This window comes from Kosakonia sp. YIM B13588, assembly GCF_042788165.1.
GTDB lineage: Bacteria > Pseudomonadota > Gammaproteobacteria > Enterobacterales > Enterobacteriaceae > Kosakonia > Kosakonia sacchari.
Map to the genome: position 1 here is coordinate 55,651 of NZ_JBHZPO010000001.1, position 57,671 is coordinate 113,321.

Below are 57,671 nucleotides of genomic sequence, written 5' to 3' on the forward strand. Positions count from 1 at the left end.
GCTGGGCGTTAAGCAGGAAGAAGTTACCAACAATGCTTCCTTCGTTGAAGACCTGGGCGCTGATTCTCTTGACACCGTTGAGCTGGTAATGGCTCTGGAAGAAGAGTTTGATACTGAGATTCCGGACGAAGAAGCTGAGAAGATCACCACCGTTCAGGCTGCCATTGATTACATCAACGGCCACCAGGCGTAAGTGAACATCTCCAGGCGGTCACTCGACCGCCTGAGTTTTATCTGTAGTTATCCCACGAATCTCTTTTTTTATCCCTCCCTGGAGGACAAACGTGTCTAAGCGTCGTGTAGTTGTGACCGGACTTGGCATGTTGTCTCCTGTCGGCAATACCGTAGAGTCTACCTGGAAAGCTCTCCTTGCCGGTCAGAGTGGCATCAGCCTGATCGACCATTTCGATACTAGCGCCTATGCAACCAAATTTGCTGGCTTAGTAAAGGATTTTAACTGTGAAGAAATCATCTCGCGCAAAGAACAGCGCAAGATGGATGACTTCATTCAATATGGAATTGTGGCTGGCGTTCAGGCCATGCAGGATTCCGGCCTTGAAGTCACAGAAGAGAACGCATCCCGTATTGGCGCAGCGATTGGTTCTGGTATCGGCGGCCTCGGCCTGATCGAAGAAAACCACAGTTCCCTCGCCAAGGGTGGGCCGCGTAAAATCAGTCCGTTCTTTGTACCATCAACGATTGTTAACATGGTGGCAGGTCATCTGACTATCATGTTCGGTCTGCAAGGTCCGAGTATTTCCATCGCGACTGCGTGTACCTCTGGTGTGCATAACATCGGTCATGCGGCGCGTATCATTGCTTACGGCGATGCTGACGCAATGCTGGCAGGCGGTGCGGAAAAAGCCAGTACGCCGTTAGGCGTCGGTGGCTTTGGCGCAGCGCGCGCGCTGTCTACCCGCAACGATAACCCGCAGGCGGCAAGCCGTCCGTGGGACAAAGAGCGTGACGGTTTTGTTCTCGGCGATGGCGCTGGCATCATCATGCTGGAAGAGTATGAGCATGCGAAAAAGCGCGGCGCGAAAATTTATGCTGAAATCGTCGGCTTTGGTATGAGCAGCGATGCTTACCACATGACGTCTCCGCCAGAAAATGGTGCGGGCGCCGCGAAGGCGATGGTTAATGCACTGCGTGATGCCGGTATTACCCCAGGCCAGATTGGCTATGTTAATGCGCACGGTACGTCTACGCCGGCGGGTGACATGGCAGAAGCGCAGGCCGTGAAATCGGTATTTGGTGATGCGGCTCGCACAGTAATGGTTAGCTCGACCAAATCGATGACCGGCCATCTGTTGGGTGCAGCAGGCGCAGTAGAATCTATCTACTCGATCCTCGCCCTGCGCGATCAGGCTGTTCCGCCGACCATCAACCTGGATAACCCGGATGAAGGTTGCGATCTGGATTTTGTGCCGCATGTTGCACGCCAGGTGAGCGGCATGGAGTATACCCTGTGTAACTCCTTCGGTTTCGGTGGCACCAACGGCTCGTTGATCTTCAAGAAAGTTTGATCATTTAGCCGTGTAATGAAGGCCCGCTTGTCGGGCCTTTTCTATTCGGGTTTATCCCCTTGTCCTGCGCTTTTCATCCTGCCAAACTGTCCGGTCAGACGCATAAGGAGCCCTCTATGTTCTTGATTAATGGTAAAGAGCAGCAATGGCTTGCCGCGAATGATCGGGCGACGCAATTTGGCGATGGTTGTTTTACCACCGCGCGCATCCTTGACGGGCAAATTCAGTTTCCTGACGCGCATCTCCAGCGCCTGCGTCTTGCCTGTAAACGGCTCCAGATCCCTTATCTCGACTGGGACATACTGGCGCAGGAAATGGCACACCTCGCGAAAGAGAAAGAAGAGGGTGTGGTGAAAGTTATTCTCAGCCGTGGCAGTGGCGGACGAGGCTATAGCGCAGCGGGTTGTGAAGCGCCGACGCGGATAGTGTCGGTATCAGCAAGCCCTGCGCATTACGCTCGCTGGCGGCGGGACGGGGTAACACTGGCGCTGAGTGATATTTGCCTCGGGCGTAACCCGATGCTCGCCGGGATCAAACACCTTAACCGCCTGGAGCAGGTATTGATTCGTACCGGGCTTGAGCAGACCTCTGCTGATGAAGCGCTGGTGCTGGATAGCGAAGGCTGGCTGATTGAATGCTGCGCCGCCAATATCTTCTGGCGGCAGGGTAAGAAGGTCTTCACGCCGCGCGTTGATCAGGCTGGTGTTAATGGCATCATGCGTCAATATTGTTTGCGCCAGCTGAAAACTTCCCCTTTTGAGGTTGTCGAAGTCAATGCGCGGCACGATGTGCTGATGCTGGCCGACGAAGTCATTATATGTAACGCGTTGATGCCAGTTGTCCCCGTTCGCCAGTGGGCGGAAAAGCACTGGTCAGCGCGCGATTTGTACCACTTTTTAGCCCCCTTGTGTGAGCGCATAAATCCGTCATGAAGAAAATGTTACGCGTAGTTCTCCTCCTGTTGGCTTTGCTGGTTATCGCGGCGGGAGCAGGCGTCTGGAAGGTTCGCCAGTTAGCGGACAGCCAGATCCTGATTAAAGATGAAACCATTTTCACGCTGCCCGCCGGAACCGGTCGTGTGGCGTTGGGTGAATTGCTGTATCGCGAAAAGGTAATTAATCGCCCGCGCGTGTTTCAGTGGCTGTTGCGGCTGGAACCGGATCTTTCACATTTCAAAGCCGGCACCTACCGTTTTACACCGAAGATGACAGTGCGCGAGATGCTGCAGTTACTGGAGAGCGGTAAAGAAGCACAGTTTCCGCTGCGTCTGGTTGAAGGCATGCGCCTGAGTGATTACCTCAAGCAACTGCGCGACGCACCGTATATTAAGCACACACTGAAAGATGATGATTACGCCACGGTGGCCGATGCGCTGAAACTGGAACACCCGCAATGGGTTGAAGGCTGGTTCTGGCCCGATACCTGGATGTACACCGCTAATACGACCGACATTGCGTTGCTCAAGCGCGCGCATCAGAAAATGTCGCGTGCGGTGGAGCAAGCCTGGGAAGGGCGCATGGAAGGGCTACCGTATAAAGATCAGAATCAGTTGGTCACGATGGCGTCGATTGTCGAAAAAGAGACGGCTGTCGCCAGTGAACGCGATCAGGTGGCATCCGTCTTTATTAACCGCTTGCGCATCGGGATGCGGCTGCAGACCGATCCGACGGTTATCTACGGGATGGGCGCGCGTTATAATGGTAAGCTGTCGCGCGCCGATCTGGAAACGCCGACCGACTATAACACCTATGTGATTAACGGTTTGCCGCCGGGCCCCATTGCCACACCTGGTGAGGCTTCGCTGAAAGCGGCGGCGCATCCGGCGAAGACGCCGTATCTCTATTTTGTCGCGGATGGTAAAGGCGGACATACATTTAATACCAATCTCGCCAGCCATAACCGGGCAGTGCAGGACTACCTGAAAGTACTTAAGGAAAAAAATGGGCAGTAAATACATCGTTATCGAAGGGCTTGAAGGCGCAGGGAAAACCACGGCGCGCGATGTCATCGTTGAGACGCTGAAAGAGCTTGGCGTCGGTGAAATGGTGTTTACGCGTGAACCGGGCGGTACGCTGCTGGCAGAAAAATTGCGTAGCCTGGTGCTGGATATCCGTTCCGTTGGTGATGAAGTCATTACCGATAAAGCCGAAGTTCTGATGTTTTACGCCGCCCGGGTTCAACTGGTAGAAACCGTCATTAAACCTGCACTGGCGCGTGGTTGCTGGGTGATCGGCGATCGCCATGATCTCTCAACGCAGGCGTACCAGGGCGGCGGACGAGGCATTGATCAGACCATGCTGGCCACGCTGCGCGATGCCGTACTGGGAGATTTTCGCCCGGATTTGACGCTCTATCTGGATGTCACGCCGGAAGTCGGCCTGAAACGTGCGCGTGCGCGTGGCGAGTTGGATCGCATTGAACAAGAATCGCTGGATTTCTTTAATCGTACCCGCGCGCGCTACCTTGAACTGGCTGCGCAAGATGAGCGCATTCGCACCGTTGATGCTACTCAACCGCTGGATAAAGTGATTGCCGATATCCGCCAGACGGTAACAGCCTGGGTGCAGGAGCAGGGCGCATGAAATGGTATCCGTGGCTGCGTCCCGATTTTGAGCAACTGGTTGCCAGTTATCAGAGCGGTCGTGGGCACCACGCGTTGCTGATCCACGCCCTGCCGGGGATGGGCGAAGATGCGTTGATTTACGCCATCAGCCGTTTCCTGTTATGCCAGACACCTGAAGGCCATAAAAGCTGCGGTCACTGCCGCGGCTGTCAGCTTATGCAGGCTGGAACGCACCCTGATTACTATGCACTGGCACCGGAAAAAGGAAAATCCGCGCTGGGCATTGATGCGGTGCGTGAAGTGAGTGAAAAGCTTTACGAACATGCGCGGCTGGGCGGCGCGAAAGTGGTGTGGATCCAGGATGCCGCGTTATTGACCGACGCTGCCGCCAACGCCTTGCTGAAGACTCTGGAAGAGCCGCCTGCGCGCACCTGGTTCTTCCTCGGCTGCCGCGAACCGGCGAGATTATTAGCGACCTTGCGCAGCCGCTGCCGCTTGCACCACCTTGCGCCTCCCGCAGAAAACTACGCCTGCAACTGGCTTGCACGGGAAGTTACCGCCTCGCAAGAGACAATTCTGACCGCATTACGTTTGTGCGCCGGTTCGCCTGGTGCGGCAGAAGCGCTGCTTCAGGACGATGTTTGGGCGCAACGGCAGACGCTTTGCCAGGCGGCAAAGGCAGCGCTGAATAACGGTGACTGGCTGGCGATGCTCCCGACACTGAACCACGATAAAGTGGCTGAGCGTTTACAGTGGCTCTCTGCGTTGCTGCTTGATGCATTAAAAATGCAGCAAGGCGCGACGTTACTCAGCAATGTTGATGCCTTAGCGCTGGTAGAGAAGCTGGCGCGCCAGGTGCAAGCGCCAACGCTGCACGCGCTACTGCATGCTATTTTTACCTGTCGTGAACAGTTGCTTAGTGTGGTTGGGGTTAACCGCGAGTTGCTGCTGACCGATCTATTGTTAACTCTGGAACGTTACCAGCAAACAGGTGTAACGCTTCCTGTCTCCCATCTGTAAGAGAAGATTATGTTTTTAGTTGATTCGCACTGCCACCTCGATGGCCTGGATTACCACTCTTTGCACAAAGACGTTGATGACGTACTGGCGAAAGCCGCCGCGCGCGATGTGAAGTTTTGTCTGGCGGTTGCCACGACATTACCGGGTTACCGCGCAATGCGTGAGCTGGTGGGTGAGCGCCCGAACGTGGTCTTTTCCTGCGGTGTGCATCCGCTGAATCAGGATGAAGAGTACGACGTTGAAACGCTGCGCCAACTGGCGGCGGAAGAGGGCGTCGTGGCGATGGGTGAAACCGGACTGGACTATTTTTATACGCCGGAAACGAAGCCGCGCCAGCAGGAATCCTTCCGTAACCATATCCGTATTGGTCGCGAACTGAACAAGCCGGTGATCGTCCATACGCGCGATGCGCGAGAAGATACGCTTGCGATTTTGCAGGAAGAGCGCGTGACGGATTGTGGCGGCGTGTTGCACTGTTTTACCGAAGATCGCGAAACGGCGGGTAAGCTGCTCGATATGGGCTTTTATATCTCGTTTTCGGGTATCGTCACCTTCCGCAACGCAGAGCAGTTGCGTGATGCGGCACGTTACATTCCGCTCGATCGCTTACTGGTCGAAACCGATTCACCTTATCTCGCCCCGGTGCCGCATCGCGGTAAAGAGAATCAGCCAGCGATGACGCGCGATGTGGCGGAATATATGGCGGTGCTGAAAGGCGTTTCTGTCGAAGAACTTGCGCAACAAACGACACAGAACTTTGCCCGTTTGTTCCATGTTGACCTCTCCCGCCTGCAATCTGCCTGATCTGTCAGCTTATTTTAGTACTCGTAATTAATAAACGATCGGAGTAAAGTTCACCGCCATAAAAAAGGCGGTGGCGGTCGTTTTTCATACGGAAGCTGGCACCTTTTGTAAATCAATGTGAGTTTCGCGACGGGCGCTAGCTGAAACGTGATAGCCGTCAAACAAACTTTTACTGATTTATTTTACTCTGTGTAATAAATAAAGGGCGCTTAGATGCCCTTCCCACGGCGCGGTTCTCCCCCCTCGCCAATGCGTGAAAGCGTAGAAAAAAGCACTAATACTCAGGAGCACTCTCAATTATGTTTAAGAATGCATTTGCTAACCTGCAGAAGGTCGGTAAATCGCTGATGCTGCCAGTATCCGTACTGCCTATCGCAGGTATCCTGCTGGGCGTCGGTTCTGCAAACTTCAGCTGGCTGCCAGAAGTGGTTTCCCACGTTATGGCCGAAGCGGGCGGTTCCGTTTTTGCTAACATGCCGTTGATCTTCGCTATCGGTGTTGCGCTTGGCTTCACCAATAACGATGGCGTTTCGGCGCTGGCCTCCGTTGTTGCCTACGGCATCATGGTGAAAACCATGGCAGTGGTTGCGCCGCTGGTTCTGCATTTACCTGCTGAAGAAATTGCCGCAAAACACCTGGCTGATACCGGTGTGCTCGGCGGTATTATCTCCGGCGCGATTGCTGCGTATATGTTTAACCGCTTCTATCGCATCAAGCTGCCTGAGTATCTGGGCTTCTTCGCTGGTAAACGTTTCGTGCCGATCATCTCCGGTCTGGCCGCGATTTTCACCGGCGTGATCCTCTCCTTCATTTGGCCGCCGATCGGTACTGCGATCCAGACCTTCTCCCAGTGGGCCGCTTACCAGAACCCGGTTGTGGCGTTCGGTATCTACGGTTTCATTGAACGTTGCCTGGTGCCGTTTGGTCTGCACCATATCTGGAACGTACCTTTCCAGATGCAGATTGGTGAATTCACCAACGCGGCAGGTCAGGTGTTCCACGGCGATATCCCGCGTTATATGGCGGGTGACCCGACTGCGGGCAAACTGTCTGGCGGCTTCCTGTTCAAAATGTACGGTCTGCCAGCTGCTGCTATCGCTATCTGGCACTCTGCAAAACCGGAAAACCGCGCGAAAGTGGGCGGTATCATGATCTCCGCAGCGCTGACCTCGTTCCTGACCGGTATCACCGAGCCGATCGAGTTCTCCTTCATGTTCGTTGCGCCGATCCTGTACGTTATCCACGCGATTCTGGCTGGTCTGGCATTCCCGATCTGTATCCTGCTGGGTATGCGTGACGGTACCTCGTTCTCTCACGGTCTGATTGACTTCATCGTGCTGAGCGGTAACAGCAGCAAACTGTGGCTGTTCCCGGTTATCGGTGCGTGCTACGCGGTGGTTTACTACACCATCTTCCGCGTGCTGATCAAAGCGCTGGATCTGAAAACCCCGGGTCGTGAAGACACCACTGAAGAGAGCAAAGCTGGTGTTACCAGCGAAATGGCTCCGGCTCTGGTTACGGCGTTCGGCGGTAAAGAGAACATCACCAACCTGGATGCGTGCATCACGCGTCTGCGTGTCAGCGTGGCTGACGTAGCGAAAGTGGATCAGGCTGGCCTGAAGAAACTGGGTGCTGCGGGTGTGGTTGTTGCTGGTTCCGGTGTGCAGGCAATTTTCGGTACTAAATCCGATAACCTGAAAACCGAAATGGATGAGTACATCCGTAACAACTAAGCCATAGTCTGGGGAGACTGAGGGAGCCTGATGGCTCCCTTTTTTATTGCCCACTGAAAACCACATTCATGGATGTTGTCAGTAGCAGTTTTTGGTTGCGGATTTACATGTCACGGAGCAGACAGCGGTTTCCTTTTCAGTCCGCCGGTATGCCTTTCCTGGCGCAATCAATGTGTTTTTTATAACGGCAAATTTTCACGGTTCTGAAAAAGCAGAGGGAAAAGTCAGTCGCCGTCAACAGGCCGTGTGCTGTTAATCGCCTCCGTGCCGACACACTCGCTGTCATTGCCACCGAATATGACTCACAAACGCGCCCACAAACTCACTTCAGGTTTAGCGATAAACGTACGGCGGTAAAAGGTCTGCCATAAACGGCCCGTTGATGCTGGCAGGGGGGAAGCAGGGCCGTTACCGGTGATGGCGGTTTTGGCGGGAGCCACGCGGTTTTTGGAAAACACAATCTGTAGAGCATAAAAAAAGCCCGCGTGTCGTACGGCGGGCTTAGCGAGTGCACTACTGTGATTATCAGAAGCTGTAGCTGGCGCTTACGGAGAAGTTACGCGGCGCACCGTACACACCGTAAGTGCCCAGATAGTCGTAATACTCTTTATCGAACACATTATTTAGATTGGCTTGAACCGCAAAGTTTTTGGTTGCCTGATAGCGGGTGAAGAGATCCACCACCGTATAACCGCTCTGGGTGATGCGCATGTCGCCGCTCGGGCCTTTGATATCCTGCCAGGTTTTATTCTGCCAGCGCGCGCCGCCGCCAACGGAAAGCTCTGGCAGCATCGGCAACTGGTAACGCGTGAATAATTTCATGGTAGTGCGCGCCTGTTCCGGGTTAACGGCTACACCGTCACCATCTTCAGCCATAAAACGGCTGGCACCAAAGGTGAGCTGTAAGTTGTCGGTGAGAGCACCATTGAGCTCAAATTCGACGCCTTTGCTTACCGTGCCGTTGACGGATTTATACGCTGTCTGGCCGCCGGAGTTCGGAATGTACTCGCCTGTCGATACGGCAACGTGATCCTGCTCGGTACGGAATACCGCCAGGGTCGCCGTCAAACGTGTGTTATACCAGTCACCCTTGATCCCGGCTTCATAGCTTTTACCGGTTGTAGGTTCCAGGAACTCGCTGTTGATATCGCGCTGGCTGGACGGTTCGAAAATAGAGGTGTAGCTACCGTAAACAGACCAGGTGTCATCAATGTCATAAATCAGACCAGCGTAGGGCGTGACGTCATCTGATTTGCTGTTACGGATCTCATCCGGCTTGCGTTCCAGATTATATTTTGCGCTCCATTCGGTATAACGCGCGCCGAGGATCAAGTGCAGCGGATCGGCTAAAGAGATACGTGTTGCCGCATACAGTGATTTCTGGCGGATCACATCGCGCTGGTAGAGCGCCCAGTCAGACCAACTCGGGTCGGCCAGCGTGTTACCGTTATATTTATGAATGTTGCCGACATCCATCAGGCCGGAATTGTCATTAACCGGGTATGAGTTGTCATAATTATTGCGCTGGCGGCTGTAGCTACCGCCGAACATCACTTCGTGCTGGCGACCAAACAAATCGTACCCACCGCGCACAAACGCATCGATGGAGTCTTGTTTGCGCTCGCCACGGTTCCAGCCGCCCCATGCGCCTTGCCACTGCGAGGCATCATACAGACCGGTGGTTTTATCCGGGTAACCGTCGATATACATCAACTTGCTGTCGAAATTTGTTTCTGCATGCATGGCGTTAACTTTCGCTTCCCAGCCGTTGTCAAAACGCTGGGTCAGGTTGGCGAAAATTTTTGAAGAGTCGACATTGGAGTAAGCCCAGTCTGCCGCCGTATTGAAACCACGGCGGAAATGCGTGCGGCTGCCGTCGCTATACAGTGACGGGAAACCGCCCCAGGTCGGGCTGTCTTCTTCACTTTCCTGATAGTCATAGCCAAGAGAAAGGGTGGTGGAGTCGGTGATATCCGCATCCACTACACCGGTGACGAATTTTTTGCGATAGTGGTTACGTTCAACCCACGAATCTTTATCCTGGTAACCGGTGATAACCCGGCCGCGCACGTTGCCGGATTCGGTCAGCGGCGCTTGCAGATCCAGCACATAGCGCTGATCGTCCCAGCTACCGTAAGTCGCGGTTGCGGTTCCTTTAAATTCTTTGCTGTCAGCATGTTTACGCACCATGTTGACATAAGCAGAGGGATTACCTGTTCCACTCATCAGACCGGCCGCGCCGCGCACCACTTCAATCTTGTCATAAATTGCCGTGTCGCCTGCGGTATCACCAAAATTCCAGCGGTTATCAAGAAATGTCGGCATATCTTCATAAGCAAAGTTACTGACGAAAAAGCCGCGCGCGAAGAAGTTCGTGCGGTGGGTATCAATGCGCGATGCGCTGACGCCAATCGTATTATCCAGCACTTGTTCGATGGTATTTAACTGCTGATCCTGCATACGCTGCTGGCTGACCACACTCACTGATTGCGGGATGTCGCGTGGAACCAGTAACAGCTTGGTGCCTGTGGTGGTGGTTTTCACGCTGTAGTCTTGTGCCTGGCTGTCAGCGGTGCTTAACGCTGCGCCATCAACCACAACCGTATCTTCAGATGCTGCAGCGGTATCTGCCGCAAACGCAGCAGAGGGGACTAAAGCCATTGCAATGCAGGCGGCAAGCAGAGACGGTGTAGCGGCTAATGAACGCGCTTCGTTCCTGGCGTGATGAGTGAAAGACATGAATAAACCCTTAATGGTGCGTTAGAGGGAAAGCCTTGCCGCGATACGTTGTCGCGTCAGGCGGGTTTTGTAATTCGTCTGGTAATAATTGCGCATGAAAATGCAAATGCGAAATATACGCATTCACTTAATGAATGTAAACAGATGTAATATTCACTACTGAAATGCCATTTCACCGTAACGCCGCTTAAATACAGGCGATTTGCACGCCAGCAAAGCGGGAAAGGTGAAAGAAAAACAGCGTTTTGGTTGAAACAACAAGAGAATCTCGATCATACTCTAGGGCACGTAATTGACGACGGCTGCGGGCTGGCTCCGCGTACATAAAAGGAAAACGTCATGGCCGAAGAAACCATTTTCAGTAAAATCATTCGCCGCGAAATTCCCTCGGATATTGTTTACCAGGACGAACTGGTTACCGCTTTTCGCGATATCTCTCCGCAGGCTCCAACCCATGTCCTGATTGTGCCAAACATCCTGATCCCAACCGTGAACGACGTGACCGAAGCGCACGAGCAGGCGCTGGGGCGCATGGTAACGGTTGCGGCGAAAATCGCCCGCGATGAGGGAATTGCAGAAGACGGTTACCGTTTGATCATGAACTGTAATCGTCATGGCGGGCAGGAGGTTTACCATATTCATATGCACCTGCTCGGCGGGCGCGCATTAGGGCCGATGCTGGCTCATAAAGGTCTTTGATATGACGAACGGGCGTGTCGCGTTATGGCTGGCAGCGCTGGCTCTGGTGGGGTGCAGCTCACGTCCAACGATCCCGGTCGCCGACGACCAGACGTTAGTGATGGAATCGAGCATTCTGGCCTCAGGGATTATTGCGCAGCCGCCGACGTTAAGTACGCAGGAACTCCAGCCTTCCGCGTCTTCACGGTTATTTAATGAACGACAGCAGCCCGTTACCGTGCATTATCGTTTTTTCTGGTATGACGCCAGAGGTCTGGAAATGCACCCGCTGGAAGCGCCGCGAACCGTCACGATCCCGGGAAATTCGGGCGTGACGCTCTATGGCAGCGCCAACTATTTGGGTGCGCACAGCGTCAGACTTTATCTTTACCTGTAAGGGGTGACTCTTGATTAAAACTATTGGACGCTACGCGCTTTTGACAACCCTGGCCGTGTTGCTTGCGGGCTGTATTAGCGATCAGCAACCTGCGCCGGTTGATCAGGCGGGTGGTGCAGGCACGCCGCAACAACCCACGCCGGTACAGCCGCAGCAACCGGTGCCGGAGGTGCCTTCTGTCCCGACGCTGCCGCAGCAGCAACCGGGGCCGATTGAGCACCAGGACCAAACGGGGCAACCTGCGCCGCGCGAGCGTCATTTTGACTGGAACAGCGCCGTTCAGCCGATGGTCGGCAAAATGTTGCAGGCCAGCGGTGCGAACGCAGGTAGCGTGCTGTTAGTGGATAGCGTCAATAACCGAACCAACGGTTCCATCAACACGGGCGAAGCAACGGGTGTGGTGCGCAACGCGTTAGCAAATAACGGTAAATTTACGCTTGTTACCGAGCAGCAACTGGCGGTCGCGAAGCAGCAACTGGGGCTCTCTCCACAGGACAGCCTCGGTACGCGCAGTAAAGCCATCGGTATCGCCCGTAACGTCGGGGCGCAGTATGTGCTCTACTCCAACGCGACCGGGAATGTCAACGCACCGGCGCTGCAAATGCAATTAATGCTGGTACAAACCGGCGAAATTATCTGGTCGGGTAAAGGTGCGGTTCAGCAACAATAAGCAGACGCGTGACGAGGTGTTGTCACGCTACTTTCCGACCTATACTCCCGTCGCCAGCCAGAATACCGGCCTCAGCGGCGGGAGTTGTCTTATTAGCGATGGGCGGCATACGCTGGTGTTGCGAAAACGGCACCAGGCGACATCATCGCCGTTTCTGCGCCAGTATCGCTTACTCCGCCGCTTGCCCGCTTCTATTGCTCCACGCCCGCGCTTATTCACCGGCGAGTGGATGGCGGTCGATTATCTACCCGGCGAGGTCTGCGCCGGGCTGCCGCATGCCGGGGTGCTGGTGCCGTTACTGTACGATTTACACCGACAACCGCTGTTTGGCTGGCGGATAACTTTATTGCCGCTGCTTGAGGGGTACTGGCAGCAGAGCGCACGTTCGCGGCGAACGCCGTTCTGGCTGCGCCAGTTAAAGCAGCTTCGCCAGCAAAAAGAGCCTGTGCCGCTACGGCTGGCACCATTACATATGGATGTCCACGCCGGAAACCTGGTGCAGAGTGCTTCGGGGCTGCGTCTGATCGACTGGGAATACGCGGGCGATGGCGATATCGCACTGGAATTGGCGGCAATATGGACGAAAAACGAAGCAGAGCGGCAGGAACTGGTGAATCACTATGCGCAACAGGCTGCTATCAATCCCGCTCAGCTGTGGCGCCAAGTCCGGCGCTGGCGTCCGTGGGTTCTGATGCTGATGGCTGGCTGGTATGAGTGCCGCTGGCAGCAAACGGGCGAACAACAATTTATTACTCTGGCGAATGAAATATGGCGTCAGTTAGCGACAAAAGAATAAGAGAGGTAAATGTGGGCCCAGTGATGTTGGATGTGGAAGGGTACGAACTGGATGCGGAAGAGCGCGAGATTCTGGCGCATCCGCTGGTTGGTGGCCTGATCCTCTTTACCCGTAATTATCACGATCCCGAGCAATTACGGGAACTGGTGCGCCAGATCCGCAGCGCTTCGCATCATCGTCTGGTGGTGGCGGTTGATCAGGAAGGCGGGCGCGTACAGCGTTTTCGCGACGGCTTTACGCGTTTACCCGCCGCACAATCTTTCGCTGCTTTGCATGGGCTGGAGGAGGGCGGTCGCCTGGCGCAGGAAGCGGGTTGGATAATGGCCAGCGAAATGATCGCCATGGATATCGACATCAGTTTTGCCCCGGTGCTGGATGTTGGGCATATTAGCGCGGCGATTGGCGAGCGTTCGTATCATGAAGATCCGGTGAACGCGTTGGCTATGGCGACGAGCTTTATCGACGGGATGCACAGCGCGGGGATGAAAACTACCGGTAAACACTTTCCCGGTCACGGGGCGGTTACGGCCGATTCCCATAAAGAGACGCCACGCGATCCGCGACCACAAGGCGAGATCCGCGCGCATGATATGACGATTTTCCGCAACCTGATTGAGCAAAACAAACTTGATGCAATTATGCCCGCGCATGTGATCTATACCGACGCGGATCCGCGTCCGGCCAGCGGCTCGCCATATTGGCTGAAAACCGTATTACGCGGAGAGCTGGGTTTTGACGGCGTGATTTTTTCGGATGATTTGTCAATGGAAGGCGCGGCTATCATGGGAAGTTACGCTGAACGTGGCCAGGCATCGCTGGATGCCGGTTGCGATATGATCCTGGTCTGTAATAATCGTAAAGGCGCAGTAAGCGTGTTGGATAACCTGTCGCCGATCAATGCACAACGTGTTACGCATTTGTATCATAAAGGTTCATATTCTCGTCAGGAGTTGATGAGTTCAGCGCGCTGGAAGGCTACTCATAACCAGCTGGAGCAGCTGCATGCACGCTGGCAGGAGCACAAAGAGGCTCGTTAATTCCTGCGGACGCGATGTCGAAGTGGTGAGGATACCATGATTATCTATTTACACGGTTTTGACTCAAACAGCCCCGGCAACCATGAAAAAGTGTTGCAGCTGCAGTTTATTGATCCGGATGTGCGTCTGATTAGCTACAGCACGCGCCATCCGAAGCATGATATGCAGCATCTGCTGAAAGAAGTGGATAAGATGTTGCAGCTCAATATCGACGAGCGTCCGCTGATTTGCGGTGTCGGCCTTGGCGGTTACTGGGCAGAGCGCATCGGTTTCCTGTGCGATATCCGTCAGGTGATCCTCAATCCTAACCTGTTTCCTTACGAGAACATGGAAGGGAAAATTGACCGCCCGGAAGAGTACCAGGACATTGCCACCAAATGCGTTTCCAACTTTCGTGAGAAAAATCGCGATCGTTGCCTGGTGATCCTCTCGCGCCAGGATGAAGCACTGAACAGCCAGCGCTCAGCCGAGGAGTTGCACCCCTATTACGAAATTGTCTGGGACGAAGAACAGTCGCATAAATTCAAGAACATCTCACCGCATCTCCAGCGTATAAAAGCCTTTAAAACCCTCGGTTAATCCCCCTTTCCGGCAGGTTATCTCACCTGCCGGCGTTATTTTATCTCTGCGTTTCGCCGGGCATTATTTTGCCTGTCGGCTACACTTGCTCATCTTTTAAGCATCAAAACTTGATGCATATCAATTTTGGTATGACCATTGAACCGTTCGTGTTATTCTCGGCGTCAATATCTGGTTGTGAGTGCGTAACTTGTTGTTAATTAAAAGCTATTTTAATAACTTTTAATTAACAATTGGTTAATATTTTAGGGGGTCACGTTGACTACACCATTGAAGAAAATTGTGATTGTAGGCGGTGGTGCTGGTGGTCTGGAGCTGGCGACGCAGTTAGGTAAAAAGCTTGGTCGCGGCAAAAAAGCGAAAATCACGCTTGTCGATCGTAACCACAGCCATTTGTGGAAGCCGTTGCTGCACGAAGTGGCGACGGGTTCGCTGGATGAAGGTGTCGATGCGCTGAGCTACCTGGCGCATGCGCGTAATCACCATTTTCAGTTCCAGCTCGGTTCTGTCGTCGATATTAATCGTGAAAGCAAAACCATTACGCTTGCTGAACTGCGCGACGAGAAGGGTGATTTGCTGGTTCCGGAACGCAAACTGGCCTATGACACGCTGGTAATGGCGCTCGGCAGTACCTCGAACGACTTCAACACGCCTGGCGTGAAAGAGCACTGTATCTTCCTCGACAACCCGCACCAGGCGCGTCGTTTCCATCAAGAGATGCTCAATTTGTTCCTGAAATATTCGGCAAACCTTGGCGCTAATGGCAAAGTCAACATTGCGATTGTTGGCGGTGGGGCAACCGGTGTTGAACTCTCTGCGGAGCTGCACAACGCGGTGAAACAGCTGCACAGTTATGGTTATAAAGGCCTGACAAACGAAGCGCTGAACGTGACGCTGGTGGAAGCCGGCGAACGTATTCTGCCTGCGCTGCCGCCACGTATTTCCGGTGCCGCGCATAACGAGTTGACCAAAATGGGCGTACGCGTACTGACCCAAACGATGGTGACCAGCGCCGATGAAGGCGGTCTGCACACGAAAGAGGGCGAATATATCAACGCCGATCTGATGGTGTGGGCGGCGGGTATCAAAGCGCCGGACTTTATGAAAGAGATTGGCGGGCTGGAAACCAACCGTATTAACCAGCTGGTGGTCGAACCAACATTGCAAACCACCCGCGATGCGGACATTTACGCAATTGGCGATTGCGCGTCGTGTGCACGACCGGAAGGTGGTTTTGTACCGCCGCGTGCGCAGGCCGCTCACCAGATGGCAAGCCTTGCTTTGCATAACATTCTGGCGCAGGTCAAAGGTAAGCCGCTGAAATCGTATGTCTATAAAGATCATGGCTCGCTGGTTTCCCTGTCCAATTTCTCGACTGTTGGCAGTCTGATGGGCAACCTGATGCGCGGTTCGATGATGGTTGAAGGCCGTATCGCACGCTTTGTGTATATCTCGCTGTACCGTATGCACCAGGTCGCGCTGCATGGGTATTTCAAAACGGGCCTGATGATGCTGGTCGGCAGTATTAACCGGGTGATCCGCCCGCGTCTCAAATTGCACTAACGCTGTTCTGCTCCCTGCGGTGTTATCTGCCCAGGGAGCAGCATATCGCGCTACAGGTGGTGTTAAACCGCTCGGATAACTCTGAATGTCGTCATTTTCCTGCCCACTATCCCTCTTTTTACGCTCTTTCTGATTGGCTTCCTTGCTTGCGAAGTTGCAAAATTGTTACCAATAGCAAACAGGGAGAGAATCCTGATGAACAAATCAATGTTAGCGGGTATCGGTATTGGCGTGGCCGCTGCACTGGGCGTTGCCGCAGTTGCCAGCCTGAACGTGTTTGAGCGCGGTCCTCAGTACGCGCAAGTGGTTTCTGCGACGCCAATCAAGGAAACGGTTAAAACACCACGTCAGGAGTGTCGAAATGTGACAGTGACGCATCGTCGTCCCGTACAAGATGAAAACCGTATTACCGGTTCTGTTCTTGGCGCGGTGGCGGGTGGCGTGCTGGGGCACCAGTTTGGTGGTGGTCGCGGTAAAGATGTCGCCACGGTCGTTGGTGCGCTGGGCGGCGGTTACGCCGGTAATCAGATTCAGGGCGGGATGCAAGAAAGGGATACCTACACTACGAACCAGCAACGTTGCAGCACCGTGTATGACAAGTCAGAAAAAATGCTCGGTTATGACGTGACGTATAAAATTGGTGACCAGCAGGGGAAAATCCGCATGGATAAAGATCCTGGTACGCAAATCCCGCTGGATGGCAATGGTCAACTGGTTTTGAATAACAAAGCGTAAAACAGAAGTACTCTGCATGTTGGCTCCTCATCGCTCAGGCTGAGGAGCCTTTTTTCATTAAAAAAGCCTCACATTTCTGCAAGGCTTTAATCAGTCAAATGAAGTCGTGTTGGCGAACCAGCAGCAGGCCTGTTATCACAATTGAGATAAACGCAAACAGTACTGAACCACCCAACAAAACCCACAGACCAAATAATAATGTTATTACTATTAACACTTTAATGAATGGTAATAGCAAAATCATCTCCATTTTCCTTCTGCATGTGTTAAGTACAGGTAAATACCCTTTATCCTCGAAAGTCGTTTAATTCAGCACTTAGGGTGAGAGCAAAGGAAAGCAAGTACATAGCTGCATCATCATGATGCTCATTAGTTGTATCATCCGGACTAATCATTAGCCGCGCAATAATCACAATTAAGAATAGCAAAGCGGGGGAAAACGCTGATAGATTTTACCTATTATTGAAATGTGATATCCCTATCACAGAGGCAAAATGAGACGGTTTCCCGTCTCATTTTTTTTCAGGCTTTGATCAAATCTGGCCACAATCGCAGGGTAGTTTGAATGATTTGCAGCAGTTTTTCACAACTTGCGCCTTCACGCGCGCTGATGGACATGCCCTGCAAGATACATCCTAAAAATTGCGCTAATGCGAGCGTGTCAACCGCTTGCGGAATTTCGCCGCGTAGCTGGCGAGCGGTGAGAAACTGACGCAGTGTCTCTTCCTGCTGCGCATGTCGGGATTTTATGGTGTTCGCAATTGCCTGTGACGATGCCGCCAGCGTCGCCGAGGTGTTGATCATAAAGCACCCGGCTGGCGTATCCGTACTGGTAAAGCACTTCGCCACGGCGGTGAAGTAATCCCGCAGCGCGCTTTCCACAGATTTTTCTTCGCACAACAACTGCGCTTCGTGCTGACGCGCGAATCGGGTGATGTAGCGATCGAGGACGGCGCGAAACAGCCCCTCTTTGTTGGTGAACTCGGCATACAGCGTCGGCGCTTTCGCCCCGGTCGCTTCGACGAGATCGGATAATGATGTGGCTTCGTAACCATGTTGCCAAAATAGTGTCATGGCTTTGTCGAGCGCCGCTTCCCTGTCGAACACTTTCGGTCGGCCACGGCTTTTTTTGGTGCAACTGCTGACTTCACTGGTCATATCGCCGCCTAACCTTTGTTAGTTTGTTGAATGACCATTATAAAAATATTCCCGACAGATAACCAGCAGCAAATTAGCACATATCGATAAATCATATCGTCATGAATTTTAAATAAATTTTGTTTTAATTAGTGATCATTATAAAAAACCATTGACGCCTGATGCAGATCACATCTACGATTTGTGTATCGATCGTTAACTTAATGTTTAACGACATCCTTCACCTGCATCCAGGAAAGACATCATGAAAAATATCACTGCGCTGTTTACTGCTGCTGTACTGAGTTCTCTCTCTTTCGCCAGTTTCGCTGCCGTTGAAGTGCAAGCTGCTCCGACAGGCCAGCAGGAAGTAGCGACCGTTGGTGTGCGTGCGAATTCCAACCTCACCTCTGTTGAAGATCAACTGGCACAGAAAGCCGATCAGATGGGCGCTAAATCGTTTCGCATCACCTCTGTGACCGGCTCCGATAACCTGCACGGCACGGCTGTTCTTTACAAATAAGCGCAACGCATTACGCCACAGTTATATAAAAAGGCCCCGCGAATTATCGCAGGGCCTTTTTTTCACCAGCAGAGCAGTTACATCACCAGCGGTGCATTTTCAGAATGTCGGGTGACATCGACCGGCATCCCGGAGCGCACTTCCATCGCATGGCTCATCACTGCTGCATCGCTGCGCGCATCATCTTTGAACGCTTGCATCGCGGCGTTCAGCACGATGGGTAACGTTTTGGGATCATCGTTAATCGATTTCGATAGCGGTTGATGCACTTCAACCAGCCGCCTGCCATCAGGTTCAACTGACGCTTTGATCGGCGTATTGATGATATTCACTGGCGTACCCGGGGAAACCTGGGCAAACAGGTTAGAAATGTCCTTGTCGCGCAGGCGAATGCAGCCGGAGCTAACGCGCATACCGATACCGAAATCGGCGTTAGTACCGTGCAGCAAATAGACGCCACCAAACGCGGCAAGGCGAATGGCGTGGTGTCCCATTGGGTTATCCGGCCCGGCAGGCATCACCGCTGGCAGATCTATTCCCTGCGCTTTATAACGCGCACGAATATTCGCGGTCGGTGTCCAGGTGGGGTTCGCGCGTTTATCAGAGACTGTGGTGACCATGGTGGGCGTCAGCGTGTCGCCGCCCAGTTGACCAATGCCGATCGGGTAAACCGTGACTTCGTTTTTACCTGGCGGATAGTAATAGAGGCGCAGCTCGGCGAGGTTGATCACAATGCCTTTGCGCGGCACATCGGGTAGCAGCGTCTGCAGCGGAATGGTCAGTACGCTGCCCGCGCGCGGGACATACGGATCAATACCGGGATTGGCCTGCAAAAGCGCAAGAAACCCCACATTGTATTGCTTGGCAATTGCCTCCAGTGAACCGCCGTCATTCTGCACGACATGAAAACGATTCTCGCCAACGAGGTTGCTGCCGGAAGGGGGTAAAGGCCAGGTATTAGCGTGTGCGGGTAGGGCGAGAGCGACAGTGGCAGTGGCGGCCAGCAGCGCGAGCCAGTGAACGAAACGCGACGTTTTTATCATTACCATAATCCATGTAAATCATAAGGTTATTGCTATAAAGCTGTGTGATGGAATTATGGTAGGTCAGCGTGTAGGGAAATCCTGGGGTATTGCAAAATATTTGTAAATGTTGTGGAAAGTAAAAAGGCCGGGTCGTGTGACCCGGCCTGGATCATTTTTGTCACGCTACCGCGTTTTCGGCGAGCTGCTGTATAAAGTGACGTACCCAATCCATACGCACTTTGCGTTCGCTGAGATCCTGCATAAATTTCAGCCGCGTTGGGCCATCGAGGCGGAAATGCTGCGGTTGTTTCTGCAGTAAGCCTATCAGCCATGTCGGGTTGACATGATTTTTCGCGTTGAACTCAATCATACCGCCTTTCTCGTTGCCTTCCAGCTTGCGGATCCCCAGTTTTTGCGCCTGCTGGCGCAAGCGGGCAATATCCAGCAGGGTACGCGCCGCATCTGGCAACAGGCCGAAACGGTCAATCAGCTCGACTTTAATCTCCTCCAGTGCGTTCTCATCTTTGGCGCTGGCGATGCGTTTATAGAATGACAAGCGCGTGTTGACGTCAGGAATAAAGTCATCCGGCAACAGCGAAGGCATACGTAATTCAACTTCAGTTTGCTGGCTGGTCAGATCTTCCAGCGACGGCTCGCGGCCCGCTTTCAGCGCATCGACCGCGTTTTCCAATAGCTCCATATAGAGTGAGAAGCCGATGGTTTCCATCTGCCCACTCTGGTCTTCGCCCAGTAGTTCTCCCGCGCCGCGAATTTCCAGATCATGCGTAGCCAGCGCAAAGCCCGCGCCTAAATCTTCCAGCGAAGCGATGGCCTCCAGACGTTTTTGCGCATCGGTGGTCATGGCTTTGGGATGCGGCGTCAGCAGCCAGGCGTAGGCCTGATGGTGCGAACGCCCGACACGTCCGCGCAACTGGTGTAGCTGGGCAAGACCGAAGTGATCGGCGCGTTCAATAATGATGGTATTGGCGGTCGGAATATCGATCCCGGTTTCAATAATGGTGGTGCACACCAGCACGTTGAAACGTTGATGGTGGAAATCATTCATCACCCGCTCCAGCTCGCGTTCACGCATCTGGCCGTGGCCGATGGCGATGCGCGCTTCTGGCACCAGTTCCGCCAGCCGGTCAGCAGCTTTCTGGATATTTTCCACATCATTGTAGAGATAGTAGACCTGCCCACCGCGCAGGATCTCACGCAGCATCGCTTCGCGAACCACCAGGTTGTCGTACTCACGTACAAAGGTTTTTACCGCCAGGCGGCGCGCGGGCGGGGTGGCGATAATCGACAGATCGCGCATCCCGCTCATCGCCATATTCAGCGTACGGGGGATCGGCGTGGCGGTCAGCGTCAGGATATCCACATCAGCGCGCATCGCTTTAATGCGCTCTTTGTGACGCACACCGAAACGGTGCTCTTCATCGACAATTAACAGACCGAGATCCTTCATCTTGACATCGCTTTGCAGCAGCTTGTGAGTGCCAATCAGAATATCGATTTTCCCCTCGGCGGCTTGCTCCAGGATCTGCGCCTGCTCTTTGGCGCTGCGAAAACGTGAAAGCATTTCAATGCGCACCGGCCAGTTGGCGAAGCGGTCGCGGAAGTTATCGAAGTGCTGCTGAGCGAGCAGGGTGGTAGGCACCAGCACCGCCACCTGCTTATTATTCTCGACCGCGAGAAACGCGGCGCGCATCGCTACTTCAGTTTTACCGAAGCCGACATCGCCACACACCAGGCGGTCCATTGCCAGCGGCTGGCACATATCGCTGAGCACCGCATTAATGGCCTGTGCCTGATCCGGCGTGGTTTCAAACGGGAAACTGTCGCAGAAAAGTTGATACTGCTCTTTGTCATGTTTAAAGGCGAAGCCCGCTTTGGCTGCGCGTTGAGCATAAATATCCAGCAGCTCTGCGGCGACATCGCGCACTTTCTCCGCCGCTTTTTGCCGCGCGCGCGACCAGGCATCGCTACCCAGTTTATGCAGTGGCGCGTTCTCTTCCGCACCGCCTGCGTAGCGGCTGATTAAATGCAGCGACGAAACGGGCACGTACAATTTGGCATCACCCGCGTAAGTCAGCATCAGGTATTCGCCTTTGATGCCGCCCGCTTCCAGCGTGGTCATTCCGGCATAACGCCCCACGCCGTGCTCCAGATGTACCACCGGCTGCCCGTCATGCAGTTCGGCGAGATTGCGGATCAGGGTATCCGGGTTGATGGTGCGTCGTGTGTCCTGGCGACGACGCGCGACGCGCTCGCCGAGCAGATCGCTTTCACAAATCAGCGTCCGGCTGCGCAACGTATCGATAAAGCCGTGTTCTGCGGAGCCGATCATCAGATATGCGCCGGGCGCTTCGGCTTCGTCGAGACGCATAATGCGTTTAGGCGCAACTTTGATGCGCGCCAGCAGTTCAATTAATGCTTCGCGACGACCTTCACTTTCAACGGAGAACACCACCGGTCCGGCGAAGGATTCCAGGAACTTACGCAGGTTATCGAGCGGCGATTTCTGCTGCGCCTGTACCGTCAGATCCGGCAACGACCGGTAACCCAGGTTAACATGCGCGGCTTTGTCGGACAGTGGTTCGGTTTTTAACTGGATGTGCGGCCATTTCTTCAGCTCGCTGTAGAGTTCATCAACGCGAAGCCACAGCGTCTCCGGCGGTAGCAAGGGGCGCATGGGATCAACGCCGCGATTCTCAAAACGCGCCTGCGTCTCCTGCTGGAAGCGTTCGGCACTGTTTTCCAGATTACCGGTGTTGACCAGCAACGTGTTCGCCGGGAAATAACTGAACAGCGGTGGTAGCGGTTCGCTGAAAAACAGCGGTTGCCAGTACTCAATCCCGGTAGGCAACGTACCTTTGCTGACTTGCTGGTAGATATGCTCTGCGTCGCGTTTGACCTCAAATTTATCGCGCCACTGGCTGCGGAACAGCTCAATGGCGTTTTTATCGGTCGGGAATTCGTGCGCGGGCAGTAAGTTAATTGCCTCGACTTCTTCCAGCGTACGCTGGGTATCGGCGTCGAACAGACGCAAACTGTCGATTTCGTCGTCGAAAAAGTCGAGGCGGAAGGGCTGCTCGCTGCCCATCGGGAAAAGATCGAGCAGCGCGCCGCGCGTGGCGTATTCCCCATGCTCCATCACCTGATCAACATGGCGATAGCCCGCGCTATCCAGTTGGCTGCGCAGTTCATCGCGCGACAAACGTTGCCCTTTTTTCATCACCAGCGCATGACCATGCAGGTAACTGTGCGGGCAAACGCGTTGCATCAGCGTATTTACCGGAACAATCAGCACGCCGCGCTGCATGGAGGGCAGTTGATATAACGTCGACAGACGGGAAGAGATAATTTCCTGATGTGGCGAGAAACTGTCATACGGCAGCGTTTCCCAGTCGGCAAGGTTCATCACCAGGTTATCGGTAAATTGACCAATCTCATCTTGCAAGCGCAGCGCGTTTTGCATATCCGGCGCAATCAGCACGACCGGGCCAGGATGGCGCTCAATGATTTCCGCAACTTCGGTGGCGCAGGCAGCACCTGTCAGTTCGCCAAACTGGCGCTGGTCGCCTGCTTTGACAGGCAGGGAATAACGGTATTGTTCAGGCATGGGGATATCAAGATCTCGTTATGGATATGCCCCCGTTATGGGGGCATATCCCTGATACGCAATACCATTATTATCTGTGATTAGGCGGCTTTAGCCAATACGACGCGCAGGATTAACGCGCTTGCACCGTCGTGAGATGTTTCGTTGGCGGCGTGAAAAAGAGATCGGCGAACAGCGCCGACGACAATTTTCGAACCATCAGCCCAGCCAGCGTACAAATCAGCAACGTGGCGAACGGATAGACTAACAGCAGCGCCAGTTCGACTGTTTGCGGCCATGCGCCCGCGTTCATCGGTTTGAGTAGCGCAAGGCTGATGGCCTCAATCAGAATGCGATGCGTGGTGTAAATCGCCAGCGTATTAGAGCCGACCACGTTCAGCAGGCTCTTTTCGTTGGGTGGAAAGCGCTGCTCCAGCATCTGGAACAAACGCATAATACCCACAATGGAAAGCAGGCACAGCGGCAGTGGCATATTGAACATCCACAACCCGAAAGCCACCACGGCCGCCAGCGCGAACAGCAACCCGTAACGGCGGAGCGACACGGTTTTGACCCACTCCATTACGCTTGCCCCATACCAGGCTCCGAGCGAATAGAAAATCATATTGCGCACCACGCTGTTCATCCCCCACCACGGCAGCGGCAGGTAATTAATCGCCAGGCTTGCCAGGATCATCAGCGCTAATACCGGCATTTTCCAGTTGCTGAGCAGCTTACAAAGCGTGAAATAGACCACCAGCGCATAGAGATACCACAGGCTGGTGCTGGCGGTGAGCATGCCCTGAAGAAACTCGCGCCAGTTCTCCGCATAAGCCGCGTTGGCGGCATTACTCAGATCGCGTTGCGGAGCGAGCCAGTCATTAATCTGGCTTAGACCAGCCCATTGCAATACGCCCCACAGCGCCAGTACATAGACGATGCTCCAGATACGCTTATCGAGCGTATCTTTCCACGGTACATCGTCTATATATCGGCGAATAAGATAGCCGGAGATAAAAAAGAACACCGGCATACGAAACGGTGCGAGATAAAGGTTGAAATAAATCCAGCACTTAGAGAGCGTTTGCGACCACGGATGCTGGAAAGTCGAAAGGTGCGGGTAAAACGTGATGACTGAGTGATAAACCACGACCAGACAAATACATAACCCCTTGATTTGATTAATCCATAATGCTTTCTGTTTCATTAACACGTTTGCCTGTTTTGCCAAAATTCTGGTCGTTGATCCTGGTCAGGCTGGAGGGCGATGTATTGGGGAAGTGTCTGTATTTGTTCATTTTCGGATTAAGGTGAGGGGGGAGTTAACGGTCAACAGCCGTACAAACAAACGGAAATGGAAACTGGCCGATGGTTGTTTATTGGTTTGATTTCACGGAATTTTTCCTTATCTGTCTGACGAATACTTACCGTTTCACTCATTTACGCTCTGTGCTTTCGCTTATATACTCCTCACTCTGCTATCAGCAACCAGACGGATTTCATGTACCAGCCTGTCACTCTTTTCATAGGCCTGCGCTATATGCGCGGGCGCGCAGCGGACCGCTTTGGTCGCTTTGTCTCCTGGCTGTCAACCATTGGCATCACCCTCGGTGTTATGGCGCTGGTAACGGTGTTATCGGTGATGAATGGCTTTGAGCGCGAGCTGCAAAACAACATCCTGGGGCTGATGCCGCAGGCCACTCTCACCACGCAAAACGGCTCACTGAATCCAGCGCAACTCCCGGCAAGCCAGGTCAAATTGCAGGGCGTGACACGTATCGCGCCGCTCACTACCGGCGATGTGGTGCTCCAGAGCGCGCGCAGCGTGGCGGTTGGCGTGATGATGGGCATCGATCCAGCACAACCCGATCCGTTGACGCCGTACCTGGTCAATGTCAAACAAAGCGACCTGCAAGCGGGCAAATACAACATTATCCTCGGTGAGCAACTGGCTGGTCAGTTGGGCGTGAACCGTGGCGATCAAATTCGCGTGATGGTGCCGTCCGCCAGCCAGTTTACGCCGATGGGCCGCTTGCCGAGCCAGCGTCTGTTTACCGTAGTGGGTACATTTGCGGCGAACAGCGAAGTCGACGAATACCAGATGCTGGTCAATATTGATGACGCTTCACGCCTGATGCGCTACCCGGCGGGCAATATTACCGGCTGGCGTTTATGGCTGAACGAGCCGCTGAAAGTCGATGTGCTCAGCCAGCAAAAATTGCCGGAAGGCACCAAATGGCAGGACTGGCGCGATCGTAAAGGCGAGCTGTTCCAGGCCGTACGGATGGAAAAAAATATGATGGGGCTGCTGCTGAGCCTGATCATCGCCGTTGCGGCATTCAACATTATTACCTCGCTGGGTTTGATGGTGATGGAAAAGCAGGGCGAGGTAGCCATTTTACAAACCCAGGGCTTAACCCCCCGTCAAATCATGGCCGTGTTTATGGTGCAAGGTGCCAGCGCCGGGATCATTGGCGCGTTGCTGGGGGCCGGGCTGGGCGCGCTGCTCGCCAGCCAGTTAAATAATCTGATGCCGATTATTGGTGCCTTCCTTGATGGCGCAGCGCTGCCGGTGGCGATTGAACCGCTGCAGGTGATTGGTATTGCGCTGGTGGCGATGGCCATCGCGCTGCTCTCTACGCTTTATCCTTCCTGGCGCGCTGCCGCCACTCAACCCGCTGAGGCTTTACGTTATGAATAAGATCCTGTTGCAATGCGACAACCTGTGCAAACGCTATCAGGAAGGCAGTGTGCAAACCGACGTACTGCACGATGTCAGCTTTAGCATGGCGGAAGGGGAGCTAATGGCGATTGTCGGCAGCTCCGGCTCCGGTAAAAGTACGCTGTTGCACCTGTTAGGCGGGCTGGATACACCAACCTCAGGAGATGTGATTTTCCGTGACCAGCCGATGAGCAAACTCTCCTCGACCGCTAAAGCGGAGCTGCGTAACCGGGAATTAGGCTTTATCTACCAGTTTCACCATCTGTTGCCGGACTTCACCGCGCTGGAAAACGTGGCAATGCCGCTGCTGATTGGCAAAAAGAAACCGGCGGAAATTAATGAACGTGCTCTGGAAATGCTGCGCGCGGTTGGGCTTGAACATCGCGCCAGCCACCGCCCTTCCGAGCTTTCCGGCGGCGAACGCCAGCGTGTGGCCATTGCCCGCGCGCTGGTCAACAATCCGCGCCTGGTACTGGCGGATGAACCGACCGGGAACCTCGATGCGCGTAACGCGGACAGCATTTTTGAACTGCTGGGCGAACTGAATAAAATGCAGGGCACGGCTTTCCTCGTGGTGACACATGATTTACAACTGGCGAAACGCATGAACCGCCAACTGGAAATGCGCGATGGTCGCCTGAACACTGAAGTCACCCTGATGGGGGCCGAGTAATGGCCTCACCCCTCTCTTTACTGATTGCGCTGCGTTTTAGCCGTGGTCGCCGTCGTGGCGGCATGGTGTCGCTGATTTCGGTGATCTCCACCGTTGGCATCGCGCTGGGTGTGGCGGTGCTGATTGTCGGTTTAAGCGCGATGAACGGCTTCGAACGTGAACTGAACAACCGCATTCTGGCGGTGGTGCCGCACGGTGAAATCGAGCCGGTGAATCAGCCGTGGACGAACTGGGACACGGCGCTGGAAAAAGTGAAAAAAGTGCCGGGCATTGCCGCCGCCGCGCCCTATATTAATTTTACCGGGCTGGTGGAAAGCGGTGCCAACCTGCGCGCGATTCAGGTGAAAGGCGTTGACCCGGCGCAGGAAACGCAGCTCAGCGCCTTGCCGAAATTTGTACAGGGCGACGCCTGGCAAAATTTCCGTGCCGGTGAGCAGCAGATCATTCTGGGTAAAGGCGTAGCCGATGCGCTGAAAGTGAAGCAGGGCGACTGGGTTTCTATCATGATCCCCAACTCCGATGACGCGCATAAACTGCTGCAACCCAAACGCGTGCGTTTGCACGTGACGGGCATTCTGCAACTGAGCGGCCAGCTTGATCACAGCTATGCAATGATCCCGATGCAGGATGCGCAGCAATATCTGGATATGGGCGCAAGCGTTACCGGTATCGACATCAAAGTAAATGATGTGTTTAACGCCAACAAACTGGTGCGCGACGCGGGTGAAGTGACCAACAGCTACGTCTATATCAAAAGCTGGATCGGTAAGTACGGCTACATGTACCGCGACATCCAGATGATCCGCGCCATAATGTATCTGGCGATGGTTTTAGTGATTGGCGTGGCCTGTTTTAACATTGTCTCGACGCTGGTCATGGCGGTAAAAGACAAGAGCGGTGATATTGCCGTGCTGCGTACGCTTGGGGCGAAAGATGGGCTTATCCGCGCCATTTTCGTCTGGTACGGTCTGCTGGCGGGCCTGCTTGGCAGCATCAGCGGTGTGGTGATCGGCGTTGTCGTGTCATTGCAATTAACGCCAATCATTAACGTGATTGAAAAGTTGATCGGCCATCAGTTCCTGTCGGGAGATATCTACTTTATCGATTTCCTGCCATCGGAGCTGCACCCGCTGGATGTTGTCTATGTGCTGGTGACGGCGCTGGCGTTGAGTCTGCTGGCAAGCTGGTATCCGGCGCGCAGGGCGAGCAATATTGATCCTGCAAGGGTGCTGAGCGGGCAGTAATTCCGCGTGGAACGGGCCACAACGAAGGAGTGGCAATGAATTACGGATTTGATATCGGCGGCAGTAAAATCGCGTTGGGCGTTTTTGACGCCAACCGGCGCTTACAGTGGGAAAAGCGCGTCGCCACCCCGCACGACAGCTATGAAGCGTTTCTGCGCGCCATTGCCGATCTGGTTGCCGAAGCAGATGCGCATTTCGGCGTCAAAGGCAGCGTCGGCGTCGGTATTCCCGGCATGCCGGAAACTGCCGACGGTACGCTGTATGCCGCTAATCTTCCCGCCGCCAGCGGTCGACCGCTGCGCGCCGACCTTACTGCGTTGCTTGAGCGCAATGTGCGTATCGACAACGACGCCAACTGCTTTACGCTCTCCGAAGCCTGGGACGATGAATTCCGCCAGTATCCGCTGGTGATGGGGTTAATCCTCGGTACTGGCGTTGGCGGTGGGCTGGTGGTCAATGGCAAATCCATCCCTGGTCGTCGCTTTATCACCGGTGAGTTTGGTCATATCCGCCTGCCGGTGGATGCACTGGGGCTGATGGGCTTTGATTTCCCGCTGACTCGCTGCGGCTGCGGAAAAATCGGTTGTATTGAAAATTATCTCTCTGGTCGCGGTTTTGCGTGGCTGTACCGACACTTCTATCATCAATCCTTGTCAGCGCCGGAAATCATAACGCGCTGGGAACAGGGCGATGCGAAGGCGCTGGCGCACGTGGAACGTTACGTGGATTTGCTGGCGGTATGTCTGGGTAATATTCTGACTATCGTCGATCCGGATCTGCTGGTGATTGGCGGCGGTTTATCGAATTTCAGCGCGCTGACCAAGCTGTTGCCGGCGCGCATTGCGCCGCATCTGTTACCGGCAGGCGATGTACCGCGTATCGAACGCGCGCGCCACGGCGATGCGGGTGGGATGCGCGGCGCGGCCTTTCTTCACCTCACTGACTAATCTGAGAGGATGCTATGCAATCGCGACGTTCACATCGTCTCAGCCGTTTTCGCCGTAACAAGCGCCGTTTGCGCGAGCGCTTACGTCAGCGAATTTTTTTCAGAGACACAATGGTGCCAGGCGTAATGGAAAAACCAAGAGTCGTCGTTCTGACGGGAGCGGGCATTTCCGCTGAATCCGGTATTCGAACCTTCCGCGCGGCAGATGGGCTGTGGGAAGAGCATCATGTTGAAGACGTGGCGACGCCGGAAGGTTTCGCTCGCAACCCGCAACTGGTGCAAACCTTCTATAACGATCGACGCAGGCAACTGCAACTGCCAGATATTGTGCCTAATGCCGCGCATCTGGCGCTGGCGAAGCTCGAGCAGGCGCTGGGCGATCGCTTTTTGCTGATCACGCAAAACATCGACAATCTGCACGAACGCGCGGGCAATAAAAACATTATCCATATGCACGGCGAGCTGCTGAAAGTGCGCTGTTCGCAAAGCGGGCAGGTGCTGGCGTGGACGGGCGATGTCACGCACGATGACAAATGCCACTGCTGCCAGTTCCCGGCACCGCTGCGTCCGCATGTGGTGTGGTTTGGCGAAATGCCGCTGGGGATGGACGAGATCTACAGCGCGCTGGCAATGGCGGATGTATTTATCGCGATTGGCACATCCGGGCATGTTTATCCGGCTGCCGGGTTTGTGCATGAAGCGAAACTGCAGGGCGCGCACACCGTAGAGCTGAATCTCGAACCGAGCCAGGTCGGCAGCGAGTTTGAAGAGAAACATTACGGACTGGCAAGCCAGGTCGTGCCGGAATATGTCGAAAAGCTGCTGAAAGGGCTTTAACGATCACCGCCATCCTTTTTCGCTAAGAGGATGGCGGTTTAGCGCGCTTTTTGCTGATCTGTTCACCACGCGCCAGCGTGACTATCGTGAAAATCGCCGGTAAGTTCCCCGTAAGACAACGCCCCTGATGATAGCGTTTCCACCGCTAACAGGAGCCTCATCATGGTTGTTGTGCCACGTTGTGTTGTCGCAGCAAGTCTCGTCTCTGTTGTCTTTGCCGCCCAGGCGGAAGAACCGCCGGTTTGGGGAATTGGCGTCGGCGTCATTAGCACGCAAAAGCCTTACCAGGATAGTGACCGTCAGTACACCCCGATCCCGATTCTGCATTATGAAAACCGTTATTTCCGTTTTTTAGGCACGGCGGCTGAAGTTAAATTGCCCGCGCTGCATCTGAGTGAAACCCAACAGCTCAATATCGGTCTAATAGCCCGTTACGATGGCGCAGGTTATTCGTCCGATGATGCCGATATCCTCAAAGGGATGGACAAGCGCAAAGGGGGATTCTGGGGCGGAGCGGGCATTGAGTGGCAAAACCCGGTGGTGGATCTGTTTGCCGACTGGACGCACGATCTTTCCGGCCACAGCAGCGGGCAGCGTTTACGCCTGGGCGCAGAAAAAAGCTGGCATCTGAGCGAGCAATTTACGCTGACGCCGCGCCTGGTCGCCAGCCGTTATAACAGCAGCTATGTCGATTATTACTACGGCGTGCGCCGCAGCGAAGCACGTCCGTGGCGGCCAGCGTACCGTGCGGATGCGACGATTAACACCGAAATGGGCGTACGCAGCCTGTACGCGTTCAATGAGCACCACTCGCTGATGGTTGATGTGGAAATGACGCTACTGGCGTCAGAAATTAAGGACAGCCCGCTGGTGGACAGGACTAACGAAAACCGCATTTTTATGAGTTATCTGTACTATTTCTGATGAGCCGAATATTACTGATTGAAGATCACGACCATCTGGCGCGCCTGATTGCTAAAGGCTTGGCGGCGGCGGGGATCGCTGCGGATATTGTCGGGCGCGGCGATGCGGCCTGGACGGCGATAGCGCAGGTCTCCTACCAGGGGCTGGTGCTCGATCGTGGCTTGCCCGATGGTGACGGTATCCAGTTGTTGTATCGCCTGCGCCAGGCGCAGGTCGCGATCCCCTGTTTGATCCTCACCGCCCGCGATGCACTGCACGATCGCGTCGAAGGGCTGGAGGCGGGCGCGGATGACTATCTCGCCAAGCCGTTTGCCATGGAGGAACTGGTGGCGCGCGTGCGTGCCTTGTTGCGCCGTCCGGCGCAAAGCCAGCCGCTGCAACCGGCATGGGGCGATTTAACCCTGTCGCCGGAAACCAGCCTTATGCAGTGTGGCGAACAGCACATTGCGCTGGCGCCCGCTGAGCTGCAAATCATGTTAGCGCTGGTGGGCAAGCAGGGCGGCGTCGTGCGCCGCAGCCGGATGGAAGCCGCCGGATGGGGCTTAAGCGATGCGGTGACGCCAAACGCGCTCGACGTCGCGCTGCACCGGTTAAGGCGTAAGTTAACGGCGATTGGGTCGCGCTTGCAGATTGTTAACCTCAGAGGATTAGGCTATGCCATTCGGGAAAAAACGTTGGCTGAATAGCCTTGCGCTGAAGATCCTGCTGGCGTTTATTGCCGGAGCGCTGCTGAGTATCGCGTTGCTGGTGCTGCCCGGGCGGCTGGTGAAAGAGCGTTTACCGGGGATGGATCTTTCTGACTACACCCACAGACTGGCTCAGGAATTACAGTTTGACTTGCGCGGACAGCCGACCGGGTTCAACAACGGCGACCAGTATCCACTGTGGATCTACCAGAGCATCACCGATGATGTGGCTTATCGTGTGCTGGATGACGAAGGGCGAGTTGTGCTGATGTCGCCCGGCGCGCAGCACTGGCCGACGCTGGCACCGCAAGTCTCACGAGAGTTTAAATTTACGCTTAACGGCATGATTTACGATGGCGCGACCGAACCGTATGTTCTTGCAGGCAAAACCTGGTGGATCCAGATGGTCGCCAGCTCACGCATTATCGATTTTCTGCATCGCGGTTTTGCCTTACCGTTTATCCGCTTTGGTATCGAGTTGTTCAGCCTGGTGCTGCTGGTGGTCTTCGGGCTGTGTGCGTGGGTGACGCTGAAATATTCCCTGAAGCCGCTGCGCAATGTTTCAACGGAGGCGGCGCTTATTTCGCCGCGATCGCTGGATGCCCGTCTGCAAACGCACGGGGTACCGACAGAGATCTCCCCGCTGATTGACAGTTTCAACCAGGCGCTGGCGCGACTGGAGAAGGGGTATCGCAATCAGCAGGATTTTCTGGCGAAGGCAGCACATGAGTTAAAAACGCCGCTGACGCTAATACGCGCGGAAGTCGAGCTGATGGATCAACAACTCGACGCACGCGAGCTGTTATTGTTGCAGGTCGAGCATCTGGCGCGTCAGGTTCAGCAGTTATTACTGCTGGCAGAGGCCAGCGAACCGCTTAGCTACCGGTTTGCTCCGGTTGATGTACCAGCGATTGCCCGTGATAGCGTGCAGTTTCTTCAGCGTATCGCTTCAGATGCGCAGGTTTCGTTGACCTTATCAACGGCAGATGAGCCGCTGCGCTGGCGCGCCGATCGCGGGGCATTATTTACCCTGCTTAAGAATCTGATCGAGAACGCTATCCAGCACGCGCCGCCCGGTACGGCAGTGCATATAACCGTCAGCGAGAAGGGGTTCACGGTGCGCGATGTCGGGCCGGGCGTGGCGGAAGAGGAATTGCCCTTGCTGTTTTCGCGCTTCTGGCGCGGCGCGCATCGACGCGATAGCGGGGCGGGATTGGGGCTGGCGATTTGCCATGAAATTGCGCTGGCACACGGCTGGACGTTGCAGGCAGAAAATGCCAGACCGGGGTTGCTTCTGACGGTGTCGACCGGGTGAGCGACCCGGTCGACGAAAGCGGTTAACGGCCCGCTTTTAACTTCTGGTAATACTCTTCATAAATGGCGCTGGCGCTACCGACATCGTTTTGCCATTCACCTTTCTGGATGGTTTCGGCATCCGGATAGAGGGATTTATCGTTTGCCACCTCAGGTTTGAGCAGCTTACGCGCCGCCAGGTTTGGCGTCGGGTAGCCGATGGTTTCCGCCACCTGTTTGGCGATTTCCGGGCGCAGCAGGAAGTTAATCAGCTTCAGCGCGCCGTCGACGTTTTTCGCGTTGGCGGGAATCGCTAAGCTGTCCATCCAGAAAATGCCGCCTTCTTTCGGCCACACGACCTCCAGCGGCGTTCCCGCCTGGCGCGCAACCCAGGCGGAGCCATTCCACACCATACCGAGGTTCACTTCGCCTTCCATATACGGGTTCGCCGGGTTATCGGAGTTGAACGCCGCCACGTTTGGCATCAGTTTTTGCAACTCTTTATACGCGGCTTCAATCTCTTTCACATCGGTAGTGTTGCCGGAATAACCGAGTTTGCGCAGCGCCATCTGGAACACTTCGCGCGCATCATCGGTCAACAGCAGGCTGCTCTTGTATTCCGGTTTCCACAGATCTGCCCAGCTGGTGATGGTTTTTGCATCGATGGCGTCAGTGTTGACGCCAATCGCCGTCGCGCCCCAAATGTACGGAATCGAGTAATCGTTATTCGGGTCGAACGGTTTGTTAAGCATCTCGGGATCGAGATTGTGGAAGTTAGTCAGCTTCGTTTTGTCGATCTTCTGGATCATGCCCTCTTTGCGCATTTTGTCCACGAAGTAGGTCGACGGCACCACCAGGTCGTACGCGCCTTCTTTATAGGTTTTGAGCTTGGCGTACATCGTTTCATTCGATTCATAGGTCGAATAAATAACCTTGATGCCGGTCTCTTTGGTGAACTGCTCCAGCAGGCCTGGCGGTACATACTCGGTCCAGTTATAGAAGTAGAGTGTTTTGTTGTCGTCAGCGTGTGCGGCGCTCATGCCGAGGGCAAGTGCGCCCGCCGCGAGCAGGTGGCGTGACCATTTTTTCATTCAAACGTCCCCTGAGTTAGAGCCTGTCTTGCAGGCTATTTTATTTGCCATTCCGGGTCTGGACAGTGCCCGAACGCCTCACGTACTGCGGCTTCTGTGCGCTGTCCGCCCGAACTGGCTACATCCATTACGCCTGGCGAGGCAGGCTTTTTGTTTTCGTCGTGTCACGCGCAATTAACTGGCTGGCAATCACCAGCACCAGCGACAGCACCAGCAGGATCGTCGCCAGCGCGTTCACTTCCGGCGATACGCCGACTTTGACCATCGAGTAAATCTTCAATGGCAGAATTTCATACCCGGGTCCGGTGACAAAAGAGGAAACCACGACGTCATCCATCGACAGGGTAAAGCTCAGCAACCAGCCTGCGGCGACAGCGGGCATCGCCAGCGGCAGGATGATTTTGCGCAAGATAGTCATCTCGCTGGCACCCAGATCTTTGGCCGCTTCCAGCATCCGCACATCAAACCCTTTCAGCCGCGAGAACACCGTGACCACCACAAACGGCAGGCAGAAGGTGATATGTGAAAATAGCAGCGACCAGAAACCCAGCTGCACGCCGAGCAGCATAAACAGCACCAGCAGCGAAATTGCCATTACGATATCCGGTGACATCATCACCACAAACAGCATGCCGCTAACAAATGGTTTACCGCGAAAACGGTAGCGGTAAAGCGCCACGGCGGTCAGCGAGCCAATTAGCGTCGCGAACGTTGCCGACAGCACTGCCATTGTCAGCGAGTGCTGCGCCGCCTGCAGCAGGCTGTCGTTATTCATCAATAAGCTGTACCACTGTGTGGAAAAGCCCTGCCAGTTGATGCCAAAGCGCGAGCTGTTAAAGGAGTTGACGATCAAAATAATGATCGGGATGTAAAGGTAAGCGTAAATGGCGGTCATAAAACCGCCGCGCAGCAGTCGACCGATCATTCGAGCTCCACCTTCTTATTCAGCAATCGCGCGGCGCGCCAGTAAACCAGCAGCATCAGCCCCATGACGATAGTCAGCGTGATGCTGGTTGCCGACCCAAACGGCCAGTCGCGGATGTTCAGGAACTGGCTCTTAATCACGTTACCGACCAGCAGGTTTTTTGCGCCGCCCATTAAATCCGAGACGTAGAACAACCCCATAGCAGGCAGCATTACCAGCAAACAACCAGCGACAATCCCCGGCATGGTCAGCGGAATAATGATGCGTATAAAGGTTTGCAGCTTGCTGGCACCGAGATCTTTTGCCGCTTCCAGCAGCGGTTTATCGAGCTTTTCGATACTGGAGTAGAGCGGCATCACCATAAACGGCAGCAGAATGTAGACCAGCCCGATAATCACCGCGCCGGGGGTAAACATAATGCGCAGCGGCGTATCGATAACGCCCAGCCACAGCAGAAACTCGTTAAGATACCCTTTCGTGCTGAGGAAAATTTTCAGCCCATAGATGCGGATCAACGAGTTGGTCCAGAAGGGGACAATCAGCAAGAACAGCAGTAACGGACGCACCTTTGCAGGCAGTTTGGCCAGAAACCAGGCAAACGGGTAGCCCAGCGCCAGACATGCCAGCGTGGCGGTAAACGCCATGTTGAGCGAGTGCAGCAGCACGTCGAAATAGAGCGGATCCAGCAGCCTGGTGTAGTTATCCAGCGTGAAGACCAGTTTGACGAAGTTAGCGTCGTCGCGGGTCAAAAAGCTGGTAGCGATGATCATCAGGTTGGGCAGAAACACAAACAGTACAAGCCAACCGACGATGGTCGCGATCACGCCCTTCTGGAATTTACTTGTACTCTTCATCAGCCAGTACGACCTCCCAACTCTCTACCCAGTTGATGGCCATTTTCTGGTCCAGCGAATGGTCAAAATCCGGATCGTCTTCATTAAAGAACTCACTGACCATCACCATTTTGCCGTTTTCCAGTTCGACCATCGATTCCAGCGTCATCCCTTTATAGTTACGTTCGCGCACATAGCCAATTAGCCCTTCGGTTTCGGCAATATCATGGATCTCTTCGACGCGCAGATCTTCCGGGCGCAGCAGCACGTTCAACTGCTGACCTTTTTCCACCGCGAAGTTGACATAGATATTGCACTCGCGGCCTTCGACATTTGCCCGCACACGGCTATCGTCCAGACGCTCAATCACCGTGGCGCTGAAAATATTGATTTCGCCAATAAAGCTGGCGACAAACAGGTTTTTCGGCTCTTCATAAATTTCGCGCGGTGTGCCGTCCTGTTCAATGCGCCCGTCGCGCATTACCACGATGCGATCCGACATGGTCAGCGCTTCTTCCTGATCGTGGGTCACAAAGACAAAGGTGATACCGAGCTTGCGCTGCAACGCTTTCAGTTCGTTCTGCATCTGCTTGCGCAGCTTATAATCGAGCGCGGAGAGGGACTCATCCAGCAGCAGCAAGCGCGGTTTATTCACTACCGCGCGGGCAATGGCGACACGCTGTTGCTGGCCGCCAGAAAGCTGGTGCGGTTTACGCTGGGCGAACTCTTCAAGCTGCACCATGCGCAGCGCTTCGGTGACGCGGGGGGTAATGTCTTGCGCCGGGGTTTTTTGCATCCGCAGGCCAAATGCCACGTTTTCGAACACGGTCATATGCGGGAAGAGGGCGTAACTTTGAAAAACGGTATTCACATGGCGGTGTTCTGCCGGAACGTGGGTGATATCCTGGGTATCAAGGTGGATATGGCCGACATCAACGCTCTCCAGCCCGGCGATCAGGCGCAGAACCGTAGTCTTACCGCAGCCAGAAGGGCCAAGCAGCGTCAGAAATTCGCCGTTATTGATGGTGAGATTAAAATCAGAAATGACATTTTTGCCATCAAAGCTTTTGCGAATACCGGCCAGTTGCACCAGCGGTGAACGCGAACGCGATTGTGTGTTCAATTATTTACTCTGTCCCGTGTTTGCGCATCAAAAGTGATATCCGATGCGGGGTTTGTGATGAACCACCTTCAGGGTTGTGCACGATTTAAGGGCTGGCATTCTACGGCAAACCCATGAAATCGCCAATTGTTGTTCTCTTTTGACCGCGCAACACCGCATGTTCTCAACAATACTGACTACGCCGCGCGCAATTTTGAAAATATTGCCGTTTACAGGGTAAAAGTGACCTGACGCAATATTTGTCTTTTCGCGCTTACTGATAATGTTGTGACATTTTGTAGGGGGGCTTCATGGACAAATTATTAGAGCGTTTTTTGCAGTACGTTTCTCTGGATACTCAATCAAAGCCCGGCGTCCGCCAGGTGCCAAGCACAGACGGCCAATGGAAGCTCCTGCGTTTACTTCAGAACCAGCTGGAAGAGATGGGGCTGGAAAATGTGACGTTAAGTGATAAAGGCACGGTGATGGCGAAATTGCCGTCGAATGTGCAAACGCCGGTTCCGGCCATTGGTTTTATTTCTCATGTCGATACCTCGCCGGATTACAGCGGCAAAAATGTTAACCCACAAATTGTTGAAAATTATCGCGGCGGCGATATCGCGCTGGGCGTTGGCGATGAGATCCTCTCACCGGTGATGTTCCCGGTGCTGCACCAGATGCTGGGCCAGACGCTGATCACCACCGACGGCAAAACGCTGCTTGGCGCGGACGATAAAGCCGGCGTCGCCGAAATCATGACCGCGCTGGCGGTGCTGAAAAAGAAAAATATTCCGCATGGCGACATTTGCGTCGCCTTCACGCCGGATGAAGAAGTGGGCAAAGGAGCGAAGCATTTCGACGTGGAGAAATTCGGCGCGAAATGGGCGTATACCGTTGATGGTGGCGGTGTGGGCGAGCTGGAGTTTGAGAACTTCAACGCGGCGTCGGTGAACATAAAAATTGTTGGCAATAACGTGCATCCCGGTACGGCGAAAGGGGTGATGGTTAACGCCCTGACGCTCGCCAGCAAAATTCACGCGCAGGTGCCGGAAGAGGAGAGCCCGGAACAGACTGAAGGCTACGAAGGGTTTTACCATCTCACCAGCATTAAAGGCACGGTTGATCGCGCCGAAATGCACTACATCATCCGCGATTTTGACCGCAAAAACTTCGAAGCGCGTAAACGTAAGATGATGGAGATCGCCAAAAAAGTCGGCAAGGGTCTGCACCCGGACTGCTATATCGAACTGGTGATTGAGGACAGTTATTACAATATGCACGAGAAAGTGGTCGAGTTTCCGCACATTCTGGAGGTGGCGCAACAGGCCATGCGCGACTGCGATATTGAGCCGGATCTGAAACCGATCCGCGGCGGCACTGACGGGGCGCAGCTCTCGTTTATGGGATTACCTTGTCCGAACCTGTTTACCGGCGGTTATAACTATCACGGCAAACATGAGTTTGTAACGCTGGAAGGCATGGAGAAAGCGGTGCAGGTGATTGTACGCATCGCCGAACTGACCGCTAAAGCTGAGTAAACCTTCTCTCATTGCCCGGTAGCAAACGCCGCCGGGCAATCTCATCAGGCATTAATCTTCAAAGAACCAGTAACCGCTGTTAACCAGCGCCGCAAGCATGGCGAGGAACGAGGGATCTTCCAGCGCGTCGCCGAGCAGTTCGCCTGTCAGCACGATATGGCTGGCGAGTGCTTCCAGTGCCGGGCGATGCGGGGAGTTGATCCGCTCGCCGTTGGCGAACACATCTTCACCGATTCGCAACACGCGCAGGCCGCCAAGGCGCACCAGTTTGTCGCCCTGTTGCAGCGCATCGTAAATCTCATCCGGTTGATAAGGCGGCTCTGGCGGCGCGACATCCAGTTCGTGGCGTGACTGAGAGATAAATTCGCCCATCCACTCTCTGAACTGCTCCGGTTGATTAATCAACTCAAGCATCATTTCGCGCAGCTTATCCAGCTCTTGCGGCAAAATATCCGCCGGATGGTCGCGCAACTGTACGTCCGGATCGCTGTAACGCTGGCTGCCCAGCTCGCGTTGCAGAACATAATCGGCGAAACCGCTGATCAGCTCGCGACCGCTTGGCGCGCGAAAGCCCACCGAATAGTTCAATGAGTTTTCCAGCGAATACCCTTCGTGCGGGAATCCAGGCGGAATATAGAGGATATCGCCCGGCTCCATCTCTTCATCAATAATGGCTTCGAATGGATCGACCTGAAGCAGATCCGGATGCGGACAGTGCTGCTTAAGCGGCGTTTTCTCGCCGACGCGCCAGCGGCGACGGCCGGTTCCCTGAATAATAAACACATCATACTGATCGAGATGCGGACCAACGCCGCCACCAGGGACTGAAAACGAGATCATCAGATCGTCGGTGCGCCAGTCGGGCAGAACGCGGAACGGACGCATCAGCGCGGCGGCCGGTTGATGCCAGTGGTTCACCGCCTGCACCAGCAACGACCAGTTGTTCTCGCCGAGGTGATCGTAACTTTCAAAAGGACCGTGCCCGACCTGCCATTTGCCATCAAGGTGGCTAACCAGCCGGCTGTCCACTTCATTTTCCATTGCCAGCCCTGCCAGCTCATCGGGGCTTATCGGGTCGACGAAATTCTTAATGCCACGCTTCAGCACCACCGGGCGTTTTTGCCAGTAGCGTTGAATAAAGTCTGGCCAGTTTATCTCTACGTGATATTCCATATGCGTTTCCGGCAAATAATCAGTGGCTGAATAAAAGATCATAGTAATGCTGATATGTCATTTTGTCTGCGTAACGATGTGACATAAAAGTAAAAAGGAGCCGTAATGGCTCCTTTTTGTTCTGTTTGCCCGGTTTGTTACGGTGAAGGATTAATCGTTGCCCGACATCGTCTGCTGACGGCCAAAAATCACTTCCATTTTTGCACCGCCGAGCAGGCTTTCATCGGTCAGGATCTGTCCTTCGTACTGATCAACAATTTCTCGTGCCACCGCAAGCCCGACGCCCTGTCCGGGGCGTAACGTGTCGGCGCGCTGCCCGCGATCGAACACCATCTCACGTTTCGCCGCAGGTATTCCCGGCCCGTCATCTTCCACCAGGATATGCAGTGTATCGTCGCTCTGCCTGGCAGAGACTTCGACAAACTCCAGGCAGTATTTGCAGGCGTTATCCAGCACGTTACCCATCACTTCCATAAAGTCGTTTTTCTCGCCGACAAAACTGATTTCCGGTGAAATATCGAGCGTAATATTGACGCCTTTGCGCTGATAAACTTTGTTCAGTGCTGAGGTCAGGCTGTCGAGCAGGGGCGCGACCGGGTGCAGTTCACGGCTGAGCAAACCACTGGAACCGCGCATGGTTGCACGATGCAGGTAGTAACCAATTTGCTGGGAGATCCGGCTGATTTGCTCCAGCATCACCGGCTCTGCGTCGCTGACGCTCATTTTCTCGCCGCGCAGCGATCGCAGGGTACTTTGCAGCACCGCTAACGGTGTTTTCAGGCTGTGAGTCAGATCGGTGAGGGTGGTGCGGTATTTGTCGTACCGCTCGCGTTCACTTTTTAACAACCGATTGAGGTTGCTTACCAGGCTGGTGAGCTCGCGGGTGGTTTCCGGGTTGAGCTGCTCACGATGGTGCTCTTCCAGCTCGCGCACTTCGCGCGCCAGATCTTCAATCGGCCGCAAGCTCCACCACGCCGCCAGCCACAACAGCGGCACCACTAACAGCAGGTTGGCGGCGAGCACGTAAACGAACCAGCTCCACACCATATAAGAGCGTTTAAGCTCAATGGGGATGGTATCGACCACCACAATGGTTAACTGCGGCATGTGCGCCGTTGCCGGGTAGATATTCACCGCTACCGAGTGTGTCATTTCGGAGCTGCTGTCATCATCGCGGATCTCTTTCAGCTTCTGGGCAATCGAGTGGTCGTCATCAACCAGCGTACTACTGTTATCCACATCGGCTTCAATCTCATGAAAGCCGTTAGCGGTAAGCCAGTCCGGCTCGATGAGATGTTGCAGCCACGGTACGTCTTTCTGCGACCAGATAAGTTTACCCTGCTGATCGTAGATCAGCGCCACGGTCGGGCTTTGCAAATTGAGGGTGTCAGGCAGATCCACACTGAGTTTATTGTTATCCCAGTGCGCCAGGGTATAAAACAGGTTGCTCTCGCCACGCAGCAGGCGAAAGGTCGTTTTGTCAAAGCTGACGCTATAACCCACCAGCGCCACCATCCCGTAGGCCAGAGAAAGCACCATCACGACGGCAGCCGTGGCGAGTAAAAAGCGAACCCGCAGAGAGAGCGGCAGAAAATGCCGCAGCAGGCGTCTCATTTCGGCAGTTCGAACAGGTAGCCCTGGCCGCGCACGGTGGTGATGACGTCATCAGGATAGAGCGTCTGGATCTTCTTACGTAACCGCCCCATTAATACGTCGATGGTGTGGCTTTCGCGCAGCTCGGCGTCGGGGTAAAGCTGTAGCATCAGCGAATCTTTGCTGACCACTTTGCCGCTGTTGCGGATTAGCGTTTCCATAATGGTGTATTCGAACGCGGTGAGTTTTACCACGTCGTCATTAATGGAGAGTTCTCGGCGGGAGAGATCGACCTGGAACGGCGGCATGGAGATCAGCTGAGACGCGAGGCCGCTGTTGCGGCGCATCAGCGCCTGGATACGCGCGACCACTTCTTCAATGTGGAATGGTTTGGTGACGTAGTCATCTGCACCGGCACTCAGCACTTCCACTTTGTCCTGCCAGCCTTCGCGCGCAGTAAGCACCAGCACCGGCAGCGTGACGTCATGGCTGCGCCAGCGGCGGATCAGCGACAGACCATCTTCATCCGGCAAGCCGAGATCGACAATGGCGATATCCGGCAGGTGTTCGTTTAGAAAGTAATCCGCTTCCTTTGCATCTTCTGCGGCGTCGACCTGATGTCCTAACTCCTGCAACTGAACCTTTAAATGGTGACGCAACAGAGCATTATCTTCCACAACGAGTACGCGCATCGTCAGAACTCTCCATATATTTTTGATATAAATAGTTTAACGCTGATTGTGGTGCGCAGGGGATAAACATTTCTTAAACCGGGGGAGAAAGAAACCCTCTTTCGCGGCGGAAAGAGGGCTAACAGCAACGGCGGGGGAATTATTTCAACTCATCAACCATAGTGATGGCACGACCAATGTAGTTGGCCGGAGTCATCGCCTTCAGGCGCTCTTTTTCATTTTCCGGCAGCGCCAGACTGTCGATAAACTGCTTCATGCCTTCGGCATCAACGCGTTTACCACGTGTCAGCTCCTTCAGTTTTTCGTACGGTTTTTCAATCCCGTAGCGGCGCATTACGGTCTGGATCGGCTCGGCCAGCACTTCCCAGTTATGATCCAACTCGTCCAGCAGGCGGTCGCGGTTCACTTCCAGCTTGCTCACACCTTTCAGCGTTGACTGGTAGGCGATCAGCGCATAACCGACACCGACGCCAAGGTTACGCAGCACCGTGGAGTCGGTCAGGTCGCGCTGCCAGCGGGAGACCGGCAGTTTGCTGGCCAGGTGCTGCAACACGGCGTTGGACAGCCCAAGGTTGCCTTCGGAGTTTTCAAAATCGATGGGGTTAACTTTGTGTGGCATGGTGGAAGAACCAATCTCACCGGCGATGGTTTTCTGCTTGAAGTGGTTCAGCGCAATGTAACCCCATACGTCACGGTCGAAATCGATGAGGATGGTGTTGAAACGCGCCATGCAATCAAACAGCTCGGCAATATAGTCATGCGGCTCAATCTGCGTGGTGTACGGGTTCCACTGAATACCCAGCGAGGTGACAAACTCTTCGCTGAACTGATGCCAGTCCACTTCCGGGTAAGCGGCGATATGGGCGTTATAGTTACCGACCGCACCGTTGATTTTGCCCAGAATTTCCACCTGGTTAAGCTGGCGGAACTGGCGTTCCATGCGGTAAGCCACGTTCGCCATCTCTTTACCCAGCGTCGACGGCGTTGCCGGCTGGCCGTGAGTACGGGAAAGCAGTGGGATATCGCGGTACTGAACGGCCAGATCTTTTACCGCCTCGATGATCTTGCGCCAGTACGGCAGGATCACTTCGTCGCGCGCGGTTTTCAGCATCAGCGCGTGAGACAGGTTGTTGATGTCTTCTGAGGTGCAAGCGAAGTGGATAAATTCAGACACGGCGTGCAGCGCCGGGATATCTGCCACTTTCTCTTTCAGGAAATACTCCACCGCTTTTACGTCGTGGTTGGTGGTGCGTTCGATGGTTTTGATGCGCGCGGCGTCTTCTTCGTTGAAGTCCTCAACGATTTTATCGAGGTAACCGTTTGCGTCGGCAGCAAAAGCAGGAACTTCCTTGATCGCCGCGTGGGTCGCCAGTTTTTGCAGCCAGCGTACTTCAACCTGAACGCGAAATTTCAGCAAACCGAATTCGCTGAAGATGCCACGCAGTGCGCTGACTTTATCGCCGTAACGTCCATCGACAGGGGAAACGGCGGTCAGGGAGGATAATTCCATAAGTCACAACTCCGGGAGGTTAACAATGAGCGAGAATTTGTTTGGCCTGCGTCGACAGGCGATTTCGGGAAAACATTAACTGTAGACGACCGCCGCCAACCTGGTGCCACAGCACCGCAGCGCGGATACCGGCCAACAACGTGGCGCGGACTTTCGCCTGCACCTGCGGGCTTTGCAACACGGCAGGCGAGCCGGTGACCTGAATACGCGGTCCCAGCGGGCTGATAACGTCGACATAGATGGCGGCCATTGCGCTGAGCAGCGTTTCTGACTGCAGGTCAAAATGCTCAAGCTGACGCTGCAAACCGGCGATGCGATTACCGAGCGTCTCCATCGCGCCTTTACTGGCAGCGAGCTTACGCTCCAGCACCATCATACTGAGCGTGTAGCGGGTCAGCTCTCCGTTCAGGCCCTGGCGGTTGCTGGCGTTTAGTACGCCGAGCAGCGTTTCCAGCCCGGTGCGCAGGTTGGTTTCGCTGCCGCCAAAGACGCCTAAGGTGGAGTCCGGGTTCAGGTCGATTACGCTATTTAACGAGACATGCAGCGCGTCAGCGTCACAGTGTCCCTGGTGCGCCAGCTGCTGCACCAGACGAGCTGACTGGCAAATTCCCGCCAGTGCCAGAGTAATATCGTAATAGTTCTTCGCCACACTCACTCCTTTATCTGCCCGTCAGCACATTATTGCTGCGGGCGTTGGCCAGTCCGGTTGTGCAAAAGGTCTTTTAAAGGGGCAGCGGCAGGCGCTGCTCAATAATTCCGCCACCGAGGCACACTTCGCCCAGGTAGAATACTGCAGATTGCCCCGGTGTAACGGCGGCAACCGGTTCATCGAAGCGCACGTCAATGCGATCATCATCCAGCGCGGTAACCGTGCACGGAATATCTTCCTGGCGATAACGCGTTTTTACCGTGCAGCGCAGCGTGCCTTTCAGCGGCTCGCGATCAACCCAATGAAGTTGTTGTGCAATCAGCCCAACGGACATCAGGCGCGGATGTTCATGACCCTGGGCGACAATCAGAATGTTGTTTTCAACATCTTTATCGACCACGTACCACGGCTCTTCACTGCCTTCTTTGGTGCCGCCGATGCCCAGCCCCTTGCGCTGCCCGAGCGTGTGATACATCAAACCCTGGTGCTCGCCGATCTCTTCGCCGTCGACGGTGAGGATTTTACCCGGCTGTGCGGGCAGATAGCGGCCAAGGAATTCGCGGAATTTACGCTCGCCAATAAAGCAGATACCGGTCGAGTCTTTTTTCTTCGCTGTAATCAAACCCAGCTCTTCGGCGATTTTACGCACCTGGGGTTTTTCCAGCTCGCCGACCGGGAACAGGCTCTGCGCGATCTGCTCATGACCGAGCGTATAAAGGAAGTAGCTCTGATCCTTATTGCCATCGAGACCGCGCAGCAGACGGCTTTTGCCGTCAACGTCGGCGCGGCGCACATAGTGGCCGGTGGCAATATAGTCGGCGCCCAGATCTTCGGCGGCGAACTCAAGGAAGGCTTTAAATTTAATCTCTTTGTTGCACAGAATATCCGGGTTCGGCGTGCGTCCGGCTTTATATTCAGCCAGGAAATGCTCGAACACGTTGTCCCAGTATTCTGCAGCGAAATTGACAGTGTGAAGCTCAATACCGAGCTTGTCGCAAACGGCCTGCGCGTCGGCAAGATCCGCCGCCGCAGTGCAGTATTCCTCGCCGTCATCCTCTTCCCAGTTCTTCATGAACAGGCCTTCCACCTTGTAACCTTGTTGTTGCAACAGGTAAGCGGAAACGGAAGAGTCGACACCGCCGGACATGCCGACGATCACTTTTTTTGGGCTATCAGACATAGAATACTCGCGACTAAGAACTTCAGGGCGGCGTATTCTAGCACGGGCTGGCGGCTCAGGCATCCCCTGTAAACGGCCAGTTAAATTCTGCGATGGTTTCCAGCGGCAGGCGCTTGCCGGTCTGGTAGCAGCGAATGCTCTCCGCAACCAGCGGCGAACGCAGGTTTGAGGCGTTGAGGATCTCGTCGGCAGTGACCCAGTGGCAGCAATCGATATCGCTGTCATGCGGCTCAGTGGCGCACATTTCGTTAAGCTCGACGGCAAACAAAAAACGCAGGAACGGGGTGCGATCCGGTGCCAGCCACTGGTGCATGCGGATAAAATGCTGCGGCTCGGCGCGAATGCCGGTCTCTTCCCACAGCTCACGCTTTGCTGCTTGCAGCAGGGTTTCGTCGGCTTCGAGATGGCCTGCGGGTTGATTCCACAGCGCTTTGCCGCGAATGGTTTCTTCAACGACCAGAAATTTACCCTGCGCGTGTACCACGCAAGCGACAGTAACATGCGGTTTAAACATTATAGCCTCCCTGATTAAGCGTCACGCCATTCGCCTGTGGCGAGGTTATCCAGCGTGTAGTTTCCCATAGCGTAGCGGATGAGGCGCAGGGTAGGGAAGCCAACATGCGCCGTCATGCGCCGTACCTGGCGGTTACGGCCCTCATACAGGGTGATTTTCAGCCAGGCGGTTGGAATCGCTTTGCGCTCGCGAATGGGCGGATTACGCGGCCACAGCCAGTCGGGCTCCTCTACGCGTTCAACGCCTGCTGGCAGTGTCGGCCCGTCGTTCAGCGTTACCCCGGTGCGCAGCGCTTCAATTGCATCCGACGTCGGTTCGCCTTCCACCTGCACGTAATAGATTTTGCCGGTACGTTTGCCCGGCTGCGTCAGGCTTGCCTGTAATGCGCCGTCATTTGTCAGCACCAGCAGCCCTTCGCTGTCGCGATCCAGGCGGCCAGCGGCGTAAACACCCTGTACCGGAATAAAATCTTTTAGCGTGCTGCGTCCGGCTTCGTCGGTGAATTGCGGCAAAACATCGTAGGGTTTATTGAACAGAATCACGCGTTTTGGTTGGTTTTGTGGTTCAGACCTGGTGGCTTGTCGTGAGCTGAATCGCTTAAGGCGGTGATTTCTAAAAGAAGTTTTGTTCATGGTATTTTCAGTAGTTATCAATTGCCGCATTATAGCTGAATCACGATTGCCTTTCATGGAGCCTGAGTATCGGTTAGTATGTTCGGGCTCATTACAATTCATTAACAAAAACGGTTTGCTCTGTGTGAATCACGTAACAGGTGAGCGGACGCAGTCTGAGCGCCCCGGCATGAAGTCAACGAGCAAACAACCAGAAGCGCTCGAAGGAGAGGTGAATGGAAAGCAAAGTAGTTGTTCCGGCGGAAGGTAAAAAGATCACCCTGCAAAATGGCAAGCTCAACGTTCCGAATAACCCGATTATCCCGTTCATTGAAGGTGACGGTATCGGCGTGGACGTGACCCCGGCGATGCTGAAAGTGGTGGATGCCGCTGTGGAGAAAGCCTATAAGGGCGAGCGTAAAATTTCCTGGATGGAAATTTATACCGGTGAGAAATCTACCCATGTTTACGGCCAGGACGTCTGGCTGCCGCCTGAAACACTTGATCTGATTCGTGATTATCGCGTTGCGATTAAAGGCCCCCTGACCACGCCAGTTGGCGGCGGCATTCGTTCCCTGAACGTTGCGCTGCGCCAGGAACTGGATCTGTACATCTGCCTGCGCCCGGTACGTTACTACGAGGGCACGCCGAGCCCGGTAAAACACCCGGAACTGACCGACATGGTCATCTTCCGTGAAAACTCAGAAGATATTTACGCGGGTATCGAGTGGAAAGCAGACTCTGCCGATGCAGAGAAAGTGATCAAATTCCTGCGTGAAGAGATGGGTGTGAAGAAAATTCGCTTCCCGGAACATTGCGGTATCGGCATCAAGCCGTGCTCTGAAGAAGGCACCAAGCGCCTGGTGCGCGCCGCGATTGAATACGCAATCACTAACGACCGTGATTCTGTAACGCTGGTGCACAAAGGCAACATCATGAAGTTCACCGAAGGCGCGTTCAAAGACTGGGGCTACCAGCTGGCACGCGAAGAGTTCGGCGGCGAGCTGATCGATGGCGGTCCGTGGCAGAAAATCAAGAACCCGAAAACCGGTAAAGAGATCATCATTAAAGATGTGATTGCCGATGCATTCCTGCAACAGATCCTGCTGCGCCCGGCAGAATACGACGTTATCGCATGTATGAACCTGAACGGTGACTACATCTCCGACGCCCTGGCGGCGCAGGTTGGTGGTATCGGTATCGCCCCTGGTGCGAACATTGGCGACGAGTGCGCGCTGTTCGAAGCGACTCACGGCACGGCGCCGAAGTACGCAGGTCAGGACAAAGTGAACCCGGGTTCAGTGATCCTTTCGGCGGAAATGATGCTCCGTCACATGGGCTGGGTTGAAGCGGCTGACCTGATCGTTAAAGGCATGAGCGGCGCGATTAACGCCAAAACCGTGACCTACGATTTCGAACGTCTGATGGAAGGCGCTAAGCTGCTGAAATGTTCAGAGTTTGGCGACGCGATTATCGCGAACATGTAATCCGCCACGCGGGTTGTACAATAACGGGAGCTGGATGGTTCCCGTTTTTTTATTATTAGCTTCCGAACTATTATCAATAACTAACCAAAACTAGATTAACCTCTCGTAAAAGCCGATCCCATGGCTTCTATAGATTCAGTTTATTTTTTGAGTCCAAAATACTAATAAAGATATAGGATGTAAGCATCCGCCTAATCGCACCATTCGCATTAGCGATCCTCTTGCATTCAGAAGGGGCGGTCTCTGCATCTCGTTAATTAAGTTACTCACCCGTAGCATAACTAATCGGCAACGATAGTAATGTCCCATGCTGGTGATAACAATGGCCAGCTTTGGTTTTTTATCCATAATTGACTTTCTGGACAGCAACTATGTGTAAAATAACTGGGGCAGAGTCAGACATTCTAGATTTGAACCGACTATTCTGGTGTCCAGAAGTTGTAGTTTATTGCAGTTTTATTAAATGTATTTGCTTTAATTAATCAAGTCAGGTAGCTTATATAATAAACTACACACAAGCTATTTTGCTTTTTATTAAAAAACAGATAAAAATAAATTTAGGTACTATGAAATGTCATTAGCTCTTGAAAAAACTCGGTATGAAAAGATTAGGGTTGTTTTAAGTTGGATGTTATTTATAATTTCGGTCTCCACTGTTGTTATAGTGAATTTTATTAACGCGCGTTACAATTTGGTTGTTAATCGTACTTTGGTTTTTGCATTACTTCTATTAACGCTTCTCTGCATTAATAACAAACCATTAAAAAACATCATTGGCTTAATTGCTTTGACATTAATAGCTGCTGATTTATCTCTTCAGCTTTTTGCCTGGAGTAATTTTAATGCTAAATTTGCCTATGGTTTTGCCTTAAGTGTAATGAATACTACAGGTAGCGAAGCATTTTCAATGTTAGGCGTTTATTGGAGAAGTTGTGTAACCTTTATGGGGCTGTTGATTTTATTTATGTTAACTATCAACTGTAACGTAAATATTATCCCTTCGAAATATAAACGATATCCTGCAATATTATTGGCGTTATTGCTATCTGGCTATACTGTTCAGGGTATATTGCATCAATTACGAAAAAGTAATGTTGATAGCCTTGCTCAACGCGTTGTAAATTCGACTCCGCTGAGCACGGCTACAGTCTTTATGCAAGCTATCTCTGATATGAGTATTGCCTCAAATATTAATAAAAATACGCCTAACTACACGATATCAGTATCAGATACCGGGATTGATAATTATGTGTTAATTATCGGTGAATCTGAGCGCACTGCAAATATGAGTATTTATGGGTATGAGAGAGACACTACTCCAAAACTGGAAGCAGAAAGAAAAAATCTTCTGTTGTTCCAACATGCCATTAGCCCCGCGCCAGTGACCATCATGGCGGTACCTCTTGCTCTCACTGCTGCTTCAGTACAGGAAACTTCTCCTATTAAGTACAGTGACAATATCATTAGTATTGCGAACAAAGCCGGATACGATACTTACTGGTATAGCCGACAAGGGAAAGGTGGCGCATATAATAATGTGATCACTGGTATTGCAATGGAAACTAAGCAGCATCAGTGGATTGACCAGGGATTCGATGACACTTTATTACCAGAGCTGGAATCAACTTTAACAAAACCAGGTAAGAAACTCATTGTGCTGCATCTATATGGTAGCCACGAACCAGCCTGTTCACGTTTCCCTAAAGATGCTTCCGTCTTTAGAAATGGAAATAAAGATGATGATTGCTATGATAACTCTGTACGTTTCACGGACGATATTATGGGCAAGGTTTTTAGCCAACTTTCTCAGACGCGTTCTTCTGTTTTCTATTTTTCTGATCACGCCTTAATACGTGATCCATCACGCGTAATAGTATATTCTCATGCTGGTGCTAATCCTCCTAAGGAGGCTTTATCTATACCAGCTTTCATTTGGTATAGTCCTAAAGTCGAGATAAAGAATAAGTGGATCGGAGACTACCAAACACCATGGTCAACAGATGATGCTAACACGTTATCCGAATTATGGCTCGGCATACATAGAGCGGATAATAATACCGTCAGCATGCAAGAGTGGCTTCAGAACTATCAAAAGCCGATTATAATTATGGACACAACAGGGAAGAAATTTAACTGGAAGGATATGCACTAGTTGAAATCTCAAGTTTTAGATCAAAAAGCAGCCTGCCGATTGACTAAAACTTCATGGCTATGTGAGCCAGGTCTGTAAAAATTCTGGCTCACACCTGTGACATTCCATGCTTGTCCAGCAATTTCCGGTACTTCCGGAGAGCCCGTGAGGTTTACCTGTGGCATCAAGAACCATGTTTGAAACACCTGCTTTTAATGTGGAAAACGAGGTGTCAAAATTAGCCTCCAATAGGTCTGAAAAACTAGTTTCCTGAATTTTTTTCAGCATCTCGATACGCGCTACGCTGGTCTTTACTGATGAGATTTTTTCTCTTCTGCCAACGCTCAGCTTTTGTGAGTGGGCGAGCGGGCTCATCCATTCGACTACGCCTGCCGCCATCCGCGCGGGATTCTTCACCTCGCATGGGTGAATCAATGCGCGTAAATTGCCCTTGAGGAATATCTGTCGGAGGGGGCGTTTTCCGAATGTACTGACCATTTCTTCATATCGCCGGGTGATAGAGCTGACTGGATAAGTAACGGACAGACTCGCCGAAAAAAGCTGAAGGTGTCCTTCATTATCGATGAAGAACAGCGCTGTCATCAGTGACCACAAACAGAAGCTGTCCCCCGGTTTCTGGGTTAAACAAGAATGGGAGCCGGTTGGTTCCCGTTTTTTTATGGTTATATATCAGCCTAATTAAAAATAAGAATCCGCTATATGGTTGAGGTAATAAACATTATTTATTCTAATAATGTGTGCTCACTTTTGAGGTATAAAGATCATGTTTAAACGTCGCACTCTTAATGCTGCACTTGCGGCGGTGATTTCGTTGGCCGTATTTTCCGCGCCTGTGTTCGCAAATCCGGGAAACGGAAATGGTAATGGGAACGGCGGCGGCCATGGCAACAGTAACGGCAATCATGGCAATAGCAATAACCATGCTAATGAAGGTAATAACTCTTCCTCTGATGATCAGGTTAACCGTAAAAACTATGGAAAGCCGGACCATGTTGAGTCAGATATCAGTGTCGCGCGCGCCCGGTCTCTTGCAGTCAACTACGGCCTGACCGGTTATCAGTCTCTCCCGCCGGGGATTGCGAAAAATCTTGCCCGTGGCAAACCTTTGCCTCCGGGAATTGCGAAAAAAGCAGTACCGGCATCCATGCTTGGTCAGTTGCCTTATTATCCCGGTTATGAGTGGCGCATTGTCGGAAATGATCTGGTTCTGGTCGCGCTGAGCACCGCTATTGTTACCGCGATCATCAACGGTGTTTTTGATTAACACGGCCCGCGTTATACCTCCAAAGCCTCGCAATATGCGGGGCTTTTTTATACGCAAAAAAAGAAAGTCGCGAATTCTGTGAATGTTTAATAAGGTCGTGGCATTTGCCAGAAGAAAAGGCAACGATTGAAACTATCTTCTGCTGCTCAGTGAGCGCTACGTTTAGCACGATGACAGACGATTGAAATATTTTTTTGACTTAAGGTAAATCCAGGCCGCCGGAATATAATTGCCAGTCGCTATTTGTTAGATTGTCCTCGTTTATAAGACAAGCCTTACAAAAGGAATATGATGAAAATTAACGCCGGGCATGCGTTGCTATTGGTGACGTCATTATTACTTTCGGGTTGTACACAGACCGGTTCTGCAACGCAGCGCGCAGAGGCAAACGCTGAAGTTGATAACATGTTTGCCGGGTATAAAGGGACGCAGGCAACTGCGGCGGAAAGCGATATCAACCGCTATGCAGGGCAGATCAAATCGGCAATTGAGAGTCACCTTTTTGAGGCGGGTCGTTACGCCGGAAAATCCTGTACGCTGCAAATCAGGCTTGCTGAGAATGGCGCATTAGAAGATGCGCAGCCGACAGGCGGCGATCCTGCACTCTGCCGCGCGAGTATTATCGCTATCAGGCTAGCGAGACTCCCGAAACCGCCTTCCCCGGCTGCTTATGTGGCCTTCAAAAACGCGACGCTGGAATTCAAGCTCTAATGGGTAATGCAGGAGCGCACAGATAAGCGACACACGCCTCCCGGTGCAAGGGGGATAAATTACTCCTGCACCAGCCACATGTCCGACTCTTCAAACATCTCCTCAAGCATACGGTTGAGCTTTTCACGATCGCTTTTGCTGGCGTCGCTGTTGAGGCCATTGGCCTGCATCGGTTTTACGCGCACATCAGCATCAGGAAAGATGCGGCGCACACGTTTAGTCAGTTCTTCGAGGATAATCTCTTTAGCGCCGGGTAAACCCGCAACATTACGCTTGTCATAAACCAGTTCAACAAACACAAGGCAGCCCTTTTCACTGTTTTTTCGTACAGCACTTATACTGGATGAAAAGCCAGTATTCAAGCGAAGAATCCTTTTTCGTTCAACGAAGGGGAGATATTTGGGCCATGATGGATGGCATTGCACAAAAAAAATCCCGCACTAGGCGGGATGGTCAGGCGAGTTTAAATGCCGCTCTTTTTCTTTTTAAAGTTCTCATCGTTTATCACATGCTGGAACGAATCCAGTATCAAACCTGAGATCCGTAATACATCTTCGGGATGGTCGAGATAGATTCGCGTGCCATCATGTTCCAGCCCCGCGCGCGCCACTTCATTTAAAGCAATAGGCGTCAATTCGATGGGCAACTGAATAGATGAGCGATTTTTCTTATCAAAATAACGAACAATCCAACGGTTGGTTTTTCCCTGATAAAGCACGCTGTAATACGACTCGGTATCTTTTGGCTGCAGATCTTTTTCCGGCCCTATAATCGAGACAATTTTTTCATATAGCGCGCGTTCATTATGTGTCGTAATAATGTTGGGATTGTCCGGATCGATATGATCCGCTTTTTCATCAATCGATACCGCTTCGTCGATGCCCTGGTTTGCCAGCTCTTCCCGGATAGGCTGATGGGCGGTAAGTCCGGAGACCACCATCGCGCTGACGGAACGCTGAACCGCCTCTCTGACCAGCGGGGTGATCGCATCAATAAATCGCTGATTGAGCTGTCGACCAATATTGGCGCGTGAGGCGACATACCGAACAAATTCTGAATCCACCTCTTTCAGGCTGGTGGCGATAACTTTAGAGAATGAAGAGATATAGACGCTCTCTTCAGCAAGCGTGCGTAATGCTTCCGGTTTGAATTTGTCGTGGCGAAAGCGGAAGAGTTGTTCGGCATCTGCGTCGGTAATATCGTCCATGCTAATGCGCAAAAATGGCGTGGGATCCATAATGTTTTTTTCCTGCAGATCGGTAAAAAAACGCCACTCCTGGCCATTCGTAATTGCGGAAATCGTCACTTCCGGCGTGCAGTTAAAGTATCGGGAAAGCTGTGGGCAGTGATTATCGATTTTCTCTTTATACGGTTTTGCTTCGATGAACATGACGGGGACACCCTGGCAAAACAATGCATAATCAACACGTTCGCCCGCTTTAACACCGGGAAAGTCGGCGCCATATTCCGCTCTGACTTTTTGCGGGTCGTAAGCATTGAAGCCGAGAATATCTAAAAAAGGCAGGATCAGCGCTTGTTTGGTGGTTTCTTCCGTTGTGCAGTGAACGCCAACGTTTTTGACATGCTCGATATGGTTTTTAAGTCTTAGTTTGAAGTTTTCCATTTCTTTCCCATAACCTTAGAGTGTGTAGGCACTCAAACAGAATCAACGATTTCGGATTAATAATACCTGTCCGCATGTGGCTGCTATTTCAGTCTGGATCGAATTTACTCAATGCTTAAATGGTTATAACTCTCTTATCTTTTTTTCGTCAGCGTTTACTGATGCTTAAGGTAATTCATTTCCCATGGTTTTATTGCGCAGGAAATAAGTAATCTCACCAAGCGTCTGGATACTCCATGATCCAGATCATCATTGACAGATGAGTCAGCGCGAATCTTTATTACGATCGCGATAATGTTTACGAGTTAACAAATTTGAATGTGGATTCAATACCCCTGGAAGAAATATCTCATCTTCAGGCCGATATATTTTAGCGCGGGTCAGTTCCTATGCTCGATTTTTTAAAAATCGGGTAAACCTGTGCCAATAGCGGCAACAGCAAACAAGCCATGAAGCACACTATTTTTAGCGATCTGGTTCATGTCGGCATAGCCGCATTTTCATCGATCGCCCCTGAGGTCGTCGCCCTCATCACCAGACTGATGATAAAGACATCTACCCCCTTAATAGTGAAGATGAGTATTAGCTTAATTAATTTCACTTAAAGCCTGGTTTCGCCGGGCGCATTGAGACATTATCCGCAGTGCTAATCTCCGCTTCAGCCGCATTTTGTGCGTACTCCTGTGCGCTGCTGCTGCGGTGTGGTACTGTTGTACCTATAAGCGGTATGTATTGTTTTACAGGAGTTGTTGTGTTTGCCGAATATGGAGTTCTCAGTTACTGGTCCTATTTTATCGGGGCCATTTTCATCATTTTACTGCCAGGCCCGAATACCTTTTTTGTATTGAAAACCAGTGTTGCCCATGGATTACGAAATGGCTACGTTGCAGCAAGCGCCGTGTTTATTGGTGATGCGGTCTTGATGTTTCTGGCCTATGCAGGCGTTGCCACACTGATTAAAACCACGCCGGTATTATTCAATATTGTTCGTTATCTGGGGGCGTTTTATCTGCTCTACCTTGGTGTCAAAATGTTGTACACCACGCTTAAACGCGGCGCGAAAGAAGAGGGCGATCATGACGTGCATAAAGGCGATATCTTCAAGCGGGCGCTGATATTAAGCCTGACGAATCCGAAAGCGATTTTGTTTTATGTCTCCTTCTTTGTGCAATTTATCGACATTACCTATGCAAGACCTGGAATGTCATTCTTTATTCTCGCCAGTACGCTGGAGCTGATCAGTTTCTGTTATTTCAGTTTCCTGATCGTTTCCGGTTCTTATCTCACACAGTGGGTAAAAACCAGGAAGAAGCTCACCCGGTTGGGTAACTCACTGTTGGGGCTGGTTTTTGTTGGTTTCGCCGCGCGCCTGGCGACGCTGCAATCCTGAACCCAGGGGTAATAGAGATGCGTTTCTACATCGAGACTTACCGAAATGCTTTTCGCCGAAGCCATACATTGAGCGGGAAACAACTGGCCAAATTTCTACTTTATAGCATCGGGGTTTTTGCGCTATTGATGGGGCTGTATCTGTTGGCGTGGCAAGTGGTGATTTATACACCGGTGATAGATTATTTAACCGCGCCAGGTGTGATGCAATTTTCAATTTATGCCGTTCATTTTTTCCAGTTTATCGTCTTGCTGCCCGTGGTTATCCTCCTTATGAAAATGGTGGCTGCTTATTTTTGTCGCAAATAATTATTCCAGTGCAATGACCTGATTGCTTAAAACCACGTCCGAAGACGTGGTTTTGACGGACTCACTGCGTTAATTCAGGCATATGCTCCATCACAAATTTCAATACCTTCTCTCCATCCATCGATGCGAAAGGATAGCTTTCAATGATGGCAATCGGTGCTTCTTCAGCAATATGGCGTTTGAGTTCATCAAGTTTGTACTGGATGTGCGGCGCAACCAAAAAACAGTCAAAAGCAGGGGCGACGCTGGCGAAATTATCCAGGCCGACAGCGCTGACGAGCAGGGGATAACCGTGCTCATTCGCCGCTTTTTGCATCTTTTTGGCCAGTGATGTGGCGGTATTGCCAAAAAGACAACATATTAATAGTTTTTTCATTGGTGCCTCCTGTGGTAATTGCGACCACACTATGCCCACTGTTGGCGAGAAAATGAGCGCAATATCCAGGTTTACACCACGTAATACGAAAGTTTATGCGGGCATGATTCAAAGCAGTTTATTCATGTTATAGCCGGTAATCTGGTAACCATTCGCTTCATAAACTTTCCTGGCATGTTCGTTTTCGGCCGCCACGCGAAGTTTAATTTGCCGGATTCCCGCCGCGCTAAGACTGGATTCCAGAGATTGCATTGCCTGGCTTCCCAAACCTTTGCCGCGAAAGGCAGGCCGCAGGAAAAAATCATAAATAAAAACGGATTTATCGATGAAGTCGGCTCTGTACCACAGCGATCCCACAATCTGCGTAACGCCGTTGTCGACAAGCGTAATGCTCGTCAATGAATGGCCTGGCGTTTTCTGCGCCGCAGGCAAACTGGTTTCGATTTCACGCCTGGCTTGTTCTGTCGCCTCCTCGAGGGATAAACGGTAATTTGCTGCAATTTCTGTTGCATAATCAGGGATGAAATAAGCAACAAAATCAGCGAATTCAGCCGCTGACATGGGACGTAACCGAATCATTTTTGACCTCAATGTATTCTCCGGGCGTTTTCGCCCGGAGTGCTCTTCGCAAAGGGTTAGCGAAACACCGATATCGCTTCCGCCAGGCGAATGGCCTGCTGGTTCATGCGACCGGTCGCTTCCGCCCCTTCTTGTACTCGTTGTGCATTCTGATGGGTGATCTTATCCAGATCCTCCACCGCCAGGCTGGCTTCACTCAGCGCTGTAGCCTGCTCGGCGGTTGCTGCGCTGATCTGTGCTATCAGCGAGGTCACATTTTGCACTTGCTCAACGATCTCCTTCATGGTTTTTCCCGCGTCGTCCGCCAGTTGGCTGCCGGAGTTAACATGCGTAACGCTGTTCTCAATCAACTCTTTGATTTCGCTGGCGGCACGCGCACTGCGCTGCGCCAGACTGCGTACTTCTCCTGCGACGACGGCAAATCCTTTACCTTGCTCACCCGCTCGCGCTGCCTCAACCGCCGCGTTCAGCGCCAGAATGTTAGTCTGAAAGGCGATGCTGTCGATAATACTGGTGATACTGGCGATTTGCCGTGAGCTTTCTGCAATCGACGACATCATTTCTATCATCTGGTGCATCACCTGGCCACCTTGCTGTGCGGCATCGCGCGTACCTTGCGACAAGGCGGTGACTTCAGCGGCGGTTTCCCGGTTACTTTTTACCGTGGCGGTTAATTCGTTCATCGTCGCGGCCGTTTGTTCAACGTTCGCCGCCGCCTGTTCTGTCTGGCGGCTCAGGTCGTCATTACCTTGTCGCAGAGACTCCGAGGCTTTCAGGACGGTCATCGCCTGGCCGCTAACGTCGTTGACCAGCCAGCGGAACATTAGCCCGAGCTGGCTTATTGCGCGCAATGTCATACCGACTTCATCAACCCGATTGAGTTGGTCCACTTGATGTGCTTCGCCACTTGCCACCTGTAAAGCCTGGCGGCACAAGCGCTCAATCGGGCGGACAATTTGCAGTTCCAGCCAGATATTAATAAACAGCAGCAGGAGTGCCATAAAACTGGCGAAACTACCCAGTTGACCGGGTGTCAGATCATGTCCCCAGGCAGCGGCAAGGCTGAATAGCAGCGCGACGATCAACGCAGAACGTAGCCGCCAGCGCAGAGGCATAGTGACAAACAGGGAGCGCCAGCGCATCAGACCCGTGCGGATAATCAGCCCTTTATGGAAACGCCGGCCGCTCGCCTGGCCTTCACGAAACTGGCGATAAACTTCTTCGGCGGCAGTAACTTCCTCTGCTGCTGGTCGGGTACGTACCGACATGTAGCCCTTCACTTTGCCCTCGCGAATGACCGGAATCGCGTTAGCGCGTACCCAGTAATGATCGCCATTACTGCGGCGGTTTTTTACTAGTGCCGTCCAGGGTTCTCCCTGTTGCAATGTCGACCACATGTCGGCAAACGCCTGCTTTGGCATATCCGGATGGCGCACCAGATTGTGCGGCTGGCCTTTGATCTCCTCCAGCGAGAACCCGCTGACATCAATAAATGCATCATTGGCATAATTGATGTAACTGTCCGGATCGGTGGTGGACATTAACGTTGCGTCATTATCGAAAACGTACTCTTGCTGTGTAACGGGCTCATTGTTGCGCATAGTGAGTATTCTCGAGAAAAAGGAAGGGTATTGAATATTTCTAAATTCTTATATCTATTTACGGCATGGTTCACTCAGAGCTTTATATTTTTTGACACGCCTCTGATAACCGTAAAACAAAAAGAGGTTTTACGCCATAAACATAGCCATACAAAATAAACGTGCTTTAATTATGATTAAGTAAAGAAAACATTATATATCTGGAATTTTTAGCGCCTGGTCAGAAAAGTCGTTTGTGAACACGCCAGATAGTTAGTGTGCTGACGAATATTTAAGATAAGGCGCATAAAGAAATAGCTGAATCGTTCTCTGGC

At 52.9% G+C, this 57,671-nt stretch carries 54 protein-coding genes and 1 pseudogene (1 of these 55 running past the window's edge); 32 read left to right on the forward strand and 23 right to left on the reverse strand.

Annotated features, from left to right (window positions below):
- From acpP to ptsG, 8 genes are all read left to right on the forward strand, one after another.
- Window positions 1–193 carry the 3' portion of an acyl carrier protein gene (gene acpP / locus ACFX4U_RS00310; RefSeq protein ID WP_000103754.1) on the forward strand. The gene continues 44 nt to the left of window position 1, outside the view, so the window shows 193 of its 237 coding nt (coding positions 45–237); the start codon falls outside the window, past its left edge; its stop codon occupies window positions 191–193.
- A 91-nt stretch (window positions 194–284) separates the two neighbouring features.
- On the forward strand, window positions 285–1,526 hold the full coding sequence (fabF, locus tag ACFX4U_RS00315; RefSeq protein ID WP_200552859.1) for a beta-ketoacyl-ACP synthase II: 1,242 nt from the start codon (window positions 285–287) through the stop codon (window positions 1,524–1,526).
- A gap of 116 nt (window positions 1,527–1,642) precedes the next feature.
- On the forward strand, window positions 1,643–2,458 hold the full coding sequence (gene pabC / locus ACFX4U_RS00320) for an aminodeoxychorismate lyase (protein ID WP_305736388.1): 816 nt from the start codon (window positions 1,643–1,645) through the stop codon (window positions 2,456–2,458).
- A complete protein-coding gene (gene yceG, locus ACFX4U_RS00325) occupies window positions 2,455–3,477 on the forward strand; it encodes a cell division protein YceG (protein ID WP_305736387.1) in 1,023 nt (340 codons plus the stop codon). The genes pabC and yceG overlap by 4 nt, the downstream gene beginning before the upstream one ends.
- Window positions 3,467–4,108, forward strand: a complete 642-nt coding sequence (gene tmk / locus ACFX4U_RS00330; RefSeq protein ID WP_200552861.1) for a dTMP kinase — start codon at window positions 3,467–3,469, stop codon at window positions 4,106–4,108. Before yceG ends, tmk begins: the two co-directional genes overlap by 11 nt.
- Window positions 4,105–5,109: a DNA polymerase III subunit delta' gene (gene holB, locus ACFX4U_RS00335; RefSeq protein ID WP_313509678.1), complete on the forward strand. Its 1,005-nt coding sequence runs from the start codon at window positions 4,105–4,107 to the stop codon at window positions 5,107–5,109. The genes tmk and holB overlap by 4 nt, the downstream gene beginning before the upstream one ends.
- A 9-nt stretch (window positions 5,110–5,118) precedes the next feature.
- The gene (locus ACFX4U_RS00340) at window positions 5,119–5,913 is read left to right on the forward strand and encodes a metal-dependent hydrolase (RefSeq protein ID WP_305736385.1); all 795 of its coding nucleotides are present in this window, start codon (window positions 5,119–5,121) and stop codon (window positions 5,911–5,913) included.
- 299 nt (window positions 5,914–6,212) lie between these two features.
- On the forward strand, window positions 6,213–7,646 hold the full coding sequence (gene ptsG / locus ACFX4U_RS00345) for a PTS glucose transporter subunit IIBC (RefSeq protein ID WP_017456430.1): 1,434 nt from the start codon (window positions 6,213–6,215) through the stop codon (window positions 7,644–7,646).
- Between the two features lie 525 nt (window positions 7,647–8,171).
- Here the strand turns inward: ptsG and fhuE are convergent.
- Window positions 8,172–10,385: a ferric-rhodotorulic acid/ferric-coprogen receptor FhuE gene (gene fhuE / locus ACFX4U_RS00350; RefSeq protein ID WP_313509675.1), complete on the reverse strand. Its 2,214-nt coding sequence runs from the start codon at window positions 10,383–10,385 to the stop codon at window positions 8,172–8,174.
- A 339-nt stretch (window positions 10,386–10,724) separates the two neighbouring features.
- On the opposite strand from fhuE, the gene hinT reads away from it, so the two are divergent.
- The 8 genes from hinT to ACFX4U_RS00390 all read left to right on the forward strand — a co-directional run bounded on the left by hinT (window position 10,725) and on the right by ACFX4U_RS00390 (window position 16,840).
- Entirely contained in the window at window positions 10,725–11,084 is a 360-nt protein-coding gene (hinT, locus tag ACFX4U_RS00355) for a purine nucleoside phosphoramidase (protein ID WP_020457459.1), read from the forward strand.
- Between the two features lies 1 nt (window position 11,085).
- Window positions 11,086–11,460, forward strand: a complete 375-nt coding sequence (locus tag ACFX4U_RS00360) for a YcfL family protein (RefSeq protein WP_200552867.1) — start codon at window positions 11,086–11,088, stop codon at window positions 11,458–11,460.
- A 10-nt stretch (window positions 11,461–11,470) separates the two neighbouring features.
- Window positions 11,471–12,130, forward strand: a complete 660-nt coding sequence (gene lpoB / locus ACFX4U_RS00365) for a penicillin-binding protein activator LpoB (RefSeq protein WP_313509670.1) — start codon at window positions 11,471–11,473, stop codon at window positions 12,128–12,130.
- A complete protein-coding gene (thiK, locus tag ACFX4U_RS00370; RefSeq protein WP_313509667.1) occupies window positions 12,111–12,926 on the forward strand; it encodes a thiamine kinase in 816 nt (271 codons plus the stop codon). Before lpoB ends, thiK begins: the two co-directional genes overlap by 20 nt.
- A gap of 11 nt (window positions 12,927–12,937) precedes the next feature.
- Window positions 12,938–13,963, forward strand: coding sequence for a beta-N-acetylhexosaminidase (gene nagZ, locus ACFX4U_RS00375; protein ID WP_313509664.1), 1,026 nt, complete (start codon window positions 12,938–12,940; stop codon window positions 13,961–13,963).
- A gap of 36 nt (window positions 13,964–13,999) precedes the next feature.
- A complete protein-coding gene (ycfP, locus tag ACFX4U_RS00380; protein ID WP_020457464.1) occupies window positions 14,000–14,542 on the forward strand; it encodes an alpha/beta hydrolase YcfP in 543 nt (180 codons plus the stop codon).
- A 258-nt stretch (window positions 14,543–14,800) separates the two neighbouring features.
- Entirely contained in the window at window positions 14,801–16,105 is a 1,305-nt protein-coding gene (locus ACFX4U_RS00385) for an NAD(P)/FAD-dependent oxidoreductase (protein WP_200552871.1), read from the forward strand.
- A 195-nt stretch (window positions 16,106–16,300) separates the two neighbouring features.
- Window positions 16,301–16,840, forward strand: coding sequence for a glycine zipper 2TM domain-containing protein (locus ACFX4U_RS00390; RefSeq protein WP_065368729.1), 540 nt, complete (start codon window positions 16,301–16,303; stop codon window positions 16,838–16,840).
- A gap of 522 nt (window positions 16,841–17,362) precedes the next feature.
- On the opposite strand, the gene ACFX4U_RS00395 is transcribed toward ACFX4U_RS00390, so the two are convergent.
- A complete protein-coding gene (locus ACFX4U_RS00395) occupies window positions 17,363–17,998 on the reverse strand; it encodes a TetR/AcrR family transcriptional regulator (RefSeq protein ID WP_065368728.1) in 636 nt (211 codons plus the stop codon).
- Window positions 17,999–18,242: 244 nt separating this feature from the next.
- On the opposite strand from ACFX4U_RS00395, the gene ACFX4U_RS00400 reads away from it, so the two are divergent.
- Window positions 18,243–18,500 carry a DUF1471 domain-containing protein gene (locus ACFX4U_RS00400; RefSeq protein WP_313509649.1) on the forward strand — a complete coding sequence of 86 codons (258 nt, stop codon included), beginning with the start codon at window positions 18,243–18,245 and terminating at the stop codon, window positions 18,498–18,500.
- 77 nt (window positions 18,501–18,577) lie between these two features.
- Here the strand turns inward: ACFX4U_RS00400 and ACFX4U_RS00405 are convergent, their stop codons facing one another.
- The 3 genes from ACFX4U_RS00405 to ACFX4U_RS00415 all read right to left on the reverse strand — a co-directional run bounded on the left by ACFX4U_RS00405 (window position 18,578) and on the right by ACFX4U_RS00415 (window position 24,336).
- Window positions 18,578–19,543, reverse strand: a complete 966-nt coding sequence (locus ACFX4U_RS00405) for a L,D-transpeptidase family protein (protein ID WP_313509646.1) — start codon at window positions 19,541–19,543, stop codon at window positions 18,578–18,580.
- Between the two features lie 160 nt (window positions 19,544–19,703).
- Window positions 19,704–23,150 (reverse strand): transcription-repair coupling factor, encoded by a 3,447-nt coding sequence (mfd, locus tag ACFX4U_RS00410; protein ID WP_380217712.1) that lies wholly within the window; start codon window positions 23,148–23,150, stop codon window positions 19,704–19,706.
- Window positions 23,151–23,262: 112 nt separating this feature from the next.
- Window positions 23,263–24,336, reverse strand: a complete 1,074-nt coding sequence (locus tag ACFX4U_RS00415; RefSeq protein ID WP_313509641.1) for an acyltransferase family protein — start codon at window positions 24,334–24,336, stop codon at window positions 23,263–23,265.
- A 294-nt stretch (window positions 24,337–24,630) separates the two neighbouring features.
- On the opposite strand from ACFX4U_RS00415, the gene lolC reads away from it, so the two are divergent.
- From lolC to ACFX4U_RS00455, 8 genes are all read left to right on the forward strand, one after another.
- On the forward strand, window positions 24,631–25,830 hold the full coding sequence (gene lolC, locus ACFX4U_RS00420) for a lipoprotein-releasing ABC transporter permease subunit LolC (protein ID WP_305736374.1): 1,200 nt from the start codon (window positions 24,631–24,633) through the stop codon (window positions 25,828–25,830).
- Window positions 25,823–26,524 carry a lipoprotein-releasing ABC transporter ATP-binding protein LolD gene (gene lolD / locus ACFX4U_RS00425; RefSeq protein WP_017456448.1) on the forward strand — a complete coding sequence of 234 codons (702 nt, stop codon included), beginning with the start codon at window positions 25,823–25,825 and terminating at the stop codon, window positions 26,522–26,524. The genes lolC and lolD overlap by 8 nt, the downstream gene beginning before the upstream one ends.
- Window positions 26,524–27,768 (forward strand): lipoprotein-releasing ABC transporter permease subunit LolE, encoded by a 1,245-nt coding sequence (lolE, locus tag ACFX4U_RS00430; RefSeq protein WP_313509639.1) that lies wholly within the window; start codon window positions 26,524–26,526, stop codon window positions 27,766–27,768. The genes lolD and lolE overlap by 1 nt, the downstream gene beginning before the upstream one ends.
- Before the next feature lie 35 nt (window positions 27,769–27,803).
- The gene (nagK, locus tag ACFX4U_RS00435) at window positions 27,804–28,715 is read left to right on the forward strand and encodes an N-acetylglucosamine kinase (protein ID WP_313509636.1); all 912 of its coding nucleotides are present in this window, start codon (window positions 27,804–27,806) and stop codon (window positions 28,713–28,715) included.
- 14 nt (window positions 28,716–28,729) lie between these two features.
- A complete protein-coding gene (cobB, locus tag ACFX4U_RS00440; RefSeq protein ID WP_305736371.1) occupies window positions 28,730–29,551 on the forward strand; it encodes a Sir2 family NAD+-dependent deacetylase in 822 nt (273 codons plus the stop codon).
- Window positions 29,552–29,713: 162 nt separating this feature from the next.
- Complete coding sequence (locus ACFX4U_RS00445; RefSeq protein ID WP_313509633.1) at window positions 29,714–30,475, forward strand: MipA/OmpV family protein; 762 nt, start codon at window positions 29,714–29,716, stop codon at window positions 30,473–30,475.
- Complete coding sequence (locus tag ACFX4U_RS00450; protein ID WP_305736369.1) at window positions 30,475–31,161, forward strand: response regulator transcription factor; 687 nt, start codon at window positions 30,475–30,477, stop codon at window positions 31,159–31,161. The genes ACFX4U_RS00445 and ACFX4U_RS00450 overlap by 1 nt, the downstream gene beginning before the upstream one ends.
- Window positions 31,130–32,476 (forward strand): ATP-binding protein, encoded by a 1,347-nt coding sequence (locus ACFX4U_RS00455; RefSeq protein WP_313509632.1) that lies wholly within the window; start codon window positions 31,130–31,132, stop codon window positions 32,474–32,476. Before ACFX4U_RS00450 ends, ACFX4U_RS00455 begins: the two co-directional genes overlap by 32 nt.
- A gap of 22 nt (window positions 32,477–32,498) precedes the next feature.
- Here ACFX4U_RS00455 and potD read toward each other — a convergent pair whose 3' ends face one another.
- The 4 genes from potD to potA all read right to left on the reverse strand — a co-directional run bounded on the left by potD (window position 32,499) and on the right by potA (window position 36,426).
- Window positions 32,499–33,545, reverse strand: coding sequence for a spermidine/putrescine ABC transporter substrate-binding protein PotD (gene potD / locus ACFX4U_RS00460; protein ID WP_313509630.1), 1,047 nt, complete (start codon window positions 33,543–33,545; stop codon window positions 32,499–32,501).
- A gap of 127 nt (window positions 33,546–33,672) precedes the next feature.
- A complete protein-coding gene (potC, locus tag ACFX4U_RS00465; RefSeq protein WP_065368717.1) occupies window positions 33,673–34,470 on the reverse strand; it encodes a spermidine/putrescine ABC transporter permease PotC in 798 nt (265 codons plus the stop codon).
- Window positions 34,467–35,324 (reverse strand): spermidine/putrescine ABC transporter permease PotB, encoded by an 858-nt coding sequence (gene potB, locus ACFX4U_RS00470; protein WP_313509628.1) that lies wholly within the window; start codon window positions 35,322–35,324, stop codon window positions 34,467–34,469. The genes potC and potB overlap by 4 nt, the downstream gene beginning before the upstream one ends.
- Entirely contained in the window at window positions 35,308–36,426 is a 1,119-nt protein-coding gene (gene potA, locus ACFX4U_RS00475) for a spermidine/putrescine ABC transporter ATP-binding protein PotA (RefSeq protein ID WP_313509625.1), read from the reverse strand. The genes potB and potA overlap by 17 nt, the downstream gene beginning before the upstream one ends.
- Window positions 36,427–36,716: 290 nt before the next feature.
- Here potA and pepT point away from each other — a divergent pair, with 290 nt between their 5' ends.
- Window positions 36,717–37,943: a peptidase T gene (pepT, locus tag ACFX4U_RS00480; protein ID WP_305736364.1), complete on the forward strand. Its 1,227-nt coding sequence runs from the start codon at window positions 36,717–36,719 to the stop codon at window positions 37,941–37,943.
- Between the two features lie 51 nt (window positions 37,944–37,994).
- Here pepT and ACFX4U_RS00485 read toward each other — a convergent pair whose 3' ends face one another.
- The 8 genes from ACFX4U_RS00485 to rluE all read right to left on the reverse strand — a co-directional run bounded on the left by ACFX4U_RS00485 (window position 37,995) and on the right by rluE (window position 45,916).
- The gene (locus tag ACFX4U_RS00485) at window positions 37,995–39,116 is read right to left on the reverse strand and encodes a cupin domain-containing protein (protein ID WP_313509622.1); all 1,122 of its coding nucleotides are present in this window, start codon (window positions 39,114–39,116) and stop codon (window positions 37,995–37,997) included.
- 150 nt (window positions 39,117–39,266) lie between these two features.
- Entirely contained in the window at window positions 39,267–40,730 is a 1,464-nt protein-coding gene (gene phoQ, locus ACFX4U_RS00490; protein ID WP_313509619.1) for a two-component system sensor histidine kinase PhoQ, read from the reverse strand.
- Entirely contained in the window at window positions 40,727–41,401 is a 675-nt protein-coding gene (gene phoP, locus ACFX4U_RS00495) for a two-component system response regulator PhoP (protein ID WP_017456462.1), read from the reverse strand. Before phoP ends, phoQ begins: the two co-directional genes overlap by 4 nt.
- A 139-nt stretch (window positions 41,402–41,540) precedes the next feature.
- The gene (purB, locus tag ACFX4U_RS00500; RefSeq protein WP_131411843.1) at window positions 41,541–42,911 is read right to left on the reverse strand and encodes an adenylosuccinate lyase; all 1,371 of its coding nucleotides are present in this window, start codon (window positions 42,909–42,911) and stop codon (window positions 41,541–41,543) included.
- 19 nt (window positions 42,912–42,930) lie between these two features.
- The gene (gene hflD / locus ACFX4U_RS00505; protein WP_020457488.1) at window positions 42,931–43,560 is read right to left on the reverse strand and encodes a high frequency lysogenization protein HflD; all 630 of its coding nucleotides are present in this window, start codon (window positions 43,558–43,560) and stop codon (window positions 42,931–42,933) included.
- A 73-nt stretch (window positions 43,561–43,633) separates the two neighbouring features.
- The gene (gene mnmA / locus ACFX4U_RS00510; protein ID WP_305736361.1) at window positions 43,634–44,740 is read right to left on the reverse strand and encodes a tRNA 2-thiouridine(34) synthase MnmA; all 1,107 of its coding nucleotides are present in this window, start codon (window positions 44,738–44,740) and stop codon (window positions 43,634–43,636) included.
- Between the two features lie 55 nt (window positions 44,741–44,795).
- Window positions 44,796–45,254 carry an NUDIX hydrolase gene (locus ACFX4U_RS00515; protein ID WP_313509199.1) on the reverse strand — a complete coding sequence of 153 codons (459 nt, stop codon included), beginning with the start codon at window positions 45,252–45,254 and terminating at the stop codon, window positions 44,796–44,798.
- 14 nt (window positions 45,255–45,268) lie between these two features.
- A complete protein-coding gene (rluE, locus tag ACFX4U_RS00520) occupies window positions 45,269–45,916 on the reverse strand; it encodes a 23S rRNA pseudouridine(2457) synthase RluE (protein ID WP_305736360.1) in 648 nt (215 codons plus the stop codon).
- Between the two features lie 185 nt (window positions 45,917–46,101).
- Between rluE and icd the strand changes: the two genes are divergently transcribed.
- Both icd and ACFX4U_RS00530 read left to right on the forward strand, forming a co-directional pair.
- Complete coding sequence (gene icd / locus ACFX4U_RS00525; protein ID WP_017456468.1) at window positions 46,102–47,352, forward strand: NADP-dependent isocitrate dehydrogenase; 1,251 nt, start codon at window positions 46,102–46,104, stop codon at window positions 47,350–47,352.
- Between the two features lie 571 nt (window positions 47,353–47,923).
- Window positions 47,924–49,504: a phosphoethanolamine transferase gene (locus ACFX4U_RS00530; RefSeq protein WP_380217702.1), complete on the forward strand. Its 1,581-nt coding sequence runs from the start codon at window positions 47,924–47,926 to the stop codon at window positions 49,502–49,504.
- Between the two features lie 57 nt (window positions 49,505–49,561).
- Here ACFX4U_RS00530 and ACFX4U_RS00535 read toward each other — a convergent pair whose 3' ends face one another.
- On the reverse strand, window positions 49,562–50,086 hold the full coding sequence (locus tag ACFX4U_RS00535; protein WP_313509208.1) for a hypothetical protein: 525 nt from the start codon (window positions 50,084–50,086) through the stop codon (window positions 49,562–49,564).
- 181 nt (window positions 50,087–50,267) lie between these two features.
- Between ACFX4U_RS00535 and ACFX4U_RS00540 the strand changes: the two genes are divergently transcribed.
- Window positions 50,268–50,768, forward strand: a complete 501-nt coding sequence (locus ACFX4U_RS00540) for an anti-virulence regulator CigR family protein (protein ID WP_313509210.1) — start codon at window positions 50,268–50,270, stop codon at window positions 50,766–50,768.
- A 378-nt stretch (window positions 50,769–51,146) separates the two neighbouring features.
- Window positions 51,147–51,479, forward strand: a pseudogene (tolA, locus tag ACFX4U_RS00545) (cell envelope integrity protein TolA); the annotation flags it as partial.
- Between the two features lie 59 nt (window positions 51,480–51,538).
- Here the strand turns inward: tolA and ACFX4U_RS00550 are convergent.
- The gene (locus ACFX4U_RS00550) at window positions 51,539–51,778 is read right to left on the reverse strand and encodes a DinI family protein (RefSeq protein ID WP_017456475.1); all 240 of its coding nucleotides are present in this window, start codon (window positions 51,776–51,778) and stop codon (window positions 51,539–51,541) included.
- A gap of 164 nt (window positions 51,779–51,942) precedes the next feature.
- On the reverse strand, window positions 51,943–53,103 hold the full coding sequence (locus ACFX4U_RS00555) for a type I restriction endonuclease (RefSeq protein WP_313509212.1): 1,161 nt from the start codon (window positions 53,101–53,103) through the stop codon (window positions 51,943–51,945).
- Window positions 53,104–53,854: 751 nt separating this feature from the next.
- Here ACFX4U_RS00555 and leuE point away from each other — a divergent pair.
- Together leuE and ACFX4U_RS00565 are read left to right on the forward strand one after the other, a co-directional pair.
- Window positions 53,855–54,493 carry a leucine efflux protein LeuE gene (gene leuE, locus ACFX4U_RS00560; RefSeq protein ID WP_313509214.1) on the forward strand — a complete coding sequence of 213 codons (639 nt, stop codon included), beginning with the start codon at window positions 53,855–53,857 and terminating at the stop codon, window positions 54,491–54,493.
- Window positions 54,494–54,510: 17 nt separating this feature from the next.
- Window positions 54,511–54,801, forward strand: coding sequence for a hypothetical protein (locus ACFX4U_RS00565; RefSeq protein WP_305736310.1), 291 nt, complete (start codon window positions 54,511–54,513; stop codon window positions 54,799–54,801).
- Window positions 54,802–54,862: 61 nt separating this feature from the next.
- Here ACFX4U_RS00565 and ACFX4U_RS00570 read toward each other — a convergent pair whose 3' ends face one another.
- The 3 genes from ACFX4U_RS00570 to ACFX4U_RS00580 form a co-directional block, all read right to left on the reverse strand.
- Entirely contained in the window at window positions 54,863–55,177 is a 315-nt protein-coding gene (locus ACFX4U_RS00570; protein ID WP_313509216.1) for a PTS cellobiose transporter subunit IIB, read from the reverse strand.
- Window positions 55,178–55,285: 108 nt separating this feature from the next.
- Entirely contained in the window at window positions 55,286–55,756 is a 471-nt protein-coding gene (locus ACFX4U_RS00575) for a GNAT family N-acetyltransferase (RefSeq protein ID WP_349350582.1), read from the reverse strand.
- Window positions 55,757–55,812: 56 nt separating this feature from the next.
- Complete coding sequence (locus ACFX4U_RS00580; RefSeq protein ID WP_313509220.1) at window positions 55,813–57,357, reverse strand: methyl-accepting chemotaxis protein; 1,545 nt, start codon at window positions 57,355–57,357, stop codon at window positions 55,813–55,815.
- Window positions 57,358–57,671: the final 314 nt, after the last annotated feature.

Coding starts and splice junctions, on each gene's coding strand:
- ACFX4U_RS00580 (WP_313509220.1), bottom strand. CDS start 57,357: ATGCGCAACAATGAGCCCGTTACACAGCAAGAGTACGTTTTCGATAAT.
- ACFX4U_RS00530 (WP_380217702.1), top strand. CDS start 47,924: ATGTCATTAGCTCTTGAAAAAACTCGGTATGAAAAGATTAGGGTTGTT.
- cobB (WP_305736371.1), top strand. CDS start 28,730: ATGCAATCGCGACGTTCACATCGTCTCAGCCGTTTTCGCCGTAACAAG.
- ACFX4U_RS00395 (WP_065368728.1), bottom strand. CDS start 17,998: ATGACCAGTGAAGTCAGCAGTTGCACCAAAAAAAGCCGTGGCCGACCG.
- ptsG (WP_017456430.1), top strand. CDS start 6,213: ATGTTTAAGAATGCATTTGCTAACCTGCAGAAGGTCGGTAAATCGCTG.
- potD (WP_313509630.1), bottom strand. CDS start 33,545: ATGAAAAAATGGTCACGCCACCTGCTCGCGGCGGGCGCACTTGCCCTC.
- ACFX4U_RS00340 (WP_305736385.1), top strand. CDS start 5,119: ATGTTTTTAGTTGATTCGCACTGCCACCTCGATGGCCTGGATTACCAC.
- rluE (WP_305736360.1), bottom strand. CDS start 45,916: ATGCGGCAATTGATAACTACTGAAAATACCATGAACAAAACTTCTTTT.
- yceG (WP_305736387.1), top strand. CDS start 2,455: ATGAAGAAAATGTTACGCGTAGTTCTCCTCCTGTTGGCTTTGCTGGTT.
- phoP (WP_017456462.1), bottom strand. CDS start 41,401: ATGCGCGTACTCGTTGTGGAAGATAATGCTCTGTTGCGTCACCATTTA.
- ACFX4U_RS00515 (WP_313509199.1), bottom strand. CDS start 45,254: ATGTTTAAACCGCATGTTACTGTCGCTTGCGTGGTACACGCGCAGGGT.
- hinT (WP_020457459.1), top strand. CDS start 10,725: ATGGCCGAAGAAACCATTTTCAGTAAAATCATTCGCCGCGAAATTCCC.
- ACFX4U_RS00540 (WP_313509210.1), top strand. CDS start 50,268: ATGTTTAAACGTCGCACTCTTAATGCTGCACTTGCGGCGGTGATTTCG.
- potC (WP_065368717.1), bottom strand. CDS start 34,470: ATGATCGGTCGACTGCTGCGCGGCGGTTTTATGACCGCCATTTACGCT.
- ACFX4U_RS00360 (WP_200552867.1), top strand. CDS start 11,086: ATGACGAACGGGCGTGTCGCGTTATGGCTGGCAGCGCTGGCTCTGGTG.
- ACFX4U_RS00405 (WP_313509646.1), bottom strand. CDS start 19,543: ATGATAAAAACGTCGCGTTTCGTTCACTGGCTCGCGCTGCTGGCCGCC.
- nagK (WP_313509636.1), top strand. CDS start 27,804: ATGAATTACGGATTTGATATCGGCGGCAGTAAAATCGCGTTGGGCGTT.
- ACFX4U_RS00565 (WP_305736310.1), top strand. CDS start 54,511: ATGCGTTTCTACATCGAGACTTACCGAAATGCTTTTCGCCGAAGCCAT.
- holB (WP_313509678.1), top strand. CDS start 4,105: ATGAAATGGTATCCGTGGCTGCGTCCCGATTTTGAGCAACTGGTTGCC.
- lolC (WP_305736374.1), top strand. CDS start 24,631: ATGTACCAGCCTGTCACTCTTTTCATAGGCCTGCGCTATATGCGCGGG.
- ACFX4U_RS00450 (WP_305736369.1), top strand. CDS start 30,475: ATGAGCCGAATATTACTGATTGAAGATCACGACCATCTGGCGCGCCTG.
- tmk (WP_200552861.1), top strand. CDS start 3,467: ATGGGCAGTAAATACATCGTTATCGAAGGGCTTGAAGGCGCAGGGAAA.
- phoQ (WP_313509619.1), bottom strand. CDS start 40,730: ATGAGACGCCTGCTGCGGCATTTTCTGCCGCTCTCTCTGCGGGTTCGC.
- ACFX4U_RS00575 (WP_349350582.1), bottom strand. CDS start 55,756: ATGATTCGGTTACGTCCCATGTCAGCGGCTGAATTCGCTGATTTTGTT.
- ycfP (WP_020457464.1), top strand. CDS start 14,000: ATGATTATCTATTTACACGGTTTTGACTCAAACAGCCCCGGCAACCAT.
- ACFX4U_RS00445 (WP_313509633.1), top strand. CDS start 29,714: ATGGTTGTTGTGCCACGTTGTGTTGTCGCAGCAAGTCTCGTCTCTGTT.
- pepT (WP_305736364.1), top strand. CDS start 36,717: ATGGACAAATTATTAGAGCGTTTTTTGCAGTACGTTTCTCTGGATACT.
- ACFX4U_RS00570 (WP_313509216.1), bottom strand. CDS start 55,177: ATGAAAAAACTATTAATATGTTGTCTTTTTGGCAATACCGCCACATCA.
- mnmA (WP_305736361.1), bottom strand. CDS start 44,740: ATGTCTGATAGCCCAAAAAAAGTGATCGTCGGCATGTCCGGCGGTGTC.
- fhuE (WP_313509675.1), bottom strand. CDS start 10,385: ATGTCTTTCACTCATCACGCCAGGAACGAAGCGCGTTCATTAGCCGCT.
- lolD (WP_017456448.1), top strand. CDS start 25,823: ATGAATAAGATCCTGTTGCAATGCGACAACCTGTGCAAACGCTATCAG.
- lolE (WP_313509639.1), top strand. CDS start 26,524: ATGGCCTCACCCCTCTCTTTACTGATTGCGCTGCGTTTTAGCCGTGGT.
- ACFX4U_RS00485 (WP_313509622.1), bottom strand. CDS start 39,116: ATGGAATATCACGTAGAGATAAACTGGCCAGACTTTATTCAACGCTAC.
- mfd (WP_380217712.1), bottom strand. CDS start 23,150: ATGCCTGAACAATACCGTTATTCCCTGCCTGTCAAAGCAGGCGACCAG.
- ACFX4U_RS00555 (WP_313509212.1), bottom strand. CDS start 53,103: ATGGAAAACTTCAAACTAAGACTTAAAAACCATATCGAGCATGTCAAA.
- ACFX4U_RS00535 (WP_313509208.1), bottom strand. CDS start 50,086: ATGACAGCGCTGTTCTTCATCGATAATGAAGGACACCTTCAGCTTTTT.
- ACFX4U_RS00400 (WP_313509649.1), top strand. CDS start 18,243: ATGAAAAATATCACTGCGCTGTTTACTGCTGCTGTACTGAGTTCTCTC.
- ACFX4U_RS00415 (WP_313509641.1), bottom strand. CDS start 24,336: ATGAAACAGAAAGCATTATGGATTAATCAAATCAAGGGGTTATGTATT.
- ACFX4U_RS00390 (WP_065368729.1), top strand. CDS start 16,301: ATGAACAAATCAATGTTAGCGGGTATCGGTATTGGCGTGGCCGCTGCA.
- pabC (WP_305736388.1), top strand. CDS start 1,643: ATGTTCTTGATTAATGGTAAAGAGCAGCAATGGCTTGCCGCGAATGAT.
- icd (WP_017456468.1), top strand. CDS start 46,102: ATGGAAAGCAAAGTAGTTGTTCCGGCGGAAGGTAAAAAGATCACCCTG.
- ACFX4U_RS00455 (WP_313509632.1), top strand. CDS start 31,130: ATGCCATTCGGGAAAAAACGTTGGCTGAATAGCCTTGCGCTGAAGATC.
- purB (WP_131411843.1), bottom strand. CDS start 42,911: ATGGAATTATCCTCCCTGACCGCCGTTTCCCCTGTCGATGGACGTTAC.
- potB (WP_313509628.1), bottom strand. CDS start 35,324: ATGAAGAGTACAAGTAAATTCCAGAAGGGCGTGATCGCGACCATCGTC.